Source organism: Streptomyces sp. NPDC048257 (genome assembly GCF_043201855.1).
Lineage (GTDB): Bacteria > Actinomycetota > Actinomycetes > Streptomycetales > Streptomycetaceae > Streptomyces.
In genome coordinates, this window is sequence record NZ_JBICZI010000016.1 from 109,602 (window position 1) to 162,178 (window position 52,577).

The window sequence follows — 52,577 nt, forward strand, 5'->3', positions numbered from 1 at the left end:
GCTCTGCTCGCAGGCAAGCACACCGTCCGCTGCCCCGAACCCGGATGCCGCGTCTCCGTCCGCTACCGCGCTGTCACCCTGGCCGAGGCAAAGCGCCTCACCGACGTCGCCACCGACCACACCCGCCACTGAGGAGCACCCGATGTACGACGAGGACTACGACGACCCCGAGTACGACGGCAGCGACGACTGCGAGCAGTGCGCGCCGACCGACGGCAGCGAGCCCTCCCCCTTCGCACACTGCTGCGGCTGCGGGACTGACGGCTCCAGCCAGTTCACCGACTGCACCTGCTGACCAGACACAACGAAGGCGGCCCCTCTCACGCCAATGAACCGGGGCCGCCCTCATCCACAACCCATCAACAGACCTGTGGAGGTCACCAGCATGACCCACACCACCGCCCCCCGGCGAGAGGGCTACCGGCCCTCCTTAGAACAGGACCCACTGGTCGACCTCGCGGGCCTGAACCGGCTCGCCCACGCGATCAGCGCCGCCGAACGGGGCTGGCACGTCTTTCCCCTGCGCCTGCAGGACAAGCGGCCCGCCGGACACCCCGAACGGTCCTGCCCCGGCACCGGCCGCTGCGCCACCGGCCACCGCACCCCTGAGCAGCGTGCGACGACCGATCACGACCTGATCGCCGCCGCCTGGACCCACGCCCCGTACAACATCGGGATCGCAACGGGCCCGTCCGGGCTGCTGGTGGTGGACCTGGACACCCTCAAGGACAACGACGAGAAGGGAACGCCTGACGGCGTTGCCCTCTTCGAAGCGCTCTGCGAGCGCGCCGGACAGGCCGTCCCCAACACCTACCGGGTACGGACCGCCCGCGGCGGACAGCACCTGTACTTCACCCAGCCCGACGGCTCCCGTCTCGGCAGCACCCGGGGACGGCTCGGCAAGCACATCGACACCCGGGGCTGGGGCGGCTACGTCGTCGCCCCCGGCAGCAGCACCCCCGACGGCGCCTACACCGTCCTCGACAGCATCGCCCCCGCCCCGCTCCCGGTGTGGCTTCTCGACGCCCTCACGCCCCAGCCCGCTGCCGCCCCGGCCGCCCTCACCCCCGCGCACACCAGCGGCCGGCGTCTGGCCGATGTGGTGCTGGAGCGCGAGACGGCCGCCGTGGCAGGCACCACCGAGGGTGGCAGGAACGACCAGCTCCTGAAGTCCGTACGGGCCGTGGGGCGGTTCGTCGCGTGGGGAGACCTCCCCCGGCACGTGGTTGAGGAGGCTTTTCAGGTCGCAGGGGAAGCGGCGGATCTGCCGCCGGCCGAGTGCCGCACCACGATCCGCAGCGCACTCGACTGGTCCCTGCGCACCGCACGCCCGCGGCCGGCCGCCGCATGAGCCACCCCGAACCCCTCGACCTGAAAAGCCCCACGCCCACCACCCACCAGCCCGGAGCCGCGGAACACGCCCCGCCGGGGACCGCTGTGGGCGCCTCGAAGGGCGTCGCCGAAGGCGTCCCTTCTGCTGTTCGCCATGACCGGCACCCGGCCGACCCATCCCGCACCCCGACCGTTCCCGCCCGGAGGGAAACAGCCATGCCCGAGCCCATCGACGGCGCCGCCCTGCTCGACGAGGTGGAAGCCTTCCACCGCAGGTTCAACGTCTTCCCCAGGGAAGCCGCCTACGTCGCCGTGGCCTTGTGGGATGCGCACGCCCACCTGATCGACGCGTTCGACGGGACGGCCCGCATCGCGTTCCTGTCCCCGGAGCCGGGGTCGGGGAAGTCCCGGGCGCTGGAGATCATCGAGACCCTGACCCCTCGGGCCGCGACCACGGTCAACGCATCCCCGAACGCGCTCTTCCGCCTCGTCGATGCCCCCGAAGGGCCCCCGACGCTGCTCTTCGACGAGATCGACACCGTGTTCGGCCCCAAGGCCGGGGACAACGAAGCCGTGCGCGGGTTCCTGAACTCCGGCTACCGGCGCGGCGGGAACTCCCTGCGCTGCGTCGGCGAAGGCGCCAACCAGACCGCGGGCTGGTTCTCCTCGTTCTGCGCCGTCGCCATGGCCGGCCTCGGATCCCTGCCCGACACAATCCTGACCCGCTCGGTCATCATCCGCATGCGCAAGCGCGCCCCGAACGAGACGTGCGAGCCCTACCGTCGGCGCACCCACGAGAAGCAGGGCCACGCCCTACGCGACCGCCTCGCCCAGTGGGCCGACACCGTCCGCGACCAGGTCTCCGACGCCTGGCCCGAGATGCCCGAAGGCGTCACCGACCGGCCCGCCGACGTGTGGGAGCCCCTCCTCGCCGTCGCCGACGCTGCCGGCGGGGCCTGGCCCGAGCGGGCCCGCGCCGCGTGCGTGGAGCTGATCAACGCCGCGCACGACAGCGAGGAGGCATCCCTCGGGATCCGGTTGCTGACCGACCTGCGGGACAAGGTGTTCTGCGGAGCCGACCGCATGCCCACCGCCGTGATCCTCGAATGCCTCCTCACCCTGGACGACTCCCCCTGGGCCGACCTCGACGACCGGCCGATCACCTCCCGGACCCTGGCCAAGATGCTCGGCCAGTACGTCACCCCGGCGAACAAGCCCATCAAGCCCCGAACCTTCCGCTTGCCCTCCGGGACCCCCAAGGGCTACTTCGCCGACGACCTCTCCGACGCCTGGACCCGTTACTGCCCCCTGCCCCCGCTCAGGTCCGCAACATCCAAAACATCCGCAACATCGCAGGTCACAGGGGGTGAATCCGTTGCGGATACCCCCACCGGCATCCGCAACACGCCCCCGGAAACCGCCACACTCCCGCTCCACATCGCTGGCTGACCAGTGCAGCCCCGTGGGCGCCGCCGCACCGACGTGTGGCGGCGCCCATCCGCAACAAATCCGCGATCCGCAACAAACACACGCCTCTGACCAGGCATGTTGCGGTGTTGCGGCTGTTGCGGATCCCCAGGGGCCGGGAACGGCCCACGCTCGATCACCAAGGAGACATGAGCAGTGACCACCGCCGCACAGCCCATCGACCGGGTGCTCTACAAGGTTGAGGCAGCCGCCGAGCTGCTCTCGCTCGGCCGCTCCACCGTCTACGAGTTGATGGCCACGGGCGAGCTGCCCTTCGTGAAGCTGGGCCGGGCCCGCCGCATCCGCCGAGCCGATCTCGACGCCTTCGCCGCCCAGCTCCAGCCGCAGTCCGTCTGATCTCAGCGCAGCCACAGGCGGCCCCCGGGGACATCCCCGGGGGCCGCCTTCCGCATGGAGGAGCTCATGAGTCCCCGCAAGCCGAACATGGAGTCGTCCATCTACCTGGGCAGCGACGGGTGGTGGCACGGCCGCGTCACGATGGGCGTGAAGTCCGACGGCGGTCCCGACCGCCGGCACCGTCGGGCCAGGACCCAACCGGAGGTCGCCAGGAAGGTCCGCGAGCTGGAGAAGCAGCGCGACGAGGGCCGGGCCACGAAAGCGGGCCGGAAGCCGACCGTCGCCCAGTGGATGGACACGTACCTGACGACGATCGCGAGCCTGAAGCTGAAGCCGCGGTCCCTGGACGACTACTGGTCGAAGACCCGCAACGACATCATCCCCGGGGTCGGCAAGCACCGTCTCGACAAGCTCGCGCCCGAACACCTGGAGGCCATGTACGCGGTCATGCTCGACGAAGGGCACGCACCGTCGCACGTCGTCAAGGTGCACCGGATCCTGTCCCGCGCCCTGAAGATCGCCCACCGTCGCCGGATCATCAACGAGAACGTCGCCACGCTCGTCGACCCGCCGTCCGTCGACGAGACCGAAGCCAACCCGTTCTCCCGCGAGGAGTCCAAGGCCTTCCTCGCAGCCGCCGCGCAGCGGCCCACGTTCATGCGGTGGGCCATCGGTGTCGGTATGGGGTTCAGGCAAGGCGAGGCCCTGGGGCTGCGCTGGCAGTACGTCGACCTGGAGCAGGGCCTGTTCCACCCCGCCTGGCAGCTCCAGCGACTCACCTGGAAGCACGGCTGCAAGGACGCGCGCGCCTGCGGCGCCCGGCTCCACCGGTTCGACCCCTGCCCACCCGACTGCTCGGCGCACAAGGGCTACAAGCGCGGCTGCCCGAAGCCGTGCGCGAAGACCTGCCGCCGGCACGCCAGCTCCTGCCCCGACCGGAAGGGCGGGGGCCTGGCCTTCACCCGGCCCAAGACGAAGAAGAGCCAGAACCCCGTACCGATCCCGCCGCCCTTCCTGCCGTACCTCTTGGAGCACAGGGCGAAGCAGGACGAGCAGCGGCAGGCCGCGGGCGAGATGTGGGAGGAGTGCGGCGCGGTGTTCACCCGGCCCGACGGCCGGCCGCTGGACCCGCGGGCCGACTGGGCCGAGTTCAAGGAGCTGCTCGACGAGGTGGGCATCAGTGATCGTCGACAGCACGACGGGAGCCGTCACACGGCCGGGACGATCCTGAACGAGCTGGGCGTGGACATGCCGACGATCATGGAGATCCTTCGGCACACCCAGATCAGCCAGACGAGGCGGTACGTGAAGGGCCGCTCCGAGCTCTCGCGCGAGGCCATGCGCCGGATGGGCGAGACGTTCATGCCCGGCCCGAACCCCACGTCTGAGACCAGAACTGAGACCGAGAGGACCCGAGCGGCACGCGCACGGCGCCGTCGCAAGATCCGGTAAACGCAAAGCCCCAGGTCACGAAGATCGGGACCTGGGGCTGTGTGGGGCCCCCTGTCGGATTCGAACCGACGACCTACGCATTACAAGTGCGTTGCTCTGGCCGGACTGAGCTAAGGAGGCACGGCGGGCCCGCGTGCTACTCCGCGCGAAGCCGCCATCACTCTACACAGCACGCGAATCCCCGGGCCATCGCATTGAACCCGCCCGCGTGAGCACCGACGCACCCCCCGGGTACTGACAGGAGGCACCCGGAACGGGTAGCGTCATGCGGAGTCCGATTACTGGACTAGACCTTCCACTCGGATCGTCCGGCACGTTCCTGCCGGTAGAAGGGATTCATCACCATGGCTTCTGTCACTTTCGACAAGGCGACCCGGCTGTACCCCGGCGGCGACCAGCCGGCCGTCGACCAGCTTGAGCTGGAGATCCACGACGGCGAGTTCCTCGTCCTCGTCGGCCCGTCCGGCTGCGGCAAGTCCACCTCGCTGCGCATGCTCGCCGGCCTGGAGGACGTCAACGGCGGCGCCATCCGCATCGGCGACCGCGACGTCACGCACCTGCCGCCCAAGGACCGGGACATCGCGATGGTGTTCCAGAACTACGCGCTCTACCCGCACATGACCGTCGCCGACAACATGGGCTTCGCGCTCAAGATCGCCGGTGAGGACAAGGCCACCATCCGCAAGAAGGTGGAGGACGCGGCGAAGATGCTCGACCTCACCCAGTACCTCGACCGGAAGCCGAAGGCGCTCTCCGGCGGTCAGCGCCAGCGCGTCGCCATGGGCCGCGCCATCGTGCGCAAGCCGCAGGTGTTCCTGATGGACGAGCCCCTGTCGAACCTCGACGCCAAGCTCCGCGTCTCCACCCGCACGCAGATCGCGGCGCTCCAGCGCGACCTCGGCATCACCACCGTCTACGTCACCCACGACCAGGTCGAGGCCATGACGATGGGCGACCGCGTGGCCGTCCTGAAGGACGGGCTGCTCCAGCAGGTCGACACCCCGCGCAACATGTACGACCGTCCCGCAAACCTCTTCGTCGCCGGCTTCATCGGCTCCCCGGCCATGAACCTGGTCGAGGTCCCGATCACCGACGGCGGCGTGAAGTTCGGCGACAGCGTCGTCCCGGTGTCGCGCGAGGCGCTGTCCGCGGCGGCCGACGCGGGCGACCGCACCGTCACGGTCGGCGTCCGCCCGGAGCACTTCGACGTCGCCGAGACCGGCGGTCTGACCATCGTCGTGAACGTCGTCGAGGAACTCGGCGCCGACGGCTACGTCTACGGCTCCACCGCGTCCGCCGAGGGCTCGCAGGACCTCGTGGTCCGCGTGGGCGGCCGCCAGGTCCCGGAGAAGGGCTCCAGCCTCCACGTGGTCCCGCGCGCGGACGAGATCCACGTCTTCTCGACCTCCTCCGGCGAGCGGCTGTCCCACTAGGCGGCCCAGCAGCTCCCGCGGGTTTCAGCAGGGTTGGAGGGGCGTCCCGTCAAGGGGCGCCCCTCCGGCGTCCGTTGCCCGGCGCGAACCCTGCGGGAACCCCTGCGCGAACCCCGCCAGATCGGGCCATTCGGCCCCAACCGTCAACCCCCAATTCGAAAAACCACGTCGAACCATCCCCCGACAGGGTGACTAAATGTCGCCAAATCTTCACCGAGCGCTACTCTCGCCCTCGTGACCCACACTGCCCGCCGTATCGGCCGTTCCCTCGCCCTGGTCCTGCCCGTCGTCCTGGTCCTGTCCGGGACTCTCGCGGTCACCATGGTCCCCTGGGCGGACACCTCGTCCTCCCAGGTCCTGACCGCCTCCGCCGAGGACGTCTCCGTCCCCGCGAAGCCGCGCGCCGCGCACGACGTGCTGCGCGATCAGCTCGTCGGCGAGCTGCAGCAGGGCGGCCGGCCGGACGACGTCCTCACCCACCTCCAGCAGGAGGTGAACCGGCGACCCTCGCTCGCCGAGCACTGCGTGGGGATCGCGCGGGCGCTGGGGCGGGCCGCCGTCGACGCGTACGGCCCGACGAAGGCCCAGTCCTTCGCCCGCCCCGTCTGCGACACCTCGTACGCCACCGGCGTCGCCTCCATGGGCTGACACACGTCACGTCCCTACGCTGGCCGCCATGACCGACGACCACCGATCCGATCCGCCCGCTCCCCCCGCAGCCGCGTTCCCCGCCGCCCCCACCCAGGCCGTCGTCCTGGCGGGCGGCCAGGGTTCGCGGCTGCGCCCGTACACGGACGACCGTCCGAAGCCGATGGTCGAGATCCCGGGGACGGGGCTGCCGATCATCGGGCACCAGCTGGCCTGGCTGGCCTCCGAGGGCGTCACCGACGCCGTGGTCTCCTGCGGGCACCTCGCCGAGGTGCTCCAGGAGTGGCTGGCCGGGGCCCGGTTGCCGCTCCGCGTGACCACGGTGGTCGAGGAGGAGCCGCTGGGGCGCGGCGGCGGCCTCAAGTACGCCGCCCGCAGCCTCCCGCACCCCGACCGGGCCTGGTACGCCACCAACGGCGACGTCTGGACCCGCTTCTCGCTCCGCGAGATGGCCGCCTTCCACGCCGAGCGGGATGCGGTGGCCACGCTGGCGCTGGCCCGGCCGCGGATCCCGTGGGGGGTCGTGGAGACCAACGAGTTCGGGCACGTGCTGGACTTCATCGAGGCCCCGCCGTCGCCCTACCTCGTCAACGCCGGGGTGTACGTCTTCAGCGCCGAATTCTCCGCACTGCTCCCGGACTTGGGGGACCACGAGCGTACGACGTTCCCGCGCCTGGCCCGTGAGCGGCGCCTCGCGGGCTTCCCGCTGCCCCAGGGGGCCTACTGGCGGGCGATCGACACGGCGAAGGACCTCACCGAGGCCGCACGGGAGTTGGCGGCGCAGAAGGGCCCCTGAAGCCCTTCACGGACCTGCGGGCTGCGGGCTGCGGGCTGGGAGCTACGGGCTACGCGGCTACGCAGCTACGCGCGCCCGGCACACGCGGAGGGGCCCGGCACGCTCGCGCGCGCCGGGCCCCCGCTTCCCTGTCCCGGTGTCAGCCGATGAGGCCGCCGATCAGGCCCGGCTGCTTCGCTGCCGGAGCCCCGCCCCCCGTGCTCCCGGAGGAGGACGGCTGCCTCGGGGAGGAGGACTGCCGGGGCGTGCTGCGCGGGGTCTGCTTGCCGGTGGTGCCGCGCGTCGCGGTGGGCGACTCGGAGCGCGTCCCGGAGGTGCCCCGGGAGGGTGCGCCCGATGCGGTCTTCCCGGACTTCGCGGCGGGCTCGGTCGCGGTGGCCGAGGGCGACGCCTTCTTGGCCGGCGGCGGCGTCGACGGCTGCTGACCGGGCTGCTGCCTGGCCGGCGCCTGCGGCAGCGGACGGCCCGGCAGGTAGTTGCTGGGGGCCTCGCCCGGCCCGGGGACGGTGACGACGGTGGAGGAGCGGACGGCGCCGCCGAGGAGCGAGCCGACGAGCAGGGTGAGCCCGCACACGACGGTGGCCATGACGGCCCCGCGGCGCAGGACGCGCCTGCGCAGCCGCCAGATCTCGGAGCGCGGCCCGAGGGTCCGCCAGGCCTCCCCGGCGAGCCGTCCGTCGAGGGAGTAGACCGGGGCGCCCGCGATGATCAGCGGGCTCCAGGCGGCGAGGTAGATGATGTCGGGCGCGTCGTAGGCCGGGACGGTCTTCCAGCTCACCGTCATCAGCAGCGCGGCGGACAGCAGCGCCCCGAAGCAGGCGGCGAACCGCTGCCACAGGCCGAACACCGTCAGCACACCCACGATGACCTGGAGGAAGGCCACGCTCAGGCCCGCACCGACCGGGTGCGCGAGCGCGAAGTCGCGCAGCGGCTCGGCGAGTGCCCAGGGGTTCAGCGTGTGCAGCCAGGTGACCATGGAGCCGCGCTCGCCGCCGTCGAAGTAGACGGGGTCGCACAGCTTGCCCATGCCGGCGTAGATGGAGATGAAGCCGAGGAAGACGCGCAGCGGGAGCAGCACGACGCCGAGGTTCATCCGGCGGCCGGGGTAGTAGGAGGCCTGTCCGCGCGTGTCGGGGCCGGTCCGCCTCGGGTCCGCGCCGGGCCCGGAGCCGGGCGGCTCCTGGTACGGCAGGTCCCGTACGGCGGCCAGCGGACGCGTCTCGGCCGGATCGCGGTAGCTGCGCTGGCCGATGACGGTCGGCGAGGCGAGGGTGTCCTCGGCGAGGTCGTGGGCCAGGTCGATGCGCGGGATGACCTGGGTGGCGCCGCCGTCGTACTCGTCGTGCCCGCGCCCGGCCTCGCGGACGGCCTGGAGCAGTCCGCCCATGGCCGCGGCGTCGCCGGCGTCGGACTTGCCGCTCCAGACCACGGGGGCCCGGCGGCGGGTGGCCCCGGCGGCTGCCACCACGGCGCCACCCAGGACGGGTGCGCGGCCGGGGGCCTTCGCGGGCTTGGAACGCGCGCTCGGGCTCGGTGCGAGCCGCACGCGGAAGCTGGCGTGGTTGACGATGACCTGTGCGGGATCGCACGGCACCTTGACCATGCTCAGCGCGGGCTGGTCGTCGAACCCTGACGTTCTGGTGTCCACACTCATCTAACCGAGTGATCAGTGTTTAGGACACTGCCTTGACGACAGGGATGTGTCCGAGACCCGTCAAGATCAAGCCACCCCGCCCGAATCGGGCGGGGTGACACGCTCACGGGTCACATTCCCTGAGCCAAGTGGATCAAGCGATCAGACGCGGCCGCGGTCGGCGCGGCGGCGGGCCGCCTCGTAGAGCACGACGCCCGCGGCGACACCGGCGTTGAGGGACTCGGCGCCGCCCGGCATGGGGATGCGCACGAGGTAGTCACAGTTCTCGCCGACGAGCCGGCCGAGGCCCTTGCCCTCGGAGCCGACGACGATGACGACCGGGCCGGCGAGCTCGGCGAGGTCGTTGACGGTGTGCGTGCCCTCGGCGGCGAGGCCGACGATGGTGATGCCGGCCTTCTTGTAGTCCTGGAGGGCGCGGGTCAGGTTGGTGACGCGGGAGACCGGGGTACGCGCGGCGGTGCCGGCCGAGGTCTTCCACGCACCGGCGGTCATGCCGGCGGCGCGGCGCTCGGGGATGACCACGCCGTGGCCGCCGAAGGCGGAGACGGAACGGACGATCGCGCCGAGGTTGCGCGGGTCGGTGACCCCGTCGAGGGCGACGATCAGCGGGTCCTCGCCGTTGTCGTACGCGGCGGCGGTGAGGTCCTCCGGGTGCGCGTACTCGTACGGCGGGACCTGGAGGACCATGCCCTGGTGGTTGAGGCCGTTCGTCATCCGGTCGAGCTCCGGGCGCGGGGCTTCCATCAGGTTGATGTTGCCGCGCTCGGCCGCGAGCTGGAGGGCCTCGCGGACCCGCTCGTCGTTGTCGATGAACTGCTGCACGTACAGCGTGGTGGCGGGAACGCCGTCACGCAGCGCCTCGAAGACCGGGTTGCGGCCGACCACCATCTCGCTGGTGCCCTTGGGGCCGCCGCGGCGGGGGGCCGGGCGGCGCTTGGCGGCCTGCCGGGCCATCGCGTTGCTGATGCGGTTCGCCTTGTGCTTCTTGCGGTCCTCGGCCTTGGGCGTGGGGCCCTTGCCTTCCAGGCCCTTGCGCCGCTGGCCACCGCTGCCGACCGTCGCGCCCTTCTTGTTGGACGTGCGGCGGTTCCTGCGCTGGCTGTTCCCGGCCATGACTTCTACCTGTTTTCGTTGGTGCTGCGGTATGTACGTATGAAGAGTGTGCCGCCCGGAACGCCGGGCAGCACACCAAGCTCAGCTGCCCGGACTCAGCGGGGACCGAGCGTCCAGCGCGGACCCGTCGGGCTGTCCTCGATGACCAGCCCGGACTGCTGGAGCTGGTCGCGGATCGCGTCGGCGGTCGCCCAGTCCTTGCGGGCCCGGGCGGACTCGCGCTGCTCCAGGACGAGTCGTACGAGCGTGTCCACGGCGCCGTGGAGCTCCTCGCCGCGGTCGGACCCGTGCCCGCCGTCCCAGTGGGGGTCGAGCGGGTCCAGGCCGAGGACGCCCAGCATGGCCCGCACCTCGGACAGGCGCGCGATGGCCGCGTCCTTGTCGTCGGCGGCGAGCGCGCTGTTGCCCTGGCGGACGGTGGTGTGGACGATGGCGAGCGCCTGCGGAACGCCCAGGTCGTCGTCCATGGCCTCGGCGAAGGCGGGCGGGACCTCGCGCGCCGGCTCGACCGGGCCGCCGGCCTTCTCGATGACGCGCTGGTAGAAGCCCTCGATGCGGGCGAACGCCGACTCGGCCTCGCGCAGGGCCTCCTCGCTGTACTCGATCATCGACCGGTAGTGCGGGGTGCCGAGGTAGTAGCGCAGGACGATCGGGCGCCACTGCTTGACCATCTCGGAGACGAGCACCGAGTTGCCCAGCGACTTGGACATCTTCTCGCCGGACATGGTGACCCAGGCGTTGTGGACCCAGTACGTGGCGAACTCGTCGCCGAAGGCCCTGGCCTGGGCGATCTCGTTCTCGTGGTGCGGGAAGATCAGGTCGAGCCCGCCGCCGTGGATGTCGAAGGCCTCACCGAGGTACTTGTGCGCCATCGCGGAGCACTCCAGGTGCCAGCCGGGACGGCCGCGGCCCCACGGGGTCTCCCACGAGGGCTCGCCGGGCTTGACCGACTTCCACATGGCGAAGTCGCGGGCGTCGCGCTTGCCGGTCTCGCCGGTGCTCTCCGGCTGACGGATGTTGTCGAGCTCCTGGCGGGAGAGCGAGAGGTAGCCGGCGTACGACTTCACGTCGAAGTAGACGTTGCCCTCGGACTCGTAGGCGTGACCGCGCTCGATGAGGCCGCGCATCATCTCGACCATCTCGGTGACGTGTCCGGTGGCGCGCGGCTCGTAGGTGGGCGGGAGGCAGCCGAGGGCGGTGTAGCCGTCGTTGAAGGCGCGCTCGTTCTCGTAGCCGATGGACCACCACGGGCGGCGCTGCTCGGCGGCCTTCGCGATGATCTTGTCGTCGATGTCCGTGACGTTGCGGATGAAGGTGACCTCGTAGCCCCGGTACTCGAACCAGCGGCGCATCATGTCGAAGTTGAGGCCCGAGCGGATGTGCCCGATGTGCGGGGCGGCCTGCACCGTGGCGCCACAGAGGTAGATCGAGACACAGCCCGCGGTGAGCGGGGTGAAGTCGCGGATCTGCCGGGCGCTGGTGTCGTACAGGCGAATAGTCACGGCATCCAGGGTAGTGGCCCTGTAGCAGTGCCCCGCGACCCTTTACGGACCCGGGGCACCTTTGTTGCCGAAGATGTTCGGTTGCTACGGGTACTCAGGCCCGGTTCGTCCGGTACACGAGGGCCGTGGCGATGGCGGCGAGCCCCTCGGCCCGGCCGGTGAGGCCCAGTCCGTCGGTGGTGGTGCCGGACACGGAGACGGGGGCGCCGGCCGCGGCGGCGAGCGCCTTCTGCGCCTCTTCGCGCCGCTTGCCGATCTTCGGGCGTACGCCGATCACCTGGATGGCGATGTTGCCGATCTCGAAGCCCTCGGCGCGGACGATCCGGGCCGCCTCCGCCAGAAGGGTGACGCCGGCGGCGCCGGACCACTCGGGGCGGGAGGTGCCGAAGTGCGCGCCGAGGTCACCGGCACCGGCGGCGGAGAAGAGGGCGTCGCAGGCGGCGTGGGCGGCGACGTCGCCGTCGGAGTGTCCGGCGAGGCCGTCCTCGCCCTCCCACAGCAGGCCGGCGCACCACAGCTCGCGGCCGGTCTCGAAGGCGTGCACGTCGGTGCCGATGCCGACGAGCGGGATCAGCGGACCGGCCGAACCGGCGGGCGCGGTGGGACTAGTAGGCATCGGTGGCCCTCCTGCGGGCGAGTACGGCCTCTGCGAGGACCAGGTCGAGCGGGCGGGTGACCTTGAAGGCCTCCTCGTGGCCGGGGATCACCACGACGGTGACACCGAGCCGTTCCACCATTCCGGCGTCGTCGGTGGCGCCCTCGCCGTCGACGGCGATCGCGGCGTGCGCACGCAGGAGGGTGGCGACGTCGAAGCCCTGCGGGGTCTGCACGGCGCGCAGCCGGGCCCGCTCGGGCGTGCCGAGGACCGGCTCGGGCTCGCCGGGCCTGCCGGGCTCGACCTCCTTGACCGTGTCGGCCAGGGGCAGGGCGGGCACCACGGCGGGCGCCCCGGCGCGTACGGCCTCGATGACCGAGTCCACGGTGTCGACGGGGACGAGCGGGCGGGCCGCGTCGTGGATGAGCACGGAGGTGACGTCCGCCGGCAGCGCGTCCAGACCGGCGCGTACGGACTCCTGGCGGGTCTCCCCGCCGGGGACGACCAGCAGCTCGGTGCGCTCGGGCAGTGCGTGCTCGCCCAGCATCAGGCGCACCTCGGAGACCTCGGCGCGCGGGGCGACGACCACCACGAGGGAGACCGCGCGGGAGCGGGCCATCGCGCGGACGGCGTGGATGAGCATCGGGGTACCGCCGAGGGCCCGCAGGGCCTTGGGGGCACCCGGACCGAGGCGTACCCCCCGGCCGGCGGCCGGGACCACCGCGGCGGTGCGGTGGGGACGCGTTACGTCAGACATCAGTAGCTCCGAGCCAGGTTTGTGACTTCGGCCGACATGGGTATGGCCTGAAGGGTGCCGGGTGCGACGCCCTCGCCCCTTCCGTGGACGACCGGTCGAGCAGGCTGCCCGGGCCCGGCGCGCCATCGCGATGGTGGCTGTGAGGCAGTGAACGCAAGAGGTACGGATACAGACATGCCGCAGCGCCCGGCAACAGGCCTCTCGTGGAGGAGAGACCTTGTCATCGGGCACCGCGGCAAGCTGTGCACCAGACGGTGCACGAAGCGTCGCGTCAGGACGCGAGCACCTCGTCGAGGAGGGCCTCGGCCTTGTCCTCGTTCGTGTTTTCAGCGAGCGCGAGCTCGCTTACCAGGATCTGGCGTGCCTTCGCGAGCATGCGCTTCTCACCCGCGGAAAGCCCGCGCTCACGCTCACGACGCCACAGGTCACGCACCACTTCGGCGACCTTGATGACATCGCCAGAAGCGAGCTTCTCCAGATTTGCCTTGTAGCGCCGGGACCAGTTCGTCGGCTCTTCTGCATACGGTGCACGAAGCACCTCGAAGACCCGGTCCAGCCCGTCCTGGCCGACTACGTCGCGAACGCCGACGAACTCCGCATTGTCCGCAGGCACACGAACCGTCAGGTCGCCCTGGGCGACCTTGAGCACCAAGTAGGTCTTGTCCACGCCTTTGATCTGACGAGTCTCAATGGCCTCGATCAGCGCGGCCCCGTGATGGGGATAGACCACGGTGTCGCCAACCTTGAACGTCATGTGACAGGTACCCCTTCCGTGGCTATCCAGGGTAACACGAGAACTGACTGTTATGAATGGCGTTTTCGCAGGTCAGGGCACCTCTCGGGGCTTGACAACAGCGACACGAACGTGCTGCGAAGGGCTTCCGGAGGGGGGTATTCGCAGGTCGGGGGCGCTGCGCGGACCGGGCGAAAGGGCCACGCTACACCTGCCCGGCACCCCCACCAGTGTGACGTACGTCCCGTTTTGCCGGTTTCGGAGTCGAGAAACCGAACTACTCCGTTCGACTGGCGGGCGCCTGTGGCGAGCGGGTTCCGGCCCAATCCTGAATTGATCACGAAGTGACGTTCGAGGGAATCCGGAAATTGATCAACGGGGGCCCGGCGCACGATATGTGAGCGCGTCAAGATCGGCGCGGCGAACGGCGCGGTGATCGGCGCGGCGAACGGCGTGATGATCGGCGCGGCGAACGACATGGCGAACGGCGAGCGGAATGCAAGATCGCGGGGCGCTCCCAGGGTGGCGGCTGCGCTGCGGAGGGTCGGGTGCGGGGGCGGGGCGGCGGCTCGGTAACCTAAGCCCGCTGACACACCCTTAGAGCGGCTTTACCTCGGCCGTTCCGAGCGTCCACCCGCCCCTTCCGTTCGTCCAAGGAGATGCCGCCGCCGTGAGCCGCAGCCTTCGACGCGGCGCCCTCGCCGCCACTGCCGTCGTGTTCTCGATCGCCTCGCTGGCCGCGTGCGGTGCGGGCCAGGACGCGCAGACCCTCCAGATCAAGCCGGACAACGCCGCCGCCACCAAGGGCGACATCGAGGTCCAGAACGCACTGGTGATCACCCAGGGCCAGAAGGGCGAGAAGGGCCCCGCGGTCGTCGCGGCGACGCTCTTCAACAACGGCACCAAGGCGCAGACCCTTGACGCCATCACCCTCCCGGGTGGCAAGGGCAAGGTCGCCCTGAAGCCCGCCGAAGGCTCCGGCAAGGTCACCGTGCCGGCCCTCGGCTCCGTGGTGCTGGGCGGCAAGGGCAACGCCTCCGCCGTGATCGAGGACGGTGCCGCGACCGTCCGGGACGGCGAAGTGCAGAAGGTCGTCTTCCAGCTGAGCAGCACGGGCGGCGTCGAGCTGGAGGCCTTCGTGGTCCCGGCCACCGGCGCGTACGCACCGTTCGGCCCCACCGCGGCCCCGGCCGCGGGCACCACCCCGTCCGGCTCCCCCTCGGGCACGCCGTCCGGCTCCCCGTCCGGCTCCCCGTCGGGCGCAGCCTCCGGTTCCCCCTCGGGCAGCCCGTCCGGCTCCCCGTCGGGCAGTGCCTCCGGTTCGCCGTCGGGTTCCCCCTCGCACAGCGCGGGCCACTGACGTACGCACAAGGAAAGGGCCCCCACCCGCACCAGCGGGTGGGGGCCCTTTCCGTACGGCCCGGTGCGCCCCTCGCACGGTGAGGCCCGGGGGCCTCACCGGCTTCGGGACGCTGTGCCGGCCTCCGGCCGGCCCCCTACCGCGCGGACGCCGTCGGCTTACGGCTCGAACTTGTAGCCCAGGCCGCGGACCGTCACCAGGTACCGCGGCGCGCCCGGGTCCGGCTCGAGCCCCACCTCGCGTGCGCCCCTCGCACGGTGAGGCCCGGGGGCCTCACCGGCTTCGGGACGCTGTGCCGGCCTCCGGCCGGCCCCGTACCGCGCGGACGCCGTCGGCTTACGGCTCGAACTTGTAGCCCAGGCCGCGGACCGTCACCAGGTACCGCGGCGCGCCCGGGTCCGGCTCGATCTTGGCGCGCAGGCGCTTGACGTGGACGTCCAGCGTCTTCGTGTCGCCGACGTAGTCCGCGCCCCAGACCCGGTCGATGAGCTGCATACGGGTCAGCACGCGGCCCGCGTTGCGCAGCAGCATCTCCAGCAGGTCGAACTCCTTCAGCGGGAGGTCCACCTTCCCGCCGGCGACGGTGACCACGTGGCGGTCGACGTCCATCCGTACGGGGCCGGCCTCCAGGGCCGCCGGGGTGACCTCCTCCGGCTCGCCGCGGCGGCGCAGGACCGCGCGGATGCGGGCGACCAGCTCGCGGGAGGAGAAGGGCTTGGTGACGTAGTCATCTGCTCCTATCTCCAGCCCGACGACCTTGTCGATCTCGCTGTCCTTGGCGGTCACCATGATCACGGGGACGTTGGAGCGGCCGCGCAGCTGGCGGCAGACCTCCGTTCCGGGCAGGCCGGGGAGCATCAGGTCGAGGAGGACGAGGTCGGCGCCGTTGCGCTCGAACTCGTCGAGCCCGTCGGGCCCGGTCGCGGCGATGGCGACCTCGAAGCCCTCCTTGCGAAGCATGTAGGACAGGGCGTCGCTGAAGGATTCCTCATCCTCGACGACGAGCACTCGGGTCACGGAAGGACCTCCGGGGCAGGAATGGCTGGAGCGGTTCTGGGTCAGGCAGGGGTCGGGTGGGTGCGGGGAGCCGCCGCCGTGGCCGGCGCGGCTGCTTCGGGGAGTCGCAGGGTGAACGTGGAACCCTGGCCCTCCGAGCTCCATACCGACACCTCCCCGCCGTGCGAGGCCGCCACGTGCTTCACGATCGCAAGGCCGAGGCCGGTTCCTCCCGTGGCACGGGAGCGGGCCGGGTCCACGCGGTAGAAGCGCTCGAAGATGCGCTCACGGTCCTTTTCCGGGATGCCGATGCCCTGGTCGGTCACGGCGATCTCGATCAAGTCTCCCCCAGGAGCCGTCACCCTGCGTCCGGCGATGCCGACGCGGGTGCGGGCGGGGCTGTAGTTGACGGCGTTCTCGACCAGATTTCCGAGGGCGGCCGCGAGCTGTCCGCGGTTGCCCCAGACGCGCAGGTCGGCGGTGCCGCCGGCGGCCATGGTGATCTGCTTGGAGGACGCCGTGTGGCGGCAGCGGTCGATGGCCTCGGCGACCAGCGTGTCCACGCGTACGGGCTCGGCGTCCTCCAGCGGGTCGTCGTTCTGTACCCGGGAGAGGTCGATGAGCTCCTGCACGAGGTTGATCAGCCGGGTGGACTCGATCTGCATGCGGCCGGCGAAGCGGCTGACCGCCTCGGGGTCGTCCGCGGCGTCCATGACGGCCTCGGACAGCAGGGAGATCGCCCCGACCGGGGTCTTCAGCTCGTGCGACACGTTGGCCACGAAGTCGCGGCGTACGGCCTCGATGCGGCGGGCCTCGGTGAGGTCCTCGACCAGGAGGAGCACCAGGCGTGAGCCGAGCGGGGCGACGCGCGCCGAGACGGCGAGGGCCTCTCCCCGGCCGGTGCCGCGCCGGGGCAGGTCCAGCTCGACCTGGCGTATCTCCCCGTCGCGGCGGGTGTCGCGGGCCATGTGGAGCATGGGCTCCACGGCGAGCTTGCCGCCGCGGACCAGGCCGAGGGCGTACGCCGCCGAACTGGCCTTGACCACCGCGTCGCCCTCGTCCAGTACGACCGCCGAGGAGCGCAGCACGGAGAGGACGGTGTCCACGCCGGGCGGGAGCACCGCATTGATGTCGGGGCGCATGGAGCTCCGGGAGGGGCGGGCCTGGTCGCGCTCGCTCCAGCGGAACGCCAGCATCGCGATCACACCGGTGCAAAGACCGGCGATCGCTGCAGCTGCGGCGACCGCCGCGTTCACGTCCATGGATCCAGGTTAAGCAGGCGCGACGACACTTCCACAGCCGTTCGGGTGGCACCTCGAACAGTCGTCGCCCAGAGTTCACCCTGGCGACGGGGTTGATTCACTTGTGGTGTCGGAGTCGGACGCGTTTGCGGCTCACCGTGTCAACGTGGGGCCGCTGGCCGCCCCGGCCCGCCCACGGGCAGTACCGCAGTAGTAGGTCGAGAGAGGGACACGAGACATGCGCGACGCGTACCACGAGGAACTGGACTCGATCGGAGAAGGCCTGGTCGAGATGGCCCGGCTCGTCGGTTCCGCGATCGGGCGGGCCACGACGTCCATGCTCGACGCCGACCTGAAGCTCGCCGAGAGCGTCATCGCCGCCGACCAGAAGGTCGACGACCTCCAGCACGACCTGGAGGCCCGCGCCATCGCCCTGCTGGCCCGCCAGCAGCCGGTCGCCACCGACCTGCGCATCGTGGTGACCTCGCTGCGGATGAGCGCCGACCTGGAGCGCTCCGGCGACCTGGCGCAGCACGTGGCGAAGCTCGCGCGGCTGCGCTTCCCGGACCGCGCGGTGCCGCACGACCTGCACGCCACCATCCTGGAGATGGGTCAGCTGGCGCAGCGCCTGATGGCGAAGGCCGCCGAGGTCATCATCACGAAGGACGTGGACCTCGCCCTCCAGCTGGAGCAGGACGACGACGAGATGGACCAGCTGCACCGCACGCTGTTCCAGCACCTGATGGACGACCGCTGGAAGCACGGCATCGAGACGGCGGTGGACGTGACCCTGCTGGGCCGCTACTACGAGCGCTTCGCGGACCACGCGGTGTCGGTGGCCAAGCGCGTGGTCTACCTGGTGACGGGTGAGCACGCGGACGACCTCCAGCAGCCGACCCAGGTCGAGGGCATCTGACACCTGGTGTCCTGCGCGCGCGGAGCGGTGCCGAGCCCCAATGCGCCGTTGACGCGCGGGTACCGCTGGGCATGAATGAGGGCGAGGGCGGTCGTCGTACGAAGTCCCGTATGCCGCGGGGCACCGCCTCACGAGGAGGAACCATGCCCGATTCCCCCGTCCCCATCACCCCGGAGCAGGAGCAGCCGCCGAGGCTGGAGCCGCTGCGGCTGCCGCTGCTCGCGGCCTGCGGCTGTGGCTCCGGCTGCGGCTGCGGCTGCCAGTCCGGCGCCCCCTGCCAGTGCGGCGGCTGACCGCCTCCGCCGACTCCACGCGCACGACGGGCCCCGTCCGAGTTCCTCGGCCGGGGCCTTTCGCATGCGCGGGCGGGGAACCGTCGCACGCATCGGCACGTCCTAGACCCTGAACGTGTTCGAATCGATCTTGGAGTTGGCGTGCCGCGACGGACGAAATGGATGATCTCCCTGGCGGTCCTCTTCGTGGCCGCGGTGGAACTGCCCGCACTGGTCTGGTTCTGCGGGCTCCTCTACGCGCTGGAGCACGCCGGCGAGACGGAGACGCGCGCCACGGACTGCGGGAAGGCCATGACGGCGATCGGCTGGAAGCTGCCGCCCCGGACGGACCGCCAGCAGTGCTCCGAGATCCACGACCCGCTCTTCCCCAGCCGGTGGGAGGGAACGTTCCGCGCGCCCCGGTCCGAGGTCGCGGGCTGGATCGAGACCCGCCCCGCACCGCGGTACCCGCAGCAGCAGGCCGGCGACGGGCCGGTCGCGGACCCGAACGGACTCCACCTGAACCTCAGCTACCCGCGCTCGCCCAACTTCGGGAACGGCGGGATCGACCAGGTGACCGTCAAGGCCGTGTGGGAGGGCGAGGACAGCGCCGTCATCACGTTCGAGACCTTCGACGACTAGGCCCTGCCCTGGCGCCTACCTCAGGAGCCAGTTCTTCGTCAGCTCCATGACCTGCGCGCGCGTCCGGGCGCCGTGGTCGACGGCGATGAAGTGCTCGCCGATCCGCAGGGAGTAGGCGAGCAGGCAGCGGACCTCGACGTCGTCCTCGTCGGTGCAGATGGCGCGGAACAGCGAACGCAGGTACTCCATGCGGCGGTTGTCCGTACGCCGCAGTCGCCGCGCCACCTCCTCGTCGCGCCGGGCCCAGTCGCGGATCGCGAGCTCGGCCGTGGTGCCCCGGACCGGGCCGTCGGCCGACGAGGCGATCGCGAACAGCCTCTCCAGCTTGGCCCGCGCGTCTCCCCCGCCGCCCTCGACCTGCTCGATCACGGCCTCGGCGACCTCGTGCTCCCAGGTGTCGAGCATCTCGGTGAGCAGCGCGCCCCGGCTGCCGAAGTACCCGTAGAAGCCGCCCTTGCTGACGCCGAGCGCCTGCGCCAACGACTCGACGCGGACCGCCTCGGGGCCGCCGGCGGCCAGCGCGCGCAGCCCTTCCTCGATCCACTTGCCGCGCGGTGTGCGGGTCGCGCCCATGCTGTGCTCCTCCTCACACGGCCACCGATCTATACGGGGCCGTATAGATCGGTGCTAGCCTCGATGTATACGGCATCGTATAGATAGGGGCCATTCGATGAGACTCCCCACCACCGCACACACCTCCCGCCCCTGGCGGATCCACGAGATCGCCGCAGACTTCCAGGTCGAGGACGTGTGGGAGCTGCCGACCCCGGGCGGACCCGACGACCTGGCCCGCCTGGTGCGCCAATTCGCGCAGGACAGCGGGGACCCCGTCCCCTCCCCCGTGGCGCGCGCGCTCTTCGCGATCCGCTGGAAGCTCGGCGAGTTGTTCGGCTGGGACAAGCCCGACGGCGGCATCGGCGCCCGGGTCCCGACGCTGCGCGACCGTCTGCCGGCCGACCTCCGCGAGGGCGAGCGGGGACCGGACCTCGGATCGCTCCCGTTCACCTCCGTCTACCAGACCCACGACGAGTGGGCGGCGGAGACCGCCAACCGGACGATGCACGGGGTGCTGCACATCGGCTGGGTCCCGGACGGCAAGGGCGGCTACCACGGCCTGATGACCGTCCTGGTGAAGCCGAACGGCCGCCTCGGTGCCCTCTACATGCTCGGCATCAAGCCCTTCCGGTACCTCGGGGTCTACCCGGCCCTGCTGCGCTCGATCGGCCGCCAATGGCGCGAGAACGCACCCACGACCACGCCCTGAGCATGAAAACGCCTCCCACCCGCGCCGTACGCGCAGGGGGGAGGCGTGATCGCGAAGCCTACTTCTTCTTGCCCTGGTTCTTGACGGCCTCGATGGCGGCCGCCGCGGCCTCCGGGTCGAGGTAGGTGCCGCCCGGCTTCAGGGGCTTGAAGTCGGCGTCCAGTTCGTAGACGAGCGGGATGCCGGTGGGGATGTTCAGGCCCGTGATGTCGGCGTCGGAGATGCCGTCCAGGTGCTTGACCAGACCGCGCAGGGAGTTGCCGTGCGCGGCGACCAGGACCGTGCGGCCGGCCAGCAGGTCCGGGACGATGCCGTCGTACCAGTACGGCAGCATGCGCTCGACGACGTCCTTGAGGCACTCCGTGCGCGGACGCAGCTCGTTCGGGATCGACGCGTAGCGCGGGTCCTCGGACTGCGAGAACTCCGTACCGTCCTCCAGGACCGGCGGCGGGGTGTCGTACGAGCGGCGCCACAGCATGAACTGCTCCTCGCCGAACTCCGCGAGGGTCTGCGCCTTGTCCTTGCCCTGGAGCGCACCGTAGTGACGCTCGTTCAGGCGCCAGGAGCGGTGCACCGGGATCCAGTGGCGGTCGGCGGCCTCCAGCGCGAGCTGCGCCGTGCGGATGGCGCGCTTCTGGAGGGAGGTGTGCAGTACGTCGGGCAGCAGGCCGGCGTCCTTGAGCAGCTCACCGCCCCGGACCGCCTCCTTCTCGCCCTTCTCGGTGAGGTTGACGTCCACCCAGCCGGTGAACAGGTTCTTCGCGTTCCAGTCGCTCTCGCCGTGGCGGAGGAGGATCAGCTTGTACGGTGCGTCGGCCATGCGTACGAGCCTAGTGGACGCCCGCGGGCGCTCGCGCGCGGTGCGGGGGTCCCGCCGATTGACGGCGCGCGTCAATCCGGTGGTGCCCGGAGCCCTCCCACTCGTAATGTGCACGCAGTACGAATGACGCTTACACCTCCGGGGGGATCCCTTGATGTCCGCTGCCCGTTTCGGACAGGCCGCCCGCGAGAGCGTCTCGGGGCTGCCCGGGGCCTTCTGGTGGCTCTGGACGAGCACCCTGGTGAACCGGCTCGGGGCCTTCGTCGCCACCTTCATGACCTTGTACCTGACCCTGGAGCGGGGCTACTCGGCCTCCTTCGCGGGCCTCGTGGTCGCCCTCCACGGCCTCGGCGGTGTGATCTCCTCCCTGGTCGCCGGCGTGATGACCGACCGGCTGGGGCGTCGGCCAACGATGCTGGCGGCCCAGGCCTCGACCGCCTTCTCGGTGGCGCTGCTCGGCTTCATGCAGCACCCGGCAGCGATCTCGGCGGTGGCCCTGCTGGTCGGTATGACCTCGAACGCCTCCCGGCCGGCGGTCGCGGCGATGATGGCGGACATCGTCCGCCCCGAGGACCGTGTACGGGCCTTCGCGCTCAACTACTGGGCCATCAACCTCGGCTTCGCCGTCAGCGCGATGGCGGCGGGGCTGATCGCCGAGTACAGCTACCTGGCCGGCTTCCTGGGCGAGGCGGCGCTGACGCTGACCTGCGCGGTGCTGGTCTTCGTCAAGCTGCCCGAGTCCCGGCCGCAGGGTGCGCCCGCCGATGCGGGGAAGGGGGCCGCCGCGGAGCCCGCGATCGGGCTCGGCACGGTGCTGCGGGACGGGCGGTTCATGGGCGTCGTCGGGCTGTCGTTCCTGATCTCGCTGATCTTCACGCAGGGGTCGGTCGGCCTGCCGGTCGCGATGGGCGCTGCCGGCTTCTCGGCCGGGGACTACGGGCTGGTCGTCGCCGTGAACGGGCTGCTGATCGTGGTGCTGCAGATCCCGGTGACCCGGTTCATCGAGCACCGCGACCCGCAGAAGCTGCTGGTGATCTCGGCGCTGCTGGCGGGGTACGGCTTCGCACTGACGGCCTTCGCCGGACCTTTGTGGGCGTACGCGCTGACGGTGGGCGTGTGGACGCTGGCCGAGATCGTGAACTCGCCGACCCAGATGGGCCTGGTGGTGCGGCTCTCGCCGGTGCACGGGCGCGGGCGCTACCAGGGCGTCTACTCGATGTCCTGGTCGGTGGCGGCGCTGGTGGCGCCGCTGATGGCCGGCTTCCTGATCGACCGGTTCGGCGCGGACTGGCTGTGGGGCGCCACGGGCGTCCTCGGCACCGTGGCGGGGGCCGGCTACTGGCTGCTGATGCGGCGGCTCCCCCGGGGCGATGCAGGTGTGGCCGCCGGGGCCGGCGCGCAGGACGGGACCGAGGTGACGGCGAAGCCTGCGGCGGCGGCCGGGGTGGCATAGCCACCGGGCTCCGCCAGGACCGGGCGCCGCCGCAGGCCCGCGCCTCGCACGCCGGCGGGGCCGGGTCCGCGCGCTACGACGGCTGCGTCAGGTGCTTGAAGGCGTCGAGGTTGAAGGTCGGCTCGCCGCGCGAGACCCGCCATGCGTACTCGCGCCGGATCGCGCTCGCGAAGCCCAGCTCCAGCAGGGTGTTGAAGGAGCCGTCCGCCGCCTCCAGGACCGTGCCGAGCAGCCGGTCCAGCTCGTCGGGGTCGACCACCGACAGCGGGAGCCTGGCCGTCAGGTAGATGTCGCCGAGGCGGTCCACCGCGTACGCCATGCCGTACAGCTTGAGGTTGCGCTCCAGCAGCCAGCGGTGGACGCCCGCCTCGTTCTCGTCGGGGTGGCGGATCACGAAGGCGTTGACCGACAGCGAATGACGGCCGACCTTGAGCGAGCAGGTGGTGCTCAGCTTGCGGGTGCCGGGGAGCTGGACGACGTACGACCCCGGCTCGGGGCTCTCCCAGCTCAGCTCCGCGCCGGTGAGCGCGCTCTCGATGATCTCGGCGGTGTCAGCCATGGTGGGAGCGTACGCGACGGCGGTGATCATGCATGGCCGCCGTGTAGACGTCGGCCGTGCCGCTCGCCGCGGTGTCCCAGCCGAAGAACTGGGCGTGCCGCGCCGCCTCGGCGCCCATCCGGTCCGCGAGCCCGGGCTCGTCCACGAAGCGCCGCAGCTCCCGCGCGTAGTCCACCGGGTCGTGCCCGGGTACGAGGATCCCCGTGACCCCGTCGTTGACGGCGACGGGCAGCCCGCCCACCGCGGCGGCGAGCACCGGCGTGCCGGCGGCCTGGGCCTCTATGGCGACGAGCCCGAAGGACTCGCTGTACGAGGGCATGACCAGCACCGACGCCGCCCGGAACCAGTCCGCGAGCCCGTCCTGCGCGACCGGCGGGTGGAAGTGCACGAGGTCGGCGATCCCGAGCTTCGCGGCGAGCTTCTGCAGGCCCTCGGGCTTGGCGAGGCCGCTGCCGCTGGGGCCGCCGACGACGGGGACGAAGAGGCGGCGGCGCAGCGACGGGTCCTGGTCGACCATGACGGCGATGGCGCGCAGCAGGATGTCGGGGGCCTTCAGTGGCTGGATCCGCCCGGCGAAGAGGGGGATGACGGCGTCCTGCGGCAGGCCGAGGCGGGCGCGGGCGGCGGCCCGGCCGTCGCCCGCGGTGAAGCGGTCGAGGTTCACGCCGGGGTGGACGACGGCCACCTTGGCGGGGTCGGCCTCGTAGTGCCGGACGAGTTCGTCGGCCTCCTCGGCGGTGTTCGCGATGAGCCGGTCGGCGGCGGACACGATCTGGGTCTCGCCGATGACGCGGGCGGCGGGCTCGGGCGTGTCCCCCTCGGCCAGGGCCGCGTTCTTGACCTTCGCCATGGTGTGCATGGCGTGCACGAGCGGTACGCCCCAGCGTTCGGCGGCGAGCCAGCCCACGTGGCCGGAGAGCCAGTAGTGGGAGTGGACGAGGTCGTAGTAGCCGGGGCGGTGGCCCGCCCAGGCCTGCATCACGCCGTGGGTGAAGGCGCACAGCTGGGCCGGGAGCTCCTCCTTGGCAAGGCCTTCGTACGGGCCCGCGTCCACGTGCCGTACGAGGACCCCGGGGGCCAGGTCCACCACGGACGGCAGCCCGCCGGTGGTGGCCCGGGTGAAGATCTCGACCTCGATGTTGATCGCGGCGAGCCGCTTGGCCAGCTCCACGATGTAGACGTTCATCCCGCCGGCGTCGCCGGTGCCGGGCTGGTGCAGCGGTGAGGTGTGCACGCTGAGCATGGCCACGCGACGGGGCTTGCGGTGGTGGCCGACGGCCGGCAGGCGCAGCCGGGGTGGCTCGTGGCGGGTGGCACGGGCGGCGGCGAGGCGACCGCTGAGGCGGGACACGTACTGGCTCAAGGGACCAGTCCTCTCGGCTCGGACGGTGCGCTCACGACGCTCGGACGGCATGCCGGACGGCATGACGGCGAGGACGCGGAAGGCGCCCCTGCAAGGAGTGCAACCCGGATGGCCGTCCCCCGCATTCCGGGGTGTCCGGTTTTCCTGGAGGATTCCTCGTCTCCGGTGCCGCGCCACGGGATTTTCCCGGTGCGCGGGCCCTCCGCTTACCCTCGGCTCATGGCCTCCCGCAGTACCCCGCCCTCCAGCCGCGCGCCCGGCCGCCCCGTGGGCTCGGTGACGCGCGGGACGACGAATCCGAACCGGTTGCGCCGGATGGACCGCTGGATCGCGGCCACTCACGGTGCCGCGCTGCGGCGCGCGGAGGCGCCGGTCGCGGTGGACCTCGGCTACGGGGCCGCGCCGTGGACGGCGGTCGAGCTGCTGGCGCGGCTGCGCGACGCGGCGCCGCGGGTGCGGGTGGTCGGCATCGAGATCGAGCCGGCGCGGGTGGCGGGGGCGAAACCGTACGAGCGGGAGGGGCTGAGCTTCCGGCACGGCGGTTTCGAGGTGCCGCTGGACGGCGGGGCCCGCCCGATGCTGATCCGCGCGGCGAACGTTCTGCGCCAGTACGACGAGGAGCAGGTCGCGGCGGTCTGGGCGCGGCTGTGCGAGCGGCTGGCCCCGGACGGGCTGCTGGTCGAGGGGACCTGCGACGAGATCGGGCGGCGGCACGTGTGGGTGGCGCTGGGCCCGGAGGGGGCGCGCACGGTGACCTTCGCGACCCGGCTGGGCTCCCTGGAGCGCCCTTCGGACCTGGCGGAGCGGCTGCCGAAGGCGCTGATCCACCGGAACGTGCCGGGCGAGCCGGTGCACGCGTTCCTGCGCGACTTCGACCGGGCGTGGGCGGCGGCGGCTCCGTACGCCGCGTACGGGGCCCGGCAGCGCTGGATCCGGACGGCGCGGGCCCTGGCGGGCGACTGGCCGCTGGTGGACGGGCCGCGGCGGTGGCGGCAGGGGGAACTGACGCTGCCCTGGGAGGCGTTGCGCCCGGTGGGGTGAATGCGGCGTACCGGGGAACCCGCGGCGGGGGTGGCCCGTTGGGCCGTGAGGGGCAGGGGACGGGCGTCCGTTGGGGCGGACAAGATCGGAACGCCGTCCACAAGGGTGTCGGATTTCATCGACTCGTGGCACCATCCCGATGGCAGTGAGAAGTTACTGATGAATAGTCAGATCTGATACGAGGTCTGACTCGGGTGCCTGGGGGGACCATGGGAGCCGTAAGGCGACGGCGAGGCGCAAGCTCACTCGTGCTGCTGTGCACGATGGCGATACTGACGGCGCCGGGCCTCGCGGCGGGCATGGCGTACGCGGCTCCGGCCTCGCCCGCCGCACCGGCGGCTCCGGCCGCTCCGCTGCCCGAACCGGGCGGCAAGTCCCTGGAGCAGGTCCGCAAGGAGATCGAGGAGCTGTACCGGCAGGCGGGCACCGCCACCGACGCGTACAACCTCGCCGAGGCCGAGACCAAGGCCCAGTCGGACAAGATCGTCGAGATCGCCAAGCTCGTGGTCGCGGGCAAGGAGAAGATCACCGCCCTGAAGAACCGGGCGGGAGCCGCGGCGCGCGCCCAGTACCGCTCGGGCGGGATGCCGGCGGGCGCGCAGCTGGCGCTGAGCGACGACCCGAACCAGTTCCTCGACGGGGCGGGCCGGCTACGCCAGGGCGAGAAGGCCACCTCCGGCATGCTCTCCGAACTGGACCGGACCCAGGCGGACTTGCAGCGCTACGCCCAGGAGGCGAGCGAGCGCTGGGCCACCCTGGAGGCCAACCGGATCAAGCAGGAGGGCTCCAAGAAGCAGGTCGAGGAGAAGATCAAGGCTGCGGAGGAGCTGGAGAGCAAGCTGGAGGCCGAGGAGAAGGCCCGGCTGATCCAGCTGGAGCAGGAAGCCCAGTACAAGGCGCAGTCGGCGTGGCTGTCGACGGGCGCGATGAAGGACGTCAACGGCAAGGCGACGGAGGCGGGCAAGCGGGCCGTCCAGTACGCCACCGCCCAGATGGGCAAGCCGTACGAATGGGGCGCCGAGGGTCCGGCCTCGTTCGACTGCTCCGGGCTGACCTCCCAGGCCTGGCTGGCGGCGGGCCGCGGCATCCCGCGCACCTCGCAGGAGCAGCTGCGGCTGCTGCCGAAGGTCGCGCTGAAGGACATGCGGCCGGGCGACCTGATCATCTACTTCGACGACGCGAGCCATGTCGGCATGTACGTCGGAGACGGCGCGATGGTCCACGCGCCGAGGCCCGGGCGGAACGTGACGATGGCGGGTGCGGGGTCGATGCCGATCAAGGCGGTCGTCCGCCCCGACGCGTAGCCCCTGCGGGGTTGCCCGGCCTGCGGGTACCTGCGCGTGCGTAGCCCCTGCGGGGGTGCTCGGCCCGCGGGCACCTGCGGGTGCGAAGCCCCTGCGGGGGTGCTCGGGCTGCGGGTGCGTATGTGGGTGCCCGCCGTGCGTACGCGGGTGCCCGGGGGTGCCGGCGCGGATGCCTGGGGGTGGGGCGGCCCTGCCGGGGCTTCCGCACCGGAGCCGCTCCTTGGACGCCGGGGGAGCCCGGAGGCAACCGGGTGGGGGTGGGATACGTCTCGCTGGGCGGGACGGAGTGCGGTCCCTTCGTGACCTTTGTCATCCAGTGAGGCCGATTTTCCCCCGCGATAGCCGCATATGACGGAGGCCCTCGCCAAGAACGGCATTCCGTTTGCCGGGCCCGGACCGCTAGGGTCTGCCGGACGAGCGCACCCTCGGGGGGAGGGAAGGAACCGGAGACGATGCCCGTACCCGTACCGCGGCAGAGGGACACCCCGGCCACGGAGAGCGGTCAGGCCGTTCTGTACACCGCCGCCCCGGCCGCAGCCGCAGCCGCCCCGGGCGCCGCGCAGGCGACCCCTCACGCGACTCCACTGACCCTGCTGGTCATCGAGGACGACCCGGCCGGCGGCCTCACCGTCCCCGAGATCCTCGACGCGGACGGCCATCGCATCCGGCTCCGCACCGCCCGCAACCTCACCGAGGCCGAGCGGCTGCTCACCCCCGACGTGCACTGCATCCTGCTGGACCTGTCCCTCCCGGACACCAGCGCCCGTACCCCCGGCGCCACGGCCACGGCCACGTCCACGGCCACCGCCACCGCCGTGGACCAGCTGCTCGCCCTCCGCCAGGTCCTCCGCCTCGCCCCGCGCCACGCCGTCCTCGTCCTCACCGACGAGGACGACGCCGAGCGCGCCGCCGAGGCCGTCCGGGTCGGCGCCCAGGACTTCCTCTTCCGGGACGAGCTGGACGGCCGGCTGCTGAGCCGTGCCATCCGCTACGCCGTGGAGAGAAAACGGGCGGACATCGCCCAGTACAAGCTTGCAGAATCGAAACTGCGCGCCCAGGAGAACGCCCGCCTCGAGCGGGGCCTGCTCCCCACGCCCCTCCTGGAGGGCTCCGACCTCCGCTTCGCCGCCCGCTACCGCCCCGGCCGCAGCCGGGCCCTGCTCGGCGGTGACTTCTACGACACCGTCCGCACCCCCGACGGCACCGTCCACGCCATGATCGGCGACGTCTGCGGCCACGGCCCCGACGAGGCCGCGCTCGGCGTCGAGCTCCGCATCGCCTGGCGCGCCCTGACCCTGGCCGGCCTCTGCGGCGACGACCTGCTGGCCACCCTCCAGGAGGTCCTGGAGGTGGAGCGGCCCTGCGAGGAGATCTTCGCGACGCTGTGCACGGTCGACATCGCCCCGGACGGCCGCCGCGCCGGCCTGTGCCTGGCCGGCCATCCGGCACCGCTGATCTCCCGGCCGGGCCGCCGCGCGCAGCTGCTCCCGTACGAGAACAGCGGCCCGGCCCTCGGGCTGCTGCCCCGGGCGCGCTGGCCGCGCCGCCAGGTCGAGCTCGGTGGCAGCTGGAGCCTGATGCTCTACACCGACGGCCTGATCGAGGGCCGCATCGGCGAGGGCAGGGAACGCCTGGGCCAGGACGGCATGGTCGACATGATCAACCGCCACCTGGACCGCGGTCTGAGCGGTGAGGGCTTGCTGGAGGCGTCCGTCACCGAGGCCCGCCGGCTCAACGGCGGCGAGCTCACCGACGACGTGGCCGTGGTCCTGCTCTCCCGCGCCGAGGGCTGAGCCCGGGCGGGCTCGGGAACTACCGCCCGCCGTTGTAGGGCCCGTACGGCCCGTCACTGCTGCTGCCACCGCGCCGGCCGCCCCGGCCGCCGCCCGAGACCTGCTTGAGGGCCGGGCGCACGTCGACGAAGAACACGATGGTCGCCACGAGACCGGCGATCTGCAGGAACAGCAGTCCCAGGAAGAAGTCCACGGCCACGGTGACGCCGAGGATGACCAGCCAGAAGGTCTTGGTCTGCTTGTCGGCCGCCCGGTAGGCGTCCTCCCTCGCCAGCAGCGCGAACACGAAGGCCACGACGGCGAGGACCAGCATGGCGAGCCCGAGGAACGGGATCACGCCTTGGTCAAACCCATCCATCAACATCGCTTCGACCGCCTTCTTCGCTTCTGCTTCGCTCTTCCGGTGCCGCCCGGCTCCACGCTACCGGCAGGGGCGCCTTCATGAACCACAACGGGCCGGGCACCTGAAGGGTGCCCGGCCCGCCGTCGCTCATGCGGTTCCGCTTCAGCTCGCGTCGTCCGCCGTGACCGTGGCCTTCTTGGCCGTGCTCTTGCGCGCGGGGGACTTCCTGGCGGCCGGCTTCTCCTCGGCGGCGGCCTCGGCCACCGGCTCGGACGCCGGCTCGGCGGCCGCGGCTTCCGCCGGCTTCTGCGCCTTTTCCGACTCGGGCTCGACGACCACGGCGATGTCGACGATCTCCGCGGAGAACTCGCCCCGCCAGTTCCGCACGGCCTGCTCGCCGTGCTCGGCGACCTTGTCGTACGTCTCCTTGGCGCGCACCGCGTACTCGGCGGCCACACCGACACCGCGCAGCGCCAGGTCCTGGGCGGTCTCCCCGAGCTTCTTCGGGTCGATCGCGCCGAGCACCTCGGCGACCTTGGCGGTGACCGCGTCCTGGACGGCCTTCGGGTCCGTGTTCTTCACGGCCTCGATGCGCGCGGGGGCCTCGGCGCGCAGCTGCTCGATCAGGTCGGGCACCTTCTTGGCCTGCTGCACGGCCAGGTCGGCGGTCCCGGCGGCGAAGTAGAGGGGAGTGGGGTCGGTGAGGGTCTTCTTCAGGTCATCGGCGATGGCCATGTGCTGGTCCTCCCGGAGCAACTTCAGTTCGGCTTCGACGGCATCTCGTCGGCGGGCGCATCGAGTGCGTTCTCCTTGCGGAACGACTCGTAGATCTGGAGCAGCACCTGCTTCTGCCGCTCGTTGATGGACGGGTCGGCGAGTATGACGGCTCGCGTCTCCACCTCGTCCGGGTCCCGCTCATCCAGGATCCCGGCCTGCACGTACAGCGTCTCCGCGGAGATCCGCAGCGCCTTGGCCAGCTGCTGCAGGATGTCCGCGCTCGGCTTGCGCAGCCCGCGCTCGATCTGGCTCAGGTACGGATTCGACACCCCCGCCTGCTCTGCCAGCTGGCGCAGCGAAAGCTGGGCCTGCCGGCGCTGCTCACGGAGGTACTCGCCGAGATTTCCGACGTTGAGCGATGCCATGCTTCGATCCTGCCCGACTCTGCTAACTATTGCAAGCGCCGCGCTTGCAACGTCTCCCACCCGGATCGGACGCCCCGCCGAGGGCCCCTGCGCTCAGCCGTTGAAGCCGAGGACCAGGGCGACGACCGCCGGGGCCGCGTAGATCACCGGGAAGGCCACGTGGGCGTACGACTTCGCCCGCAGCACCGTGACCACGGCCCCCAGGAAGTACAGACCCACCCCGACCGCCGCCGCGATCCCGACCACCGGCACGAACACCCCCACCACCAGACCCACCGCCCCCGCCGCCTTCGCCACACCGAGCCAGGTCCACCACGACCGCGGAACCCCGTACTCAAGCAGCGGCTCCACGACCCACTTCGCCTTCAGGAACACCGACGCAGCCGAGAAGCCGACCATGAACGCACCGACCAGGGCGAACACAACAGCAGTGGTGGACATCAGACGCTCCCCTTCGGGCGGGCCCCGGAGCGCCCTCGCCCCGGTCTCGTTCCCGCCACCCTCACTCCACTGACCCGCCCCACCCCCCACATGTGACGACCCCCGCGAAAAAACTTCGTCCCCCGCGAAACGGGGCCGCGTCAGGCGGCGCCGATCACCACCGTCGCGTACAGCTCCTCCGAGGTGACCGCCCGGACCGCGAGACCCGCCGAGGTCAGGGCCGAAGCCGTCGACGGGGACTGCCGGGCGCTCGTCTCGATCAGCAGGTGACCCCCCGGCGCCAGCCAGGGCAGGGCGCCAGCCGCCACCCGGCGGTGGATGTCCAGGCCGTCGGCCCCGCCGTCCAGGGAGACCCGCGGCTCGTGGTCCCGCGCCTCCGACGGCATGAAACCGATCTCCTCCGTCGGCACGTACGGGGCGTTGACCACCAGCACGTCCACCCGGCCGCGCAGCGAGGAGGGGAGCGCGGCGTACAGGTCGCCCTCCCACACCCGGCCGCCGTACGGGGCCACGTTGCGCCGCGCGTACACCAGCGCCGCCGGGTCGATGTCCGCCGCGTGCAGTTCCACGACGCCCGGCAGCTGCGCGGCCGCCACCGCCGCGCCCAGGGCGCCGACCCCGCAGCACAGGTCCAGCACCACCCCGCCGGGCCGGACCAGCGCCACCGCCTCCTGCACCAGGAACTCGGTGCGCCGGCGCGGTACGAAGGCGCCCGCGCCGACCTCCATGCGCAGCCCGCAGAACTCCGCCCAGCCGACCACGTGTTCCAGCGGTTCGCCGCCCACCCGGCGGGCCAGCAGCTCCGCCAGGTGGTCCGTGCCGGTGGCGGCCCCGGTCAGGAGCTCCGCCTCCTCCTCCGCGAAGACGCAGCCGGCCGCGCGCAGGGATTCCACAAGTGACGTCAAATGGCTCAGTCCTCGGTAAACGATGCAGTGCTCAGTGATCGATTGTCCGCCGCGGCTCCGGCGTCCGGCGTCGGTGCCCCTCCCCGCACGCGCTGCCGCGCACGGCTCGCCAGCTGCCTCGCGGCGTCCGGGCTCCGCTCCACGATGGCCCCGATCTCGGCGAACGGCAGCCCGAACAGGTCGTGCAGGACGAACGACATCCGCTCGGCGGGCGGCAGTTGCTCCAGTACGACGAGCAGCGCGAGCCCGACCGGATCCGCCAGCAGCGCCTCCGGCCCGGGCTCCGGCGGCGCCGCAGAGCCCGCCGCGCCGTTGCGGGAGCGCAGCCGCTCCACGCAGACGCGCGCGACGACGGTGGTCAGCCAGTCGCCCAGGTGGTGCGCCCCGTCGGCCTCCGCGCGCTCGATGCGCGACCACGCCTCCCCGACGGCGTCCTCCGCCTCGGCCGGCGAGCCGAGCATCTGCCGCGCCACCGCCCGCAGCCGGTCGCGCCGCTCCTCGAACCGCGCCGCAAGGTACTCGCTGTCGCCTGTCATACCGGGCTCCCCTCGTCCGTACTCCCGTATCCGTCACCACGCTGACCGAAGCCGGCCCGCGAATGTGACGTGGGGAGCGGTGGGCGAGGGATCAGAAGATGTCCGGACACCACGGACGGCGCGCCGTACGGAACACCGCGTCCGCCAGCAGGGCCGCCCCCGGCCGCTCCTGCGCCACTTGGCCCAGCGCGGCCAGCCGCACCGCCGACGCGTCGCCCAGGTACAGGGAGCCCAGCGCCGCCACGTCCAGGCGGAGGTCCGCCGCCTCCTCGGTCCGCTCGCACGTGCCGGTGCCCGCGTCCAGCCGGTAGCGGCCCGCCGCCGGACCCGTCTCGTCGGTCACCTCCAGGACGAGCACCCCGGGCACCTCGTACGTCCGCGCGCCCAGCGCCCGTACGACGTCCAGTACGCGCACCCACAGGAAGTCCGCGGCGGAGACGACCCGGGCCGACCGCGGGTCGGGCAGCAGCTGCGGGCAGAGGTCGTCGGGGGCGCGATAGCCGGTGCGGACCTTCTGCACCCAGTCGATGGAACACAGGAACTGCCACAGGGCCCGCTCCGCCTGCGGGGTGACCGCGACCAGGTCCAGGACCTGCACGGTGTTCTCCGGGACCTTCGCGTCCGCCCAGTGGTCGTCGGCCCTGTAGGCGGCGAAGCCGGCCGCCTCCCCCTCGGCCGTCCGGTACACGGCGTGGAACTTGTCCTTGTAGGGGCGGTACGACCACTGCTCCAGGCCGGTCACCAGATTCCACCAGCGGTCGTTCCGGTTCACGGCCCCGGGCGTCAGCGCCCGCAGCCGCTCGTGCAGCTCCGGCCCCACCCGCCGCAGCTCCTCCACCTCCACCAGCTCGATCCGCCCGCCGTCCACGGGCGCCGACAGCCTCCGGTCCAGGCCGGTGCGCGGTACGTCGATCTCCCATTCCACGAGGGAGGCCGCGGGCCCGAAGCCGTAGCGCCCGTAGATCGGGTACTCGGCGGCGATCAGCGTGGCCAGCGCGTCGCCGCGCGCCTCGGCCGCGGCGAACTCGGCGGCCATCATCCGGGTCAGCAGACCCTGACGGCGATGCGTGGGCAGCACGCCCACGTTGGAGACGGCGGTGGAGCGGACGGCCGCCCCGCCGGGCACGGTCAGTTCCTGCGGGAAGGAACCCAGGGCCGCCACGCAGCGACCGCTGTCGGAGTCGAACGCTCCCTGCATCCGGGAGAAGTCGCTGTACTTGGCCCGCTGCGCTATGTCGGCGTCGGTCACGCGGTTCGCGGTCAGGAAACCGGTGTGCACGGTGCGCAGCCAGTCGGGGAGTTCGGATTCGGCGATCGGCCGGACGTCAGCACTCATAGCCGCCCACGCTAATCTCCCGACCGCCGCCGGTCGCCCGATTTTCTACGCCAGCAGGTCGTCCACCTGCGCCTCGCCCTCCCGGTACCGGCGAGTGATCTCGGCACTGCAGCCGTCCACCGTGCGCTGGAGCTGCTGGCGGCGCCGCGAGACCTGCTGCTCGTAGCGCACCAGGCGCCCCATTCCGTCGTGCAGCTCGTCGTCGGTGCGGGCGCCCAGGTCCGAGAGCTCCACGTCGGACAGCATCTCCGCCGCCAGCAGCCGGTACTCCTCGCTGTGCGGGGTGCCGAGCGTGACGTGCCGGGCGGAGGCGCTGCGGCTGGAGGGGGCGTCGGCGAGGATCACCGAGAGCCGGTCCACCACCGGCGTCTCGGGGTCCGTGCGCCGGGCCAGCTCGGCGCGCAGGATGTCGATGCGGCCCTGGAGCAGTCTGCGTACATAGCTCAGATCGGCCTCGTCGCGCTGCGCGTCACGGCGCAGCGCGCGCAGTTCCCGCAGCCCGAGCGCGGTGGCCGGGGCCGGCGGGCCCTGCGTCTCGGCCGTGCGCTGCGCGGGCGGTCGTACCGCGGCAGCTGCGACGGAAGCGGGTGATGCAGGTACGGAGGTACCAGAAGTATTCATACGAACGAGTCCGTCCCCTCGACCGGTGCGGCGCACCCGCACCGCCTGCGTGCATCGTGCCACTCTCCGTGGCCCCCATGCAGTCCCACTCCACCCGATCGGCCCCGGACGGGTGCACGCCTGGTACACAGGTGGTATGCGAGCAGTGGTGCAGAGGGTGGACGGCGCGAGCGTCGTCGTGGGCGGCGAGACCGTGGGCGAGATCGTCGGCGAGGGACTGTGCGTGCTGGTGGGGGTGACCCACGACGACACCCCGGAGAAGGCTGCGGTGCTGGCGCGCAAGCTGTGGTCCGTACGGATCCTGGAGGGCGAGAAGTCCTGCAGTGACAACGGCGCACCGCTGCTGGTGATCTCCCAGTTCACGCTCTACGGCGACGCCCGCAAGGGCCGCCGCCCCACCTGGAACGCGGCGGCGCCCGGCCCGGTGGCCGAGCCGCTGGTCGACGAAGTCGTGGCCCAACTGCGCGCGCTGGGCGCGACGGTGGCGACGGGCCGGTTCGGTGCGGACATGCGGGTCTCGCTGACCAACCACGGCCCGTTCACCCTCGTCATCGACGTCTAGGACGGGGCGGCGCCTTAAGGGGCTACGGGGCTACGGGGCTACGACGACCTCCTGCGCGGCGGCCGTCTTCCCGGCCAGCAGCGGCGCGTCGACCGGCACGTTCCGCTTGACCAGCGCGAGCGCGATCGGGCCCAGCTCGTGGTGGCGGACGGCGGTGGTCACGAAGCCCAGCTGGCGGCCCTCCTCGCCGTCCGCGGCGAGCCGCAGCGGGGTGCCGTGCGCCGGGAGCAGCACCTCCGAGCCGTCCAGGTGCAGGAAGACCAGGCGGCGCGGGGGCTTCCCCAGGTTGTGGACGCGGGCCACCGTCTCCTGGCCGCGGTAGCAGCCCTTCTGCAGGTGCACGGCGGTGCCGATCCAGCCCAGCTCGTGCGGGATCGTCCGGTGGTCGGTCTCCAGGCCGAGCCGCGGCCGGTGCGCCTCGACCCGCAGGGCCTCGTGGGCGAGCAGGCCCGCGGCCGGGCCGTGCGCGGCGGCGAAGGACTCCAGCTCGGCGCGGGGCAGGAAGACGTCACGGCCGTACGCGGTCTCCCGTACGGCGTGCTTACCGCCGACCTCGGCGATGGAGCCGGCCGGCAGGTGGACGATCGCGAACTCCTCGGTGCGGTCGGCGACTTCGACGCGGTAGAAGAACTTCATGGACTCCAGGTAGGCGATCAGGTCGCCCTGGGTACCCGGCTCCACGTGCGCCCACGTGGTCTCGCCGTCGTCGACGAGGTAGAGCGCGTGCTCGATGTGCCCGTTGGCGGAGAGGATCAGTGCCTCGGTGGCCTGCCCGGCCGGCAGTTCGGTGAGGTGCTGGGTGAGCAGCAGGTGCAGCCAGCTCAGGCGCTCCGGCCCGCTGACCGTGACGACCCCGCGGTGCGAGAGGTCGACGAAGCCGCGCCCCTCCGCGAGGGCGCGCTGTTCGCCGTACAGCTCGCCGTAGTGGGCGGCGACGCCCTCGTCACGGCCTTCGGCCGGTACGGCGCCGGGAAGAAAGAGCAAGGGGCTGCTGGTCATGGGACCAAGCGTACGACCCTGCTACGACTGGGCGGCACGCTGCTCGGCAGCGCACTTGCGGCACAGGCCGAAGATCGCGAAGTGCTTCATGTCGGTCTCGAAGCCGAAGGTGGCCCGGAGCTTCGCCGTGAACTCGGCGGCGACGTCCACGTCCGCCTCGATGACCTCGGCGCAGTCGCGGCAGACCAGGTGGATGTGGTGGTGCCGGTCGGCGAGGTGATAGGTGGGGGCCCCGTGCCCGAGGTGGGCGTGCGAGACGAGCTTGAGCTCCTCCAGGAGCTCCAGGGTCCGGTAGACGGTGGAGATGTTGACCCCGGAGGCGGTCTTGCGCACCTCGACGAGGATCTCGTCCGGAGTGGCGTGCTCGAGGGCGTCGACCGCCTCCAGCACGAGCTGGCGCTGCGGTGTCAGCCGGTATCCGCGCTGCCGCAGGTCGCTCTTCCAGTCAGAGCTTTCGGTTTCCACGCTGCTCCCCACCCGGCCAGTGTATGCGTGTGAAGGGGACCACGGTCGATCCCGTGGTCCCCTTTCGCACACCCTGTGGACTCAGCGGAAGAAGGCGATGCCGTCGTCCGGCATGTCCGGGAGGTTGCGCGCCATCTCGGCGACCTCCTCGGGCGTGACGACCTTCTTCAGCTGGGCCGACATGTACGGGCGCAGCTCGACGTCCGGGGTGGCCTTCTCGCCGACCCACATGAGGTCGCTCTTCACGTAGCCGTAGAGCCGCTTGCCGCCGCTGTACGGGCCGGAGGCCGCGGTACGGGCGACGGCGTCGGTGACCAGGTCGATCTGGGGCTTCTGGTCGGCGAGCTCGCCGTACCAGACCTCGACGACGCCCTGGTCGCGGACCATGACGATCTCGACCTTGCGGTCCTTGTCGATGCGCCAGTAACCCGACTCGGACTCCAGCGGGCGCACCTTTTTGCCCTCGGCGTCGAGGACCCAGGTGTGGGAGGTGTACTCCAGGAAGTCCCGGCCGTCGTGGCTGAAGACGACTTCCTGGCCGAAGTTGCACTTCTCCTCACCGGGGAAGTCGAAGACTCCCGCACCCTCCCAGTTGCCGAGGAGGAAGGCGAGGGGGACGAGGCCCGGGTTCAGGTCGGACGGGATCTGGATCATGAATGGCAGCTCAGGCGATCTGTGGGAGGGGTTCCGGGGCGGTCTGCTGGGCGGACGCTCAGCGCTGACCCTGGTACAGCTTCTTGACGGCCAGGCCGGTGAAGGCCATGACGCCGACGCAGACCAGGACCAGCAGGGAGGTGAAGACTGCCTCAAGCACGGGGTGCTCCTCGGAATTCGTTCATGGGGTACGGGCCGGTTCCCAAGCCTACTGGCCCGGGGCCGGGCGCACGGTGTGAGGTGGCCCGTACCCGTCGGACCCCCGCGGTCAGCTCAGCAGCTGGCTCTGCAGGATCACGGTCTGGTGGAAGGGAACCGGGGCCACCTCGCCCTTGCGGGTCTGGATGACCATGCCGAGGACGTCACCCGTCCGGAGGCACCCGATCTTGCTCTGCTCCTCGCCGAGGAGGGGCTTCACCTCCTGGTACACGCTGAGGTCGGTGCCGTCGAAGTTGGCCGCCCCCGGGAAGTCCAGCGTGGTGCTGTTCATCTGCGTGTTCTTGGCCTTGCTCCAGACGTCGTCCAGGTCGAGCGCCGAGACGCCGTTGAACCGCGCGTTGGTGTCGCAGCCCTTGAACGCGTCCACGAAGGGCGACGAGTGGAAGCGCAGCAGGTACACGTGCGTACGCGTGCCGTCCGCCGTCGTCCAGCCCCGGCCGGCGATCTGCCGCAGCCCGTCCCATTCGAGGGACTGCTTCAGCTTCTCGCGGGCCTCGGGCGTGTACTCCTCCAGGAAGGTGTCGGTGGACACCGTCCCGTCCTTGTCCGCCTTGACCGCGTCGTCGGCCTTGGCGCCCTCGGGAGCGGGCAGCAGCAGGCCGGTGAGCTGCGCGTAGTGCGTCCCGTCCTCGTTGTCCGGGCCCTGGGGCACCGGGGCGCCGGCGGGCAGGGCGGGCCGGGACAGCGCCGGGAACGTCCAGCGGCCGTCGTCCTCGGTGGAGAGGCCGGGGATGTCGGTGCGGTCGGGCTGGGTGAACCCGTACGCGACCCCCGTGCCTACGGCGGCGAAGACGGCGACGGCGGCGGTCCAGCGCAGGGCGGCGAACAGCCCCCGCCGGTCCTTGGGCGGGGCGGGCCGGGTCGCCCAGGGGTTGGGCTCGGCCTCGGGCGCGGCCTCCGGGGCCTCGGGGGCCGCGGTGGTCTGCGGGGCGGGCGAGGGCTCGGCGGCGGGCGCGGGCGCGGGCACGGCCTCCGCCTCGGTGCCGGTGGTGGTCTGCTCGCTCACGCGGACTCTCCGGGGGACTTGAGGTGGTCGAGTTGCTGCTTGAACAGGCCCGCGGCGTCCTTCACCGCGAATCCCTTGCTCCCGTACATGCGGAAGGTCACCAGGACGTCCCCTTCGACGGCCACGCAGTCGAGGGCGTCGATCCTCTCCTTGCCGTCCTTCCCGCCGGTGATCGAGTCGTCCAGCCCGCACTTGGCCTGCGGATAGCCCTCGACCTGGGGCGCCTTGCCGTCGGCACCGGTGAACTCGATGAGCTTCTTGGCGAACTCACCGAACTTGGCGAGCTGCTGCGGATCGGCCTGGACGAGCCGGATCTCGGCGACGGCACCGCCGCTGCCTTCGCCACGCGCATAGCTGCGCCCGGCCATGCCCTTGAGCTTCAGGTCCGCCAGCGTCTTGTCCCGCTCGGTGCGCTCGCTGCTGGAGAGGCCCGTACGGGCGTCCTTGAAGCTCTGCAGCGCCTTGTCGCTCGGGAGGAAGTAGTCGTTGCCCTCGGGGTCGAGGTCGGGGCCGGGCCAGTAGTCGGCGGGCAGCGGCATCAGCTTGCCCGTCAGCTCGTTGGGGGGCACGGACGGCACCGGGGCCGCCGAGCCGCCGGTCGTGTGGTCCTCGGGCACCCAGTACCGCGTCGGCGAGGTCCTGTCGGCGCCCGCGAGCGCGGCCGCGGCGGCGACACCGGCGCCCGCGAGGACGAGGACGCCCACGGCCGCCGAGACCAGTGCGAGCGTCTTGCGGTTCGTCTTGCGCGCCGGCGCGGCTGCGGGTGCGGCTGCGGGTGCGGCTGCGGGTGCGGCTGCGGGCTCGACCGCCTCGGCCGCCGCGATCACGGGCCGGGGCGCGGGCTCGGGCTCGGGCTCGGCGTGCTGTGCGGTGTCCGGCACGGCGTCGATTGCGTTCTGCTGCTCGCTCACAGCCGCTCCATCTGTCGCTTGGCCAGCTCGGCCAGGGTCTTCTCGTCGATCTCGCCGCGGTTGTTCGTGTATTCGATGATCGCCACGATGTCGCCGCGGCGGATCAGGGCGCGGCCCTGCCGGATCGGGTGGTAACCGGGCTCCTCGTGTGCTTCGGAGTCGATCCACATGTGCCCGAAGTCCGCCGGAGCGCCCGGGAGCTCCTTGCCCGTGTTGCCTGCGAAGTCCTTGTCGGGCATGTACTGCGCCATGTCCGTGTAGAAATCGTCGGCGCCGACGCGGTCGCGGAACTGAAGCAGGTTGATCTCGACGAAGTTCCGGTCGTTCTCGGCCCACCGGGCGGTGGCGAGGCGCTTGGCCTGCCGGACGAGCGAGCCGACCCCCACGGAGGGCTTGAGGAAGTAGTCCGCGGCGAAGGTGTCCGGGGACACGGGTCCCGAGAAGCTGTCCTGCACGCCGCCGGGGACGTCCACCAGCTTCTTGGCCAGGTCCTCGTCCGCCTTGTGCCAGCGGTTGGCGTTGATCGAGCGCCGGCTCGTCGAGTCGTTCATGGCGGCCGGCTTCGGCGCGGCCATCTTCTGCTGGGCCAGCGGCGGGAGCGGGGTGGGATCGCGGTGGTACTGGACCGCGTAGCCGGTGATCGTCCCGGCGAGCACGCCGAACGCGGCCGCGCACGTGATCAGGAGGGTCGTGCGCCCCATCCGGCGGCGCGGGACCGAAGTGTCCGACTCCGGTGCACTGTCCTCCCCTTTCCGCTGCTCAGGGATGGTCTGTTCGTGTTCCAAAGGGGTCCCCCACAAGCCTGGAGGCGCAGGTTGATTACCCGCGCGTACCCCATGACCCGCACCGGAGGGGAGCAGTTGTACGCACGTAGATCACAGTCTCGTCTCGCGAGGTTTCAGTCCTCGTGACGCCGCTTTCCGTCCAGTTCGTCCCACCACTCGTCGGACTTCGGATCGCCCGAGGGGTCGTCCCACCAGCGGTCGTCCGGGCCTCGCCGGTTGGCGATCATCGCGGCGACCGGTGGGATGACCATCGCGACCACGCACATGGCCACCGCCGCCTCGACCGACCACAGGCGCACGAAGGCCCAGGCGGAGACGAAGAGGACCAGGCATCCGCCCATGAGCAGGAAGTAGGCGCGCCGGCGCCGGGCGTACATGAGTCCAGCGTAGATCCGGCGCCCCCGAGCGCAAGCGACCGGACGGGCGCGGACGGCACGAAGGGCCGCACCCCGTTCCAGTGGCGTCCAACCCCCGGGGGTGCGGCCCTTCGGCCGTTCGTTCAGGCGATCACACGGGCGGTGCTCAGACCGCGATCGCCACGTCCGTCACGCCGCCGGCCTCGGCGACGACCACGGCACGGTCCGCCTGGGCACCCGGGACGAGCGCCCGCAGCGTCCAGGAGCCGGTGGCGGCGTAGAAGCGGAACTGGCCGGTCGCCGAGGTCGGGACCTCGGCGGTGAACTCACCGGTCGAGTCCAGCAGGCGGACGTAGCCGGACACCGGCTCGCCGTCCTTGGTGATCTGACCCTGGATCGCGGTCTCACCGGGCTTCAGCGTCGCGAGGTCGGGCCCGCCGATCTGTGCTCCACACATGTTCTCTGTCCTGTCCTGGAGAGGTCGTACTACAGGGCGTCGCGTGCCCGGTGGTCTGGTTACTTGTTGGGGCCGAGCTCGATCGGCACGCCGACGAGCGAGCCGTACTCGGTCCACGAACCGTCGTAGTTCTTGACGTTCTCCTGGCCCAGGAGCTCGTGCAGCACGAACCACGTGAGCGCGGAGCGCTCACCGATACGGCAGTAGGCGATGGTGTCCTTCGCCAGGTCGACCTGCTCCGCCTGGTACAGGGCGGTCAGCTCGTCGTCCGACTTGAAGGTGCCGTCGTCGTTGGCGTTCTTCGACCACGGGATGTTGCGGGCGCTCGGCACGTGGCCGGGGCGCTGCGACTGCTCCTGCGGGAGGTGCGCCGGGGCGAGGAGCTTGCCGGAGAACTCGTCGGGCGAACGGACGTCGACCAGGTTCAGGGAGCCGATCGCGGCCACGACGTCGTCGCGGAAGGCGCGGATGGAGCTGTCCTGGGCCTTGGCCTTGTACTCGGTGGCCGGACGGTTCGGGACGTCCTTGCCGTCGACCAGGTCGCGGGAGTCGAGCTCCCACTTCTTGCGGCCGCCGTCGAGGAGCTTCACGTCCTGGTGGCCGTAGAGCTTGAAGTACCAGTAGGCGTAGGACGCGAACCAGTTGTTGTTGCCGCCGTAGAGGACGACGGTGTCGTCGTTGGAGATGCCCTTGGCGGAGAGGAGCTTCTCGAAGCCCTCCTGGTCCACGAAGTCGCGTCGGACCGGGTCCTGGAGGTCGCTCTTCCAGTCGATCCGGACGGCGTTGGTGATGTGGTTCTTGTCGTACGCGGACGTGTCCTCGTCCACCTCGACGATCACGACGTTCGCGTCGTTCAGGTGGGCCTCGACCCAGTCGGCGTCTACGAGGACGTCGCTGCGGCTCATGGTGTTCTCCTCCGGGGCAGTGTGCGGCGGGGCTGTGCGGGTGACGCGTACTGCGTGCCTGCGGGTGCCTCGAGGTCCTGCGCGGGGAGGCGTCAGGTGATCAGGAGGCTGGTGCGGTCACGCGGGAAAGGCCGTAGGGCCGTCGTCCGGTCGATGGAGCGGAAGCGCTCACAGGTCACATGGATCGACAGAGCATGGCGGCGACGCGACACAGGTCTACTGCCCGTCGCTGCGTGAGGTCCGCCTGCTGATGCTTCATAGCCAGGATCGTAGGGACGAATCAGCCGCCCTGTCACCGGCGTGTCATATATCGAGACAGGATCGTCCGAATAGTGGGATACGAGCGCCCCGGGCGGCCGCCGCGCCGCCCCCGGGACCCGTCGCGCGGCCCGTCCTTCTGCGGATCGGACCGCGCTGTCTCACGATCCGGCCACCACCACGTTCGAGCCGCCCAGCGTGAGGTGCACACCGGCTTCGTCCGAGGTCAGGGACGACAGCTGGAGCCCGGCGGGGAGTCCGCTGTCGAGACTGCGGTCGAAGTCCGTCCTCTTGCGGATCAGCTTCTCGACCCCGGGAACGCCCGCGCCCGGCACCTCGTCGGCGCGCACCCGGACGATCTTTCCGCCCTTTCCGTCCGGCGCGTCCTCGAGGGTGACGGTCGACACCACGCTGTGGGTCAGGGTCTTGCCGGCGACGTCCACCGCCGCGGTGACCTTCACCTTGCCCGGCGCGCCGCCGTAGGAGAGGGTCGCGCCGGTCTGCGAGGCCGTCGTCAGGTCGGCGTACGTGATGAGCGCGCTGCCCGTGGCCCGCTCGGCGGTACCGCCGCTGTAGTCACCGTTCAGCTTCACGTGGCGGAAGCTCGCCTCCAGCTCCGAGAGCCGTGTCTTGCGGCCCTCGGCGGCGACGTCGACGCCCTTGAGCTTCAGGTCGACCCGGTCGAGGTCGTGGCTGAGCATCTGGGTCAGGAAGGGGAATCCGTGGACCTCCACCTCCGAGCTGCCGGCCAGGCCCTGGCGCGCCTGTATCCGGTCGGCCAGCCGGTTCTCGACATAGCCGGACGCCCAGCGGTCCACCCCCACGAACAGGGCTCCCAGCACCACTCCGATGATCACAACGACGCGCAGGAAACGCACGTTCCCTCCCCCTACTAATCGGTACGTGCGTTCTAGTTGACCATGCCGCCCGTCGGGCAGGGATCAGCCCACCACCCGGCCGATCAGATACACCGCGGGGGCGGCCGCCGCGAGCGGCAGGGCCACACCGGCCGTCATGTGCACGAACTTCGACGGGTAGTCGTACGCCGCCACGCGCAGTCCGACCAGCGCGCACACCCCGCAGACGAGGCCGATCAGGGCCCCGCCCACACCGACCGGGGTCAGCCCGCCGACGGCGATACCGGCGCCGGCGGCCGCGGCCAGCGAGACGCCGACCGAGGGGACGGTGGGCAGCGGCAGCGCCCGGGCGAAGACGGCGACCGCGACGGCCGCGGCGCCGACCGTCGCGGCGGCGGAGTCGGCGGCGAGGTAGCCGGCGCAGATGATGGCGAGGGCGGCCGAGGCCACCGAGGCCATCAGCCCGTACATCCGCTCGTCGGGGTCGGCGTGGCTGCGCAGCTGGAGGACGAGCGTGAGCAGCACCCAGGCACCGAGGGTGCCGACGATCGCGCCGGGCCCGTAGGTGGAGTCCACCGCGAGCACCGCCACGTCCGCGACCACGGCGCCGGCGAAGGCGAGGGCGATGCCCTGGCGGGCCGGCCACATGCCGTTGAGACGGAACCAGCCGGCCGCGGTGAGGCCCTGGAGGGCGATCAGGGGCAGGAGCAGGGCGTACTGCCCGAGGGCGGCGGCCACGGCGAGCAGCAGCCCGAGGACGGCGGTCAGTATGGCGGGCTGCGGGCCCGGGTCGATGATCGGCGACCGGCCCTCGGCGCGGGCCTGGGCGGGGTCGACGGCACGCAGGGTGTTCCCGGCGAGGGTGGGCGGGGACCAGGAGGCGATCTCCTGCGGCTCCCCGGGTGCCGGGGCCGGGTCCTCGTCCGGGGTGGCCGCCGCCTGGGGCGGGAGGTAGGCGGTCTGCTCGGCGGCGGAGAACTCCTCCACCGGCGGCAGGTAGGCGGTCTGCTCGACGGGCGGCGACTGCTGCTCGGGGCCCGGGTAGGGCGGCAGGTAGGCCGTCTCGGCGCCCTGCGGCCAGTCCTGCGCGGGGGCAGGGGCCGGAGCGGGGGCCGGGGCCTCGTCGCGGAACCAGCCCTCCGGAGCCACCGGCTGCGGCTGCTGCTGGTGCTGCTCGGGGCCCGGGTAGGGCGGCAGGTACGCCGTCTCGGCGCCCTGCGGCCAGTCCTGCGCGGGAGCGGGCGCCGGGGCCGGAGCCTCGTCGCGGAACCAGCCCTCCGGAGCCGCGCCCTGGTACGGATCCGGCGCGGCGGCGGGAGCGGGGGCCGCCGGGGCCTCGTCGCGGAACCAGCCCTCGGGCGCGACCGGCTGCCCGGGCACCGCGCCCAGCGGCGGATGCACCGGCTGGTGGCTGGTGTCCCAGGTGTCGGACTGCCAGGTCTGGGTCCCGTACGGATCCTGCTGCTGGTGTTGCTCCTGCTGGTGTTGCTGCTGCTGGTGTTGCTGCTGCTGCGCGTACTGCTGTCGCTGCTGTTCCTCAGGCGTACTCATCGGCTCCCGCTCACCCGCCCGCGAACGGCGGGAGCACCTCGACGGTGCCCCCCTCGGTCAGCTGGACGGAATCGTGCGGGCGCTTGCCCACAGGCTCGTCGTTCACGAGGAAGGAGCAGCGCAGCAGGACCCGGGTCAGCTCCCCGGGGTGGCGTTCCCGCACGGCGTCGAGCGCCTCGGCCAGTGTTCCCGCCGAGTACGGCTCCTCCGCCGTCTTGGCCGCGGCCTTCGCCGCCGCCCAGTAGCGGATGGTTCCGGTTGCCACTGCAGCTCCTATCGTCGGCTCTCTACCGTCGGCCTCCATGATGGCCCCTCCCACGGCCGACCCCGGCGTGCCCCGACGCGCCGGGTGTGCGCCCGGGTCGCCCCCCGGTCCCGCTCGGCGGGCCCCCGAACCGGTGAATCCCGCTCTCAAGCAGGGCAGGAGCGTGGCATGAACCACAGAAGTGGAAGCGGTAGAAGCCTCGGCCACGAAAGCGCGGGTGGGCTATTCTGCTTGGCGAGAGGATCCGGGCAACGTTGCCCCCGGGTCCTTTTGTGCTTTCAGCGCGTTGAACGAACCGAGAACAGTGGTATCCAGGCGGACCCCAGGGCGCGGGGACCGCAGGGACACCGGGCACACCGTACGAAGCAGTACCGCGCACGTCCTCGACGGGACCGAGGAGGAACCGACGTGATGGACCAGCGAACCGTGCACCACCGTCCGACCCGGGCAGGTGGTCGGTCGTGAGCTCACTCCTGCTGCTCACCAATGCCCTGCAGCCGTCCACCGAGGTGCTGCCCGCCCTCGGCCTGCTGCTGCACAACGTCCGGGTCGCCCCGGCCGAGGGCCCCGCCCTGGTGGACACCCCGGGAGCCGACGTCATCCTCGTGGACGGCCGCCGCGACCTGCCGCAGGTGCGGTCGCTGTGCCAGCTGCTCCGCTCCACCGGACCAGGCTGTCCGCTGATCCTGGTCGTCACCGAGGGCGGCCTGGCGGCCGTCACCGCCGACTGGGGCATCGACGACGTCCTCCTGGACACCGCCGGGCCCGCCGAGGTCGAGGCACGGCTGCGGCTGGCCACCGGCCGTCAGCAGCTGGGCTCGGACGACTCGCCGATGGAGATCCGCAACGGCGATCTCTCGGTGGACGAGGCGACGTACTCCGCGAAGCTCAAGGGGCGGGTGCTGGACCTCACCTTCAAGGAGTTCGAGCTGCTCAAGTACCTCGCCCAGCACCCGGGCCGGGTCTTCACCCGCGCCCAGCTGCTGCAGGAGGTCTGGGGCTACGACTACTTCGGCGGCACCCGGACCGTCGACGTGCACGTACGGCGGCTGCGCGCGAAGCTCGGCCCCGAGCACGAGTCCCTGATCGGCACGGTCCGTAACGTCGGCTACCGCTTCGTCACGCCGGAGAAGGTCGAGCGGGCGGCGGCGGAGGCCGCGGCCCAGGCGGCGGCCAAGGCCGCTGCTCAGACCGCTGCCCAGCCGGCCCCGCAGCCGGCCACGGCCGTCACCCGATCGGCCGAGGACCCTGTGAGCATCCACTCGGCAGGACGCCCTGCCCAGAGGTAGGTCACCCCGCGTAGACTGCCGCGCGTGGCCAAGGTGACGCGGGACGACGTGGCGCGACTTGCGGGTACCTCTACCGCCGTCGTGAGCTACGTCATCAACAACGGACCCCGGCCGGTCGCCCCGGCCACGCGCGAGCGTGTCCTCGCCGCGATCAAGGAGCTGGGCTACCGCCCGGACCGGGTCGCCCAGGCGATGGCCTCGCGGCGCACCGACCTCATAGGCATGATCGTCCCGGACGCCCGTCAGCCGTTCTTCGCGGAGATGGCGCACGCGGTCGAACAGGCCGCCGCCGAGCGCGGGAAGATGGTGCTGGTCGGCAACTCCGACTACCGCACCGAGCGCGAGGTCCACTACCTGCGGGCCTTCCTCGGCATGCGGGTGTCGGGCCTGATCCTGGTCAGCCAGGGCATGAGCGAGCAGGCCGCCAGCGAGATCGAGGCCTGGGACGCGCGGGTCGTGCTGCTGCACGAGCGGCCGGAGGCGATCGACGACGTCGCCGTCGTCACGGACGACATCGGCGGCGCCCAGCTCGCCACCCGCCACCTGCTGGAGCACGGGCACGCGTACGTGGCCTGCATCGGCGGTGTCGAGAACACTCCGTCCGTCGGCGACCCTGTGGCCGACCACGTCGAGGGCTGGCGGCGGGCGATGCAGGAGTCCGGCCGCTCGGTGGAGGGCCGGCTCATCGAGGCCCCGTACAACCGCTACGACGCGTACACGGTCGCCCTGGAGGTCCTGGCGCGGCCCGACCGGCCGACGGCCATCTTCTGCGCCACGGACGACCAGGCGATCGGCGTGCTGCGCGCCGCGCGCGAGCTGCGCATCGACGTGCCCGGGGAACTGGCCGTCGCCGGCTTCGACGACGTCAAGGAAGCCGCCCTCACGGACCCGCCGCTGACCACGATCGCCTCGGACCGCCCGGCGATGGCCCGCGCGGCCGTGGACCTGGTCCTGGACGACGGGCTGCGCGTGGCCGGCTCCCGACGGGAACGGCTCAAGCAGTTCCCGTCGGCCCTGGTGATCCGCCGCTCCTGCGGCTGCCGCTGACCTCGGGTCACGCGTCCAGCGTGCACGGCATCAGCAAGGAGGAGGCCTCCTCGGCGCCGCGGCGCAGGAACACCAGCGGGGCCTTGGGACCGATGTACTCCAGCAGCATGTCGTCCCCGGCGGCGAGCGCCTCCAGGGCGAAGGCGGGGTTGACCCCCACCCGGTCGCCGTGGGCGGCGTCGGAGGTCTCGTCGGCGACGGTCACGGTGCCGTCCGTCAGGACCAGGGCGCACAGATCTCCCTCCTGCCCGCCGAGGGCCTCCCGCAGGGCCGGCACGTCCAGGGTGATGCGCCGCCCCTCGGGGAGCCTCATCAGGCGGCGGTAGTCGGGGAACTCCTCGCCCAGGCCCTGCCCGGCGACCCGGCGCCCCCGGGTCTCCAGCTCGACCCCGTCCCCCGCCACGGTGAGGAGGGCCGCGCCGTCGTCGTTCAGCAGGGCCCGCATGGCGTCCACGAGCGGGGCGGGAACGGTCAGCCGGACCCGCTCGCCGCCGTGGCCGGTGGTGGGCGCGCAGGCCACGGCCATCCGGTAGCGGTCGGTGGCCACGACGTGCAGGTCCGTCCCCTCCAGGTCGAAGAGGACCCCACCGAGCACCGGCAGTTCCGGGTCGTCGCCGACGGCGAACCGTACGGCGTCCAGCGCGGCAGCGAACTCCGCGGCGGGCAGCGTCAGCCGGGTGGCGGGGGTGGTGGTGGTCATGGTGCTCTCCTTGTGTCCGAGTAGCGCGCGTACCGCGGAGAGCGCACCGCGGGCATCGCCGAGCTCGCGCTCCAGCCGCCGCAGGTGCCCGTCCAGCAGGCGGGGCACCAGGCCGGTGTCCCCGCCGGACCAGCCGGCCAGCACGAGCCGGACGTCCGCGAGCGGCATCCCCGCCTGCCGGAGCCGGGCCAGCAGCCGGGCCTCGTCGAGCTGCTCGGGCGCGTACCAGCGGTATCCGGTCGCCGGATCGACCCGGGCGGGCACCAGGACGCCCGCCCGGTCGTAGAACCGCAGGGCGCTCACGCCCAGCCCGCTGACGCGGCCCGTCTCGCCGATGCCGTGCATCTCGCTCTCCACACCCGTGACTCTGGGGCCTCCACCAGGTCGAGGGTCAAGGCCGGTTCTTATTACGGTCATACGCGGTTCTGTCGGGCTTCTCAGGCCGGACTCAGGAAGCTCTCATGATCGGCGGTCAGAGTCATCGTCATGACCGACAGCTTCCGCCGCGAAGGCGAGTACCCGCAGGAGAACAGCCCGGCCCAGCACGCGCCGTTCGGCGAGGACTGGCAGCGCGGGCGCGACCGGCTGGCGCAGGAGACGGGGGTCGGGGCCGGGGCCGCGGCCTACCCGCCGCCGCCCTCGTACCCGCCCGCCGCGCCCACCGCGCCCGGCTGGCACGAGGCGCACCAGCCGCCGGTCATCCGGGGCGGGACGGTCCCGGGCGGCGCCGACGGGGGCGGCGGCCCTCGCCAGCCCGCCCACGCCGCCGCCCCCGCGCCCCGCGCCAAGCGGCCCGTCGCCCTGCTGGCGGCCGTCGCGCTCGCGGCGGCCCTGGTCGGGGGCGGCACCGCGGCCGCCGTCCAGCAGCTGATGGACCGCCAGGCCGGCGGCACCGGTGGGGTCAACGGCACCAACGTCTTGCAGTCCAGCACCGGCACCGTCTCCGGCGTCGCCGAGCAGGTAAGCCCCTCGGTGGTCCGCATCGACGTCCGCACCGGCTCCGGCCAGGGCACGGGGTCCGGCATCGTCGTCACCGCCGACGGCGAGATCGTCACCAACAACCACGTGGTGAGCGGCGCCGCCGAGATCCAGGTGACGATGAGCGACGGCAAGAAGTACCCGGCGAAGATCGTCGGCACCGACCCCGACAAGGACCTCGCGCTGATCAAGCTCGAGGGCGCGTCCGGCCTCAAGCCCGCCAAGCTCGGCGACTCCGGCGGCGTCAAGGTCGGCGACGAGGTCGTCGCCATCGGCTCCCCCGACGGCCTCACCGGCACCGTCACCAGCGGCATCGTCTCCGCGCTGAACCGCGAGGTGAAGGTGCCGAAGTCGGAGCAGCAGTCCCCGCAGAACCGGCAGCAGGACGAGGACGGCTGGCCGTTCTCCTTCGGCGGCCGCCAGTTCAACGGGGACACCGGCTCCGACACCACCTCCTACAAGGCCCTCCAGACGGACGCCTCCCTCAACCCCGGCAACTCCGGCGGCGCCCTGGTCAACATGAACGGCGAGATCGTGGGCATGCCCTCCGCGATCTACTCCCCCTCTTCCGGCAGCTCCACCGCAGGCAGCGTCGGCCTCGGCTTCGCCATCCCGGTCAACACGATCAAGGCCGACCTGGACTCCCTGCGCAAGGGCGGCCCCGGCGGTGCGGGCTCCTCCGGCAACGGCTCGGGCACCGGCAACGGCGGCGGATCCGCCGCCAACGGCTTCGGCACCTCTTACTAGGGGCGTCTTGTCGATCAGGCCGGGGCGGCCGGACACCCCCCAGGGGATGTCCGGCCGGTCCGGACCGTCCGCCCGTCGTGCGAGGCTGGATGCGCCGTCACGTGCCGTACGACACGGCCGACCACCACCCCTGGGAGACCATTCATGAACCCCGCCGAAGGCGAAGCGCGGATCCTCGTCGTCGACGACGAGCCGGCCGTACGCGAGGCCCTGCGCCGCAGTCTCGCCTTCGAGGGGTACGCCGTGCAGACCGCCGTCGACGGGCTCGACGCCCTCGACCGGGCGGCCTCGTACTCCCCCGACCTGATCGTCCTGGACATCCAGATGCCCCGGATGGACGGGCTGACGGCCGCCCGCCGGCTGCGGGCCTCCGGCAGCGTCACGCCGATCTTGATGCTCACCGCCCGGGACACCGTCGGCGACCGCGTCACCGGCCTCGACGCGGGCGCCGACGACTACCTCGTCAAGCCGTTCGAGCTCGACGAGCTCTTCGCCCGCGTCCGCGCCCTGCTGCGCCGCAGTTCCTACGCCGCTCCGCAGGCCGGCGGCGGCGAGGACCGCGAGGACGCGCTGACCTTCGGCGACCTGCGCATGGACCTCGCGACCCGCGAGGTCACCCGGGCCGGGCGGCCGGTGGAGCTGACCCGGACCGAGTTCACGCTGCTGGAGATGTTCCTCGCGCACCCGCGCCAGGTCCTGACCCGCGAGCAGATCCTCAAGACCGTCTGGGGCTTCGACTTCGAGCCCAGCTCCAACTCCCTGGACGTGTACGTGATGTACCTGCGCCGCAAGACCGAAGCGGGCGGCGAGCCGCGCCTCGTCCACACCGTGCGCGGGGTCGGGTACGCCCTGCGCGCCGGCGAGAGCGGGCCCGAGTGAACCCGGGGGCCAGATTCCGCGCGCTGCCGCTGCGTTCCCGGCTCGCCCTGCTGGTCACGGTGGCGGTGGCGCTCGCCGTCGCCGCGGTGGCCGCGGTGTCCTGGGTGATGGTCCGCACCCAGCTCCGCGAGCAGCTCGACCGCTCCCTGATGGCGACGAACGTCGGCGCCGAGGTGGGCCGGACCCTGCAGGACCCCTGCCTCACCCGGCCGCCCCAGCCCAGGCAGGAGATCGCCGGCAATCTGGGCGCGACCGTCCAGATCGTCCTCGCCGACGGCACCCACTGCTGGGTCGCCGGGCCGACCGCCCTGCCGGTGACGGACACCGACAAGGCGATCGCGGCGGGCAAGCGGGGCAAGACCCTGCAGAACGTGACGACCTCCGACGGCGTCGAGATGCGCGTCTACACGATCCCGGTGGCGGCCCCCGCCACCGGCCAGGTCTTCGGCGTCTCCATCGCCAAGCCGCTCGCCGACATCGACAAGCCGCTGTCCACCCTGGCCTGGGTGCTGCTCCTGGTCTGCGGCATCGGGGTCGTCGGCGCGGGCGCGGCCGGCCTGTGGGTGGCCCGTACCGGACTGCAGCCCGTCGACGAGCTGACCGGCGCCGTCGAGCACATCGCCCGGACCGAGGACCTGACGGTACGGATCCCGCACACGGGCGACGACGAGATCGCCCGCCTGTCGCGGTCCTTCAACTCGATGACGGCCGCCCTCGCCTCCTCCCAGGAGCGGCAGGCGCAGCTGATCGCGGACGCCGGGCACGAGCTGCGCACCCCGCTGACCTCGCTGCGCACCAACATCGAGCTCCTCGCACGCAGCGAGGACACCGGCCGGGCCATCCCGCCGGACGACCGGCGGGAGCTGCTGGCCTCGGTCAAGGCGCAGATGACGGAGCTGGCCGCGCTGATCGGGGACCTGCAGGAGCTGTCCCGGCCGGACGCGGCCTCCCCGGGCCCGCTCGGGGTGGTCGCCCTGCACGAGATCACCGGGGCCGCGCTGTCCCGGGCCCGGCTGCGCGGTCCGGAGCTCCGCTTCGAGTCGGACCTGCGGCCCTGGTTCGTCCGGGGCGAGGCGGCGGCGCTGGAGCGGGCCGTGGTCAACGTCCTGGACAACGCGGTGAAGTTCAGCCCGCCGGGCGGCACCGTCGAGGTGACGCTGCGGGCGGGCCGGCTGACCGTACGGGACCACGGTCCGGGCATCCCGGCCGAGGACCTGCCGCACGTCTTCGAGCGGTTCTGGCGGTCCCCGTCGGCCCGCGCCCTGCCCGGCAGCGGGCTGGGCCTGTCGATCGTGGCCCGTACGGTCGCGCGCACGGGCGGCAGCGCCGAACTGCGGGCGGCGGCCGACGGCGGCACGGGCACGGAGGCGGTGCTCCACATCCCGGGGGCGCCGACGCCGCCGCCCTCCGACCTGTCAGTTGTGCCGGATCAGTGAGGCGACCAGGCCGGAGCGGGTGTTCGGGAAGTCCATCGGGACGATGCCGAGCCCGGTGCGGCCGGCCAGTTCGCCTCCGTCGACGAAGCCGTGCACCTGCGGGTTGAGGCGGTCGGAGTTCCAGCGCGGCGGCATGTACGCCGAGGTGCTGACGTAGTTGACGAAGAGCTTGCCGGGCTGCTGGACGGCCCGGCGGAAGTGGTTCTCGATCTTTCCGCGCTTGGCGAAGGGCTCGGCGTTCCAGTCGTCCTGGATGTCGAAGACGTTGCCGTCGCCGTAGCGCAGCCCCGGCAGGCCGCCGTTGTCGGCGAGCAGGACCACCTTCCCGCGGGCCTGGCCGAGGCTGGGCAGGGAGTCCGCGATCCGGAACAGGGACCGCCAGCCGCGGTTGTCCAGGTAGTCGTCGAAGACGGCACGGAAGGTGGCGTCGCTCTCGCCGGAGTACTCCTGCTTGACGCGCATCAGGACGGTCTCGGAGGGGTGCGCGGCGAGGAAGTTCCAGCAGGCGACGAGGACGTCCCCGAACATCAGGTTCTGGTAGAAGGACCCGTGGTGGATCGCGAAGGATCCGCCGGTGACGCGGCAGCGGACGTCCAGGAAGCGGATCCCGGCGTCGAGCTGCTCGGCGATCGAGGTGTTCTGGCAGGCGACGTAGAGCCCGCCGTGGCGGGCGCCCGAGTCGTGGGTGCCGGGGATGGTCATCCGCTGCAGGGCGGTGGCGTCGCCGAGGCCGGCCATCCAGTCCTGGGTGCCGGGGGCCGCGGCCGAGGCGGGTGCCGCTCCGAGCCCGACGGCCGCGCCCGCGGCCAGCGCTCCGACCAGAAACGCCCGCCGGTCCATGCCCGTGCCCATGCCCATGCCCGTGCCCATGCCCATGCCCGCCCCTTTGCCGACCCGGTGATGGCCGGATTATGGCGTGCACACGTCAGCTTTACTACCCACTGGTACTGACTGGTCGGCACGACACCCCCTAGACGAGTAAGTCCGAAGTCCTGGTCAGTGGTCGTAGGCGATGAGTGACCTGGTCAGGGGTGTGGCGTTGGTCCGGTTGTGCCAGATGGCTG

The 52,577-nt window shown here is 71.9% G+C and carries 57 protein-coding genes, 1 tRNA gene and 1 pseudogene (1 of these 59 only partly in view); 24 read left to right on the top strand and 35 right to left on the bottom strand.

The window, feature by feature from the left end; all coding sequences use genetic code 11:
- From ACGFZK_RS26375 to ACGFZK_RS26400, 6 genes are all read left to right on the top strand, one after another.
- Positions 1-132 carry the 3' portion of a hypothetical protein gene (locus ACGFZK_RS26375; RefSeq protein ID WP_393851330.1) on the top strand. 48 nt of this gene lie to the left of the window's left edge, so 132 of the gene's 180 nt are visible here — the last part of the coding sequence; its start codon lies off the left edge, out of view; its stop codon occupies positions 130-132.
- Between the two features lie 10 nt (positions 133-142).
- Positions 143-295: a hypothetical protein gene (locus ACGFZK_RS26380; protein WP_393851331.1), complete on the top strand. Its 153-nt coding sequence runs from the start codon at positions 143-145 to the stop codon at positions 293-295.
- A 90-nt stretch (positions 296-385) separates the two neighbouring features.
- The gene (locus ACGFZK_RS26385; RefSeq protein WP_393851332.1) at positions 386-1,351 is read left to right on the top strand and encodes a bifunctional DNA primase/polymerase; all 966 of its coding nucleotides are present in this window, start codon (positions 386-388) and stop codon (positions 1,349-1,351) included.
- A gap of 197 nt (positions 1,352-1,548) precedes the next feature.
- Positions 1,549-2,781: a DUF3631 domain-containing protein gene (locus ACGFZK_RS26390; protein WP_393851333.1), complete on the top strand. Its 1,233-nt coding sequence runs from the start codon at positions 1,549-1,551 to the stop codon at positions 2,779-2,781.
- Between the two features lie 174 nt (positions 2,782-2,955).
- Positions 2,956-3,156: a helix-turn-helix domain-containing protein gene (locus tag ACGFZK_RS26395; protein ID WP_393851334.1), complete on the top strand. Its 201-nt coding sequence runs from the start codon at positions 2,956-2,958 to the stop codon at positions 3,154-3,156.
- A gap of 66 nt (positions 3,157-3,222) precedes the next feature.
- Positions 3,223-4,608, top strand: a complete 1,386-nt coding sequence (locus ACGFZK_RS26400) for a tyrosine-type recombinase/integrase (RefSeq protein WP_393851335.1) — start codon at positions 3,223-3,225, stop codon at positions 4,606-4,608.
- 42 nt (positions 4,609-4,650) lie between these two features.
- Here ACGFZK_RS26400 and ACGFZK_RS26405 read toward each other — a convergent pair.
- Positions 4,651-4,728: transfer RNA gene (locus tag ACGFZK_RS26405), tRNA-Thr, on the bottom strand.
- A gap of 224 nt (positions 4,729-4,952) precedes the next feature.
- Between ACGFZK_RS26405 and ACGFZK_RS26410 the strand changes: the two genes are divergently transcribed.
- From ACGFZK_RS26410 to ACGFZK_RS26420, 3 genes are all read left to right on the top strand, one after another.
- Complete coding sequence (locus tag ACGFZK_RS26410) at positions 4,953-6,041, top strand: ABC transporter ATP-binding protein (RefSeq protein ID WP_393851336.1); 1,089 nt, start codon at positions 4,953-4,955, stop codon at positions 6,039-6,041.
- Positions 6,042-6,275: 234 nt separating this feature from the next.
- Positions 6,276-6,689 (top strand): hypothetical protein, encoded by a 414-nt coding sequence (locus ACGFZK_RS26415; protein ID WP_393851337.1) that lies wholly within the window; start codon positions 6,276-6,278, stop codon positions 6,687-6,689.
- A 28-nt stretch (positions 6,690-6,717) separates the two neighbouring features.
- Positions 6,718-7,485 (top strand): NDP-sugar synthase, encoded by a 768-nt coding sequence (locus ACGFZK_RS26420; protein ID WP_393851338.1) that lies wholly within the window; start codon positions 6,718-6,720, stop codon positions 7,483-7,485.
- A 139-nt stretch (positions 7,486-7,624) separates the two neighbouring features.
- Here the strand turns inward: ACGFZK_RS26420 and ACGFZK_RS26425 are convergent, their stop codons facing one another.
- The 6 genes from ACGFZK_RS26425 to ACGFZK_RS26450 all read right to left on the bottom strand — a co-directional run bounded on the left by ACGFZK_RS26425 (position 7,625) and on the right by ACGFZK_RS26450 (position 13,860).
- Complete coding sequence (locus tag ACGFZK_RS26425; protein ID WP_393851339.1) at positions 7,625-9,139, bottom strand: DoxX family membrane protein; 1,515 nt, start codon at positions 9,137-9,139, stop codon at positions 7,625-7,627.
- A 141-nt stretch (positions 9,140-9,280) separates the two neighbouring features.
- Complete coding sequence (rlmB, locus tag ACGFZK_RS26430) at positions 9,281-10,252, bottom strand: 23S rRNA (guanosine(2251)-2'-O)-methyltransferase RlmB (RefSeq protein ID WP_382549280.1); 972 nt, start codon at positions 10,250-10,252, stop codon at positions 9,281-9,283.
- Between the two features lie 95 nt (positions 10,253-10,347).
- Positions 10,348-11,754, bottom strand: a complete 1,407-nt coding sequence (cysS, locus tag ACGFZK_RS26435) for a cysteine--tRNA ligase (protein ID WP_393851340.1) — start codon at positions 11,752-11,754, stop codon at positions 10,348-10,350.
- 94 nt (positions 11,755-11,848) lie between these two features.
- A complete protein-coding gene (gene ispF, locus ACGFZK_RS26440; protein ID WP_393851341.1) occupies positions 11,849-12,370 on the bottom strand; it encodes a 2-C-methyl-D-erythritol 2,4-cyclodiphosphate synthase in 522 nt (173 codons plus the stop codon).
- The gene (ispD, locus tag ACGFZK_RS26445; RefSeq protein WP_393851342.1) at positions 12,360-13,106 is read right to left on the bottom strand and encodes a 2-C-methyl-D-erythritol 4-phosphate cytidylyltransferase; all 747 of its coding nucleotides are present in this window, start codon (positions 13,104-13,106) and stop codon (positions 12,360-12,362) included. Before ispD ends, ispF begins: the two co-directional genes overlap by 11 nt.
- A gap of 271 nt (positions 13,107-13,377) precedes the next feature.
- Complete coding sequence (locus tag ACGFZK_RS26450; RefSeq protein WP_003953493.1) at positions 13,378-13,860, bottom strand: CarD family transcriptional regulator; 483 nt, start codon at positions 13,858-13,860, stop codon at positions 13,378-13,380.
- A 649-nt stretch (positions 13,861-14,509) separates the two neighbouring features.
- Here ACGFZK_RS26450 and ACGFZK_RS26455 point away from each other — a divergent pair.
- Positions 14,510-15,199 (top strand): DUF461 domain-containing protein, encoded by a 690-nt coding sequence (locus tag ACGFZK_RS26455; protein WP_393851343.1) that lies wholly within the window; start codon positions 14,510-14,512, stop codon positions 15,197-15,199.
- A 336-nt stretch (positions 15,200-15,535) separates the two neighbouring features.
- Here ACGFZK_RS26455 and ACGFZK_RS26460 read toward each other — a convergent pair whose 3' ends face one another.
- On the bottom strand, positions 15,536-16,216 hold the full coding sequence (locus ACGFZK_RS26460; protein ID WP_030387286.1) for a response regulator transcription factor: 681 nt from the start codon (positions 16,214-16,216) through the stop codon (positions 15,536-15,538).
- Between the two features lie 41 nt (positions 16,217-16,257).
- Positions 16,258-17,457 (bottom strand): sensor histidine kinase, encoded by a 1,200-nt coding sequence (locus ACGFZK_RS26465; RefSeq protein ID WP_393851344.1) that lies wholly within the window; start codon positions 17,455-17,457, stop codon positions 16,258-16,260.
- A gap of 217 nt (positions 17,458-17,674) precedes the next feature.
- Between ACGFZK_RS26465 and phoU the strand changes: the two genes are divergently transcribed.
- The 3 genes from phoU to ACGFZK_RS26480 all read left to right on the top strand — a co-directional run bounded on the left by phoU (position 17,675) and on the right by ACGFZK_RS26480 (position 19,266).
- Positions 17,675-18,352, top strand: a complete 678-nt coding sequence (phoU, locus tag ACGFZK_RS26470; protein WP_393851345.1) for a phosphate signaling complex protein PhoU — start codon at positions 17,675-17,677, stop codon at positions 18,350-18,352.
- A gap of 143 nt (positions 18,353-18,495) precedes the next feature.
- A complete protein-coding gene (locus ACGFZK_RS26475) occupies positions 18,496-18,645 on the top strand; it encodes a hypothetical protein (protein WP_393851346.1) in 150 nt (49 codons plus the stop codon).
- A gap of 141 nt (positions 18,646-18,786) precedes the next feature.
- Positions 18,787-19,266 (top strand): hypothetical protein, encoded by a 480-nt coding sequence (locus tag ACGFZK_RS26480; RefSeq protein ID WP_393851347.1) that lies wholly within the window; start codon positions 18,787-18,789, stop codon positions 19,264-19,266.
- 15 nt (positions 19,267-19,281) lie between these two features.
- On the opposite strand, the gene ACGFZK_RS26485 is transcribed toward ACGFZK_RS26480, so the two are convergent.
- Entirely contained in the window at positions 19,282-19,839 is a 558-nt protein-coding gene (locus ACGFZK_RS26485) for a TetR/AcrR family transcriptional regulator (RefSeq protein WP_393851348.1), read from the bottom strand.
- A gap of 97 nt (positions 19,840-19,936) precedes the next feature.
- Here ACGFZK_RS26485 and ACGFZK_RS26490 point away from each other — a divergent pair, with 97 nt between their 5' ends.
- Positions 19,937-20,530: a DUF2867 domain-containing protein gene (locus tag ACGFZK_RS26490; protein WP_393851349.1), complete on the top strand. Its 594-nt coding sequence runs from the start codon at positions 19,937-19,939 to the stop codon at positions 20,528-20,530.
- 58 nt (positions 20,531-20,588) lie between these two features.
- On the opposite strand, the gene ACGFZK_RS26495 is transcribed toward ACGFZK_RS26490, so the two are convergent.
- Positions 20,589-21,350, bottom strand: a complete 762-nt coding sequence (locus tag ACGFZK_RS26495; protein ID WP_393851350.1) for a phosphoglyceromutase — start codon at positions 21,348-21,350, stop codon at positions 20,589-20,591.
- 154 nt (positions 21,351-21,504) lie between these two features.
- Between ACGFZK_RS26495 and ACGFZK_RS26500 the strand changes: the two genes are divergently transcribed.
- Complete coding sequence (locus ACGFZK_RS26500) at positions 21,505-22,803, top strand: MDR family MFS transporter (RefSeq protein ID WP_393851351.1); 1,299 nt, start codon at positions 21,505-21,507, stop codon at positions 22,801-22,803.
- A gap of 73 nt (positions 22,804-22,876) precedes the next feature.
- On the opposite strand, the gene ACGFZK_RS26505 is transcribed toward ACGFZK_RS26500, so the two are convergent.
- Positions 22,877-23,362 (bottom strand): YbjN domain-containing protein, encoded by a 486-nt coding sequence (locus tag ACGFZK_RS26505; protein WP_393851352.1) that lies wholly within the window; start codon positions 23,360-23,362, stop codon positions 22,877-22,879.
- Positions 23,355-24,725 (bottom strand): D-inositol-3-phosphate glycosyltransferase, encoded by a 1,371-nt coding sequence (gene mshA / locus ACGFZK_RS26510; RefSeq protein WP_393851353.1) that lies wholly within the window; start codon positions 24,723-24,725, stop codon positions 23,355-23,357. The genes ACGFZK_RS26505 and mshA overlap by 8 nt, the downstream gene beginning before the upstream one ends.
- A gap of 219 nt (positions 24,726-24,944) precedes the next feature.
- Between mshA and ACGFZK_RS26515 the strand changes: the two genes are divergently transcribed.
- The 3 genes from ACGFZK_RS26515 to ACGFZK_RS26525 all read left to right on the top strand — a co-directional run bounded on the left by ACGFZK_RS26515 (position 24,945) and on the right by ACGFZK_RS26525 (position 28,863).
- Entirely contained in the window at positions 24,945-25,766 is an 822-nt protein-coding gene (locus tag ACGFZK_RS26515) for a class I SAM-dependent methyltransferase (protein WP_393851354.1), read from the top strand.
- Between the two features lie 263 nt (positions 25,767-26,029).
- Positions 26,030-27,070: an NlpC/P60 family protein gene (locus ACGFZK_RS26520; RefSeq protein WP_393851355.1), complete on the top strand. Its 1,041-nt coding sequence runs from the start codon at positions 26,030-26,032 to the stop codon at positions 27,068-27,070.
- A gap of 452 nt (positions 27,071-27,522) precedes the next feature.
- Positions 27,523-28,863: a PP2C family protein-serine/threonine phosphatase gene (locus ACGFZK_RS26525; protein ID WP_393851356.1), complete on the top strand. Its 1,341-nt coding sequence runs from the start codon at positions 27,523-27,525 to the stop codon at positions 28,861-28,863.
- A 19-nt stretch (positions 28,864-28,882) separates the two neighbouring features.
- Here ACGFZK_RS26525 and ACGFZK_RS26530 read toward each other — a convergent pair whose 3' ends face one another.
- The 8 genes and pseudogenes from ACGFZK_RS26530 to ACGFZK_RS26565 form a co-directional block, all read right to left on the bottom strand.
- Positions 28,883-29,227 (bottom strand): DUF2516 family protein, encoded by a 345-nt coding sequence (locus ACGFZK_RS26530; protein ID WP_393851357.1) that lies wholly within the window; start codon positions 29,225-29,227, stop codon positions 28,883-28,885.
- A gap of 141 nt (positions 29,228-29,368) precedes the next feature.
- Positions 29,369-29,941 (bottom strand): hypothetical protein, encoded by a 573-nt coding sequence (locus ACGFZK_RS26535; RefSeq protein ID WP_393851358.1) that lies wholly within the window; start codon positions 29,939-29,941, stop codon positions 29,369-29,371.
- Positions 29,942-29,964: 23 nt separating this feature from the next.
- The gene (locus ACGFZK_RS26540) at positions 29,965-30,348 is read right to left on the bottom strand and encodes a helix-turn-helix domain-containing protein (protein WP_390801262.1); all 384 of its coding nucleotides are present in this window, start codon (positions 30,346-30,348) and stop codon (positions 29,965-29,967) included.
- Positions 30,349-30,441: 93 nt separating this feature from the next.
- A complete protein-coding gene (locus ACGFZK_RS26545) occupies positions 30,442-30,789 on the bottom strand; it encodes a DoxX family protein (protein WP_393851359.1) in 348 nt (115 codons plus the stop codon).
- Between the two features lie 140 nt (positions 30,790-30,929).
- Complete coding sequence (locus ACGFZK_RS26550) at positions 30,930-31,703, bottom strand: putative protein N(5)-glutamine methyltransferase (RefSeq protein ID WP_393851384.1); 774 nt, start codon at positions 31,701-31,703, stop codon at positions 30,930-30,932.
- Between the two features lie 53 nt (positions 31,704-31,756).
- Positions 31,757-32,230, bottom strand: a pseudogene (locus ACGFZK_RS26555) (sigma-70 family RNA polymerase sigma factor); the annotation flags it as partial.
- A gap of 91 nt (positions 32,231-32,321) precedes the next feature.
- Entirely contained in the window at positions 32,322-33,566 is a 1,245-nt protein-coding gene (locus ACGFZK_RS26560) for a GNAT family N-acetyltransferase (RefSeq protein ID WP_393851360.1), read from the bottom strand.
- A gap of 45 nt (positions 33,567-33,611) precedes the next feature.
- Positions 33,612-34,187, bottom strand: a complete 576-nt coding sequence (locus ACGFZK_RS26565) for an AmfC protein (protein WP_393851361.1) — start codon at positions 34,185-34,187, stop codon at positions 33,612-33,614.
- Between the two features lie 136 nt (positions 34,188-34,323).
- On the opposite strand from ACGFZK_RS26565, the gene dtd reads away from it, so the two are divergent.
- Positions 34,324-34,749, top strand: coding sequence for a D-aminoacyl-tRNA deacylase (gene dtd, locus ACGFZK_RS26570; protein WP_385154459.1), 426 nt, complete (start codon positions 34,324-34,326; stop codon positions 34,747-34,749).
- A gap of 30 nt (positions 34,750-34,779) precedes the next feature.
- On the opposite strand, the gene ACGFZK_RS26575 is transcribed toward dtd, so the two are convergent.
- The 12 genes from ACGFZK_RS26575 to ACGFZK_RS26630 form a co-directional block, all read right to left on the bottom strand.
- The gene (locus ACGFZK_RS26575) at positions 34,780-35,748 is read right to left on the bottom strand and encodes a YgfZ/GcvT domain-containing protein (RefSeq protein ID WP_393851362.1); all 969 of its coding nucleotides are present in this window, start codon (positions 35,746-35,748) and stop codon (positions 34,780-34,782) included.
- A 21-nt stretch (positions 35,749-35,769) separates the two neighbouring features.
- The gene (locus tag ACGFZK_RS26580; protein WP_393851363.1) at positions 35,770-36,225 is read right to left on the bottom strand and encodes a Fur family transcriptional regulator; all 456 of its coding nucleotides are present in this window, start codon (positions 36,223-36,225) and stop codon (positions 35,770-35,772) included.
- Between the two features lie 69 nt (positions 36,226-36,294).
- The gene (locus ACGFZK_RS26585; RefSeq protein WP_030011198.1) at positions 36,295-36,867 is read right to left on the bottom strand and encodes an FABP family protein; all 573 of its coding nucleotides are present in this window, start codon (positions 36,865-36,867) and stop codon (positions 36,295-36,297) included.
- A 268-nt stretch (positions 36,868-37,135) separates the two neighbouring features.
- Positions 37,136-38,092, bottom strand: a complete 957-nt coding sequence (locus ACGFZK_RS26590; RefSeq protein ID WP_393851364.1) for a hypothetical protein — start codon at positions 38,090-38,092, stop codon at positions 37,136-37,138.
- The gene (locus ACGFZK_RS26595; RefSeq protein WP_393851365.1) at positions 38,089-39,003 is read right to left on the bottom strand and encodes a hypothetical protein; all 915 of its coding nucleotides are present in this window, start codon (positions 39,001-39,003) and stop codon (positions 38,089-38,091) included. Before ACGFZK_RS26595 ends, ACGFZK_RS26590 begins: the two co-directional genes overlap by 4 nt.
- Entirely contained in the window at positions 39,000-39,704 is a 705-nt protein-coding gene (locus tag ACGFZK_RS26600) for a hypothetical protein (protein ID WP_393851366.1), read from the bottom strand. The genes ACGFZK_RS26595 and ACGFZK_RS26600 overlap by 4 nt, the downstream gene beginning before the upstream one ends.
- Positions 39,705-39,901: 197 nt before the next feature.
- Positions 39,902-40,165, bottom strand: coding sequence for a DUF3099 domain-containing protein (locus ACGFZK_RS26605; protein ID WP_189973161.1), 264 nt, complete (start codon positions 40,163-40,165; stop codon positions 39,902-39,904).
- Between the two features lie 145 nt (positions 40,166-40,310).
- Positions 40,311-40,601, bottom strand: coding sequence for a DUF1416 domain-containing protein (locus ACGFZK_RS26610; protein WP_030011783.1), 291 nt, complete (start codon positions 40,599-40,601; stop codon positions 40,311-40,313).
- Positions 40,602-40,660: 59 nt separating this feature from the next.
- A complete protein-coding gene (locus tag ACGFZK_RS26615; protein WP_393851367.1) occupies positions 40,661-41,506 on the bottom strand; it encodes a sulfurtransferase in 846 nt (281 codons plus the stop codon).
- A 419-nt stretch (positions 41,507-41,925) separates the two neighbouring features.
- Positions 41,926-42,642, bottom strand: coding sequence for a DUF2993 domain-containing protein (locus tag ACGFZK_RS26620; protein WP_393851368.1), 717 nt, complete (start codon positions 42,640-42,642; stop codon positions 41,926-41,928).
- A 63-nt stretch (positions 42,643-42,705) separates the two neighbouring features.
- Positions 42,706-44,172 carry a hypothetical protein gene (locus ACGFZK_RS26625; RefSeq protein WP_393851369.1) on the bottom strand — a complete coding sequence of 489 codons (1,467 nt, stop codon included), beginning with the start codon at positions 44,170-44,172 and terminating at the stop codon, positions 42,706-42,708.
- A 10-nt stretch (positions 44,173-44,182) separates the two neighbouring features.
- Positions 44,183-44,437, bottom strand: coding sequence for a MoaD/ThiS family protein (locus ACGFZK_RS26630; protein WP_393851370.1), 255 nt, complete (start codon positions 44,435-44,437; stop codon positions 44,183-44,185).
- A 461-nt stretch (positions 44,438-44,898) separates the two neighbouring features.
- Here ACGFZK_RS26630 and ACGFZK_RS26635 point away from each other — a divergent pair, with 461 nt between their 5' ends.
- Entirely contained in the window at positions 44,899-45,726 is an 828-nt protein-coding gene (locus ACGFZK_RS26635) for a response regulator transcription factor (RefSeq protein WP_393851371.1), read from the top strand.
- Between the two features lie 24 nt (positions 45,727-45,750).
- Complete coding sequence (locus ACGFZK_RS26640) at positions 45,751-46,773, top strand: LacI family DNA-binding transcriptional regulator (RefSeq protein WP_393851372.1); 1,023 nt, start codon at positions 45,751-45,753, stop codon at positions 46,771-46,773.
- A 7-nt stretch (positions 46,774-46,780) separates the two neighbouring features.
- On the opposite strand, the gene ACGFZK_RS26645 is transcribed toward ACGFZK_RS26640, so the two are convergent.
- The gene (locus ACGFZK_RS26645) at positions 46,781-47,830 is read right to left on the bottom strand and encodes a MerR family transcriptional regulator (protein ID WP_393851373.1); all 1,050 of its coding nucleotides are present in this window, start codon (positions 47,828-47,830) and stop codon (positions 46,781-46,783) included.
- A 129-nt stretch (positions 47,831-47,959) separates the two neighbouring features.
- Here ACGFZK_RS26645 and ACGFZK_RS26650 point away from each other — a divergent pair, with 129 nt between their 5' ends.
- From ACGFZK_RS26650 to ACGFZK_RS26660, 3 genes are all read left to right on the top strand, one after another.
- A complete protein-coding gene (locus ACGFZK_RS26650; RefSeq protein ID WP_393851374.1) occupies positions 47,960-49,198 on the top strand; it encodes a S1C family serine protease in 1,239 nt (412 codons plus the stop codon).
- Between the two features lie 144 nt (positions 49,199-49,342).
- On the top strand, positions 49,343-50,077 hold the full coding sequence (locus tag ACGFZK_RS26655) for a response regulator transcription factor (protein WP_393851375.1): 735 nt from the start codon (positions 49,343-49,345) through the stop codon (positions 50,075-50,077).
- Entirely contained in the window at positions 50,074-51,513 is a 1,440-nt protein-coding gene (locus ACGFZK_RS26660) for a sensor histidine kinase (RefSeq protein WP_393851376.1), read from the top strand. Before ACGFZK_RS26655 ends, ACGFZK_RS26660 begins: the two co-directional genes overlap by 4 nt.
- On the opposite strand, the gene ACGFZK_RS26665 is transcribed toward ACGFZK_RS26660, so the two are convergent.
- Positions 51,493-52,389 carry a phosphatidylinositol-specific phospholipase C gene (locus ACGFZK_RS26665; protein WP_393851377.1) on the bottom strand — a complete coding sequence of 299 codons (897 nt, stop codon included), beginning with the start codon at positions 52,387-52,389 and terminating at the stop codon, positions 51,493-51,495. The genes ACGFZK_RS26660 and ACGFZK_RS26665 overlap by 21 nt on opposite strands.
- Positions 52,390-52,577 lie beyond the last annotated feature (188 nt).

What these genes read in the sequence shown, in the direction of transcription:
- ACGFZK_RS26380 (WP_393851331.1), top strand. Translation starts at nt 143, where the DNA reads ATGTACGACGAGGACTACGACGACCCCGAGTACGACGGCAGCGACGAC.
- ACGFZK_RS26385 (WP_393851332.1), top strand. Translation starts at nt 386, where the DNA reads ATGACCCACACCACCGCCCCCCGGCGAGAGGGCTACCGGCCCTCCTTA.
- ACGFZK_RS26390 (WP_393851333.1), top strand. Translation starts at nt 1,549, where the DNA reads ATGCCCGAGCCCATCGACGGCGCCGCCCTGCTCGACGAGGTGGAAGCC.
- ACGFZK_RS26400 (WP_393851335.1), top strand. Translation starts at nt 3,223, where the DNA reads ATGAGTCCCCGCAAGCCGAACATGGAGTCGTCCATCTACCTGGGCAGC.
- ACGFZK_RS26410 (WP_393851336.1), top strand. Translation starts at nt 4,953, where the DNA reads ATGGCTTCTGTCACTTTCGACAAGGCGACCCGGCTGTACCCCGGCGGC.
- ACGFZK_RS26420 (WP_393851338.1), top strand. Translation starts at nt 6,718, where the DNA reads ATGACCGACGACCACCGATCCGATCCGCCCGCTCCCCCCGCAGCCGCG.
- ACGFZK_RS26425 (WP_393851339.1), bottom strand. Translation starts at nt 9,139, where the DNA reads ATGAGTGTGGACACCAGAACGTCAGGGTTCGACGACCAGCCCGCGCTG.
- rlmB (WP_382549280.1), bottom strand. Translation starts at nt 10,252, where the DNA reads ATGGCCGGGAACAGCCAGCGCAGGAACCGCCGCACGTCCAACAAGAAG.
- ispF (WP_393851341.1), bottom strand. Translation starts at nt 12,370, where the DNA reads ATGCCTACTAGTCCCACCGCGCCCGCCGGTTCGGCCGGTCCGCTGATC.
- ispD (WP_393851342.1), bottom strand. Translation starts at nt 13,106, where the DNA reads ATGTCTGACGTAACGCGTCCCCACCGCACCGCCGCGGTGGTCCCGGCC.
- ACGFZK_RS26450 (WP_003953493.1), bottom strand. Translation starts at nt 13,860, where the DNA reads ATGACGTTCAAGGTTGGCGACACCGTGGTCTATCCCCATCACGGGGCC.
- ACGFZK_RS26465 (WP_393851344.1), bottom strand. Translation starts at nt 17,457, where the DNA reads ATGGACGTGAACGCGGCGGTCGCCGCAGCTGCAGCGATCGCCGGTCTT.
- phoU (WP_393851345.1), top strand. Translation starts at nt 17,675, where the DNA reads ATGCGCGACGCGTACCACGAGGAACTGGACTCGATCGGAGAAGGCCTG.
- ACGFZK_RS26475 (WP_393851346.1), top strand. Translation starts at nt 18,496, where the DNA reads ATGCCCGATTCCCCCGTCCCCATCACCCCGGAGCAGGAGCAGCCGCCG.
- ACGFZK_RS26485 (WP_393851348.1), bottom strand. Translation starts at nt 19,839, where the DNA reads ATGGGCGCGACCCGCACACCGCGCGGCAAGTGGATCGAGGAAGGGCTG.
- ACGFZK_RS26490 (WP_393851349.1), top strand. Translation starts at nt 19,937, where the DNA reads ATGAGACTCCCCACCACCGCACACACCTCCCGCCCCTGGCGGATCCAC.
- ACGFZK_RS26495 (WP_393851350.1), bottom strand. Translation starts at nt 21,350, where the DNA reads ATGGCCGACGCACCGTACAAGCTGATCCTCCTCCGCCACGGCGAGAGC.
- ACGFZK_RS26500 (WP_393851351.1), top strand. Translation starts at nt 21,505, where the DNA reads ATGTCCGCTGCCCGTTTCGGACAGGCCGCCCGCGAGAGCGTCTCGGGG.
- ACGFZK_RS26505 (WP_393851352.1), bottom strand. Translation starts at nt 23,362, where the DNA reads ATGGCTGACACCGCCGAGATCATCGAGAGCGCGCTCACCGGCGCGGAG.
- ACGFZK_RS26515 (WP_393851354.1), top strand. Translation starts at nt 24,945, where the DNA reads ATGGCCTCCCGCAGTACCCCGCCCTCCAGCCGCGCGCCCGGCCGCCCC.
- ACGFZK_RS26520 (WP_393851355.1), top strand. Translation starts at nt 26,030, where the DNA reads ATGGCGATACTGACGGCGCCGGGCCTCGCGGCGGGCATGGCGTACGCG.
- ACGFZK_RS26525 (WP_393851356.1), top strand. Translation starts at nt 27,523, where the DNA reads ATGCCCGTACCCGTACCGCGGCAGAGGGACACCCCGGCCACGGAGAGC.
- ACGFZK_RS26530 (WP_393851357.1), bottom strand. Translation starts at nt 29,227, where the DNA reads ATGTTGATGGATGGGTTTGACCAAGGCGTGATCCCGTTCCTCGGGCTC.
- ACGFZK_RS26535 (WP_393851358.1), bottom strand. Translation starts at nt 29,941, where the DNA reads ATGGCCATCGCCGATGACCTGAAGAAGACCCTCACCGACCCCACTCCC.
- ACGFZK_RS26540 (WP_390801262.1), bottom strand. Translation starts at nt 30,348, where the DNA reads ATGGCATCGCTCAACGTCGGAAATCTCGGCGAGTACCTCCGTGAGCAG.
- ACGFZK_RS26545 (WP_393851359.1), bottom strand. Translation starts at nt 30,789, where the DNA reads ATGTCCACCACTGCTGTTGTGTTCGCCCTGGTCGGTGCGTTCATGGTC.
- ACGFZK_RS26560 (WP_393851360.1), bottom strand. Translation starts at nt 33,566, where the DNA reads ATGAGTGCTGACGTCCGGCCGATCGCCGAATCCGAACTCCCCGACTGG.
- ACGFZK_RS26565 (WP_393851361.1), bottom strand. Translation starts at nt 34,187, where the DNA reads ATGAATACTTCTGGTACCTCCGTACCTGCATCACCCGCTTCCGTCGCA.
- dtd (WP_385154459.1), top strand. Translation starts at nt 34,324, where the DNA reads ATGCGAGCAGTGGTGCAGAGGGTGGACGGCGCGAGCGTCGTCGTGGGC.
- ACGFZK_RS26575 (WP_393851362.1), bottom strand. Translation starts at nt 35,748, where the DNA reads ATGACCAGCAGCCCCTTGCTCTTTCTTCCCGGCGCCGTACCGGCCGAA.
- ACGFZK_RS26585 (WP_030011198.1), bottom strand. Translation starts at nt 36,867, where the DNA reads ATGATCCAGATCCCGTCCGACCTGAACCCGGGCCTCGTCCCCCTCGCC.
- ACGFZK_RS26600 (WP_393851366.1), bottom strand. Translation starts at nt 39,704, where the DNA reads ATGGGGCGCACGACCCTCCTGATCACGTGCGCGGCCGCGTTCGGCGTG.
- ACGFZK_RS26605 (WP_189973161.1), bottom strand. Translation starts at nt 40,165, where the DNA reads ATGTACGCCCGGCGCCGGCGCGCCTACTTCCTGCTCATGGGCGGATGC.
- ACGFZK_RS26610 (WP_030011783.1), bottom strand. Translation starts at nt 40,601, where the DNA reads ATGTGTGGAGCACAGATCGGCGGGCCCGACCTCGCGACGCTGAAGCCC.
- ACGFZK_RS26615 (WP_393851367.1), bottom strand. Translation starts at nt 41,506, where the DNA reads ATGAGCCGCAGCGACGTCCTCGTAGACGCCGACTGGGTCGAGGCCCAC.
- ACGFZK_RS26625 (WP_393851369.1), bottom strand. Translation starts at nt 44,172, where the DNA reads ATGAGTACGCCTGAGGAACAGCAGCGACAGCAGTACGCGCAGCAGCAG.
- ACGFZK_RS26650 (WP_393851374.1), top strand. Translation starts at nt 47,960, where the DNA reads ATGACCGACAGCTTCCGCCGCGAAGGCGAGTACCCGCAGGAGAACAGC.
- ACGFZK_RS26655 (WP_393851375.1), top strand. Translation starts at nt 49,343, where the DNA reads ATGAACCCCGCCGAAGGCGAAGCGCGGATCCTCGTCGTCGACGACGAG.
- ACGFZK_RS26665 (WP_393851377.1), bottom strand. Translation starts at nt 52,389, where the DNA reads ATGGGCATGGGCACGGGCATGGGCATGGGCACGGGCATGGACCGGCGG.